The 57,671-nt window shown below is 70.1% G+C and carries 42 protein-coding genes (2 of these 42 running past the window's edge); 14 read left to right on the forward strand and 28 right to left on the reverse strand.

Annotated elements, in window-relative coordinates; genetic code table 11:
- Positions 1-1,408, forward strand: partial view of a ribosome-associated ATPase/putative transporter RbbA gene (gene rbbA, locus KPL78_RS12055; RefSeq protein ID WP_219763215.1) — the 3' portion only. The gene continues 1,310 nt to the left of window position 1, outside the view; only the last 1,408 of its 2,718 coding nucleotides appear in the window; the start codon falls outside the window, past its left edge; its stop codon occupies positions 1,406-1,408.
- Between the two features lies 1 nt (position 1,409).
- Positions 1,410-2,531 carry an ABC transporter permease gene (locus KPL78_RS12060; RefSeq protein WP_219763216.1) on the forward strand — a complete coding sequence of 374 codons (1,122 nt, stop codon included), beginning with the start codon at positions 1,410-1,412 and terminating at the stop codon, positions 2,529-2,531.
- 291 nt (positions 2,532-2,822) lie between these two features.
- Here KPL78_RS12060 and KPL78_RS12065 read toward each other — a convergent pair whose 3' ends face one another.
- From KPL78_RS12065 to KPL78_RS12085, 5 genes are read right to left on the reverse strand one after another with little or no spacing between them, the layout of a single operon-like run.
- Positions 2,823-3,377 (reverse strand): cob(I)yrinic acid a,c-diamide adenosyltransferase, encoded by a 555-nt coding sequence (locus KPL78_RS12065; RefSeq protein WP_219763217.1) that lies wholly within the window; start codon positions 3,375-3,377, stop codon positions 2,823-2,825.
- Positions 3,378-3,391: 14 nt separating this feature from the next.
- Complete coding sequence (locus tag KPL78_RS12070) at positions 3,392-4,477, reverse strand: energy transducer TonB (protein WP_219763218.1); 1,086 nt, start codon at positions 4,475-4,477, stop codon at positions 3,392-3,394.
- Positions 4,474-5,376: a cation diffusion facilitator family transporter gene (locus KPL78_RS12075; protein WP_219763219.1), complete on the reverse strand. Its 903-nt coding sequence runs from the start codon at positions 5,374-5,376 to the stop codon at positions 4,474-4,476. Before KPL78_RS12075 ends, KPL78_RS12070 begins: the two co-directional genes overlap by 4 nt.
- Positions 5,377-5,400: 24 nt before the next feature.
- Entirely contained in the window at positions 5,401-8,904 is a 3,504-nt protein-coding gene (gene metH, locus KPL78_RS12080) for a methionine synthase (RefSeq protein WP_219763220.1), read from the reverse strand.
- Positions 8,905-8,916: 12 nt separating this feature from the next.
- Positions 8,917-9,846, reverse strand: a complete 930-nt coding sequence (locus KPL78_RS12085; RefSeq protein WP_219763221.1) for an ArsR/SmtB family transcription factor — start codon at positions 9,844-9,846, stop codon at positions 8,917-8,919.
- A gap of 67 nt (positions 9,847-9,913) precedes the next feature.
- On the opposite strand from KPL78_RS12085, the gene KPL78_RS12090 reads away from it, so the two are divergent.
- On the forward strand, positions 9,914-10,243 hold the full coding sequence (locus tag KPL78_RS12090) for a hypothetical protein (RefSeq protein ID WP_219763222.1): 330 nt from the start codon (positions 9,914-9,916) through the stop codon (positions 10,241-10,243).
- A 46-nt stretch (positions 10,244-10,289) separates the two neighbouring features.
- Here KPL78_RS12090 and KPL78_RS12095 read toward each other — a convergent pair whose 3' ends face one another.
- The 11 genes from KPL78_RS12095 to KPL78_RS12145 all read right to left on the reverse strand — a co-directional run bounded on the left by KPL78_RS12095 (position 10,290) and on the right by KPL78_RS12145 (position 27,057).
- Complete coding sequence (locus KPL78_RS12095) at positions 10,290-11,567, reverse strand: DUF2254 domain-containing protein (protein WP_219763223.1); 1,278 nt, start codon at positions 11,565-11,567, stop codon at positions 10,290-10,292.
- A 23-nt stretch (positions 11,568-11,590) separates the two neighbouring features.
- Entirely contained in the window at positions 11,591-11,911 is a 321-nt protein-coding gene (locus KPL78_RS12100; RefSeq protein ID WP_219763224.1) for a hypothetical protein, read from the reverse strand.
- 90 nt (positions 11,912-12,001) lie between these two features.
- Positions 12,002-12,523, reverse strand: a complete 522-nt coding sequence (locus KPL78_RS12105; protein ID WP_219763225.1) for a GNAT family N-acetyltransferase — start codon at positions 12,521-12,523, stop codon at positions 12,002-12,004.
- Between the two features lie 2 nt (positions 12,524-12,525).
- Complete coding sequence (locus tag KPL78_RS12110; RefSeq protein WP_219763226.1) at positions 12,526-13,713, reverse strand: amidase; 1,188 nt, start codon at positions 13,711-13,713, stop codon at positions 12,526-12,528.
- 517 nt (positions 13,714-14,230) lie between these two features.
- Entirely contained in the window at positions 14,231-17,338 is a 3,108-nt protein-coding gene (locus tag KPL78_RS12115; protein ID WP_219763227.1) for a glycerophosphodiester phosphodiesterase family protein, read from the reverse strand.
- A gap of 519 nt (positions 17,339-17,857) precedes the next feature.
- Positions 17,858-19,237: an esterase-like activity of phytase family protein gene (locus KPL78_RS12120; RefSeq protein ID WP_219763228.1), complete on the reverse strand. Its 1,380-nt coding sequence runs from the start codon at positions 19,235-19,237 to the stop codon at positions 17,858-17,860.
- A 181-nt stretch (positions 19,238-19,418) separates the two neighbouring features.
- The gene (locus KPL78_RS12125; RefSeq protein WP_219763229.1) at positions 19,419-19,574 is read right to left on the reverse strand and encodes a hypothetical protein; all 156 of its coding nucleotides are present in this window, start codon (positions 19,572-19,574) and stop codon (positions 19,419-19,421) included.
- A 172-nt stretch (positions 19,575-19,746) separates the two neighbouring features.
- Entirely contained in the window at positions 19,747-21,639 is a 1,893-nt protein-coding gene (locus KPL78_RS12130) for a propionyl-CoA synthetase (protein WP_219763230.1), read from the reverse strand.
- A 488-nt stretch (positions 21,640-22,127) separates the two neighbouring features.
- On the reverse strand, positions 22,128-24,101 hold the full coding sequence (locus tag KPL78_RS12135) for a right-handed parallel beta-helix repeat-containing protein (protein WP_219763231.1): 1,974 nt from the start codon (positions 24,099-24,101) through the stop codon (positions 22,128-22,130).
- A 229-nt stretch (positions 24,102-24,330) separates the two neighbouring features.
- Positions 24,331-26,049, reverse strand: coding sequence for an MFS transporter (locus KPL78_RS12140; protein ID WP_255568943.1), 1,719 nt, complete (start codon positions 26,047-26,049; stop codon positions 24,331-24,333).
- A gap of 195 nt (positions 26,050-26,244) precedes the next feature.
- Complete coding sequence (locus tag KPL78_RS12145) at positions 26,245-27,057, reverse strand: ferredoxin--NADP reductase (RefSeq protein ID WP_219763232.1); 813 nt, start codon at positions 27,055-27,057, stop codon at positions 26,245-26,247.
- A gap of 93 nt (positions 27,058-27,150) precedes the next feature.
- Here KPL78_RS12145 and KPL78_RS12150 point away from each other — a divergent pair, with 93 nt between their 5' ends.
- Complete coding sequence (locus KPL78_RS12150; protein WP_219763233.1) at positions 27,151-27,870, forward strand: GNAT family N-acetyltransferase; 720 nt, start codon at positions 27,151-27,153, stop codon at positions 27,868-27,870.
- A 284-nt stretch (positions 27,871-28,154) separates the two neighbouring features.
- On the opposite strand, the gene KPL78_RS12155 is transcribed toward KPL78_RS12150, so the two are convergent.
- The 4 genes from KPL78_RS12155 to KPL78_RS12170 all read right to left on the reverse strand — a co-directional run bounded on the left by KPL78_RS12155 (position 28,155) and on the right by KPL78_RS12170 (position 35,317).
- Positions 28,155-28,886, reverse strand: coding sequence for a hypothetical protein (locus tag KPL78_RS12155; RefSeq protein WP_219763234.1), 732 nt, complete (start codon positions 28,884-28,886; stop codon positions 28,155-28,157).
- A 263-nt stretch (positions 28,887-29,149) separates the two neighbouring features.
- Positions 29,150-31,627, reverse strand: coding sequence for a hypothetical protein (locus KPL78_RS12160; protein WP_219763235.1), 2,478 nt, complete (start codon positions 31,625-31,627; stop codon positions 29,150-29,152).
- A gap of 5 nt (positions 31,628-31,632) precedes the next feature.
- Entirely contained in the window at positions 31,633-32,175 is a 543-nt protein-coding gene (locus KPL78_RS12165) for a hypothetical protein (protein WP_219763236.1), read from the reverse strand.
- A gap of 616 nt (positions 32,176-32,791) precedes the next feature.
- Positions 32,792-35,317 carry a glycosyltransferase gene (locus KPL78_RS12170; RefSeq protein ID WP_219763237.1) on the reverse strand — a complete coding sequence of 842 codons (2,526 nt, stop codon included), beginning with the start codon at positions 35,315-35,317 and terminating at the stop codon, positions 32,792-32,794.
- Between the two features lie 220 nt (positions 35,318-35,537).
- Between KPL78_RS12170 and KPL78_RS12175 the strand changes: the two genes are divergently transcribed.
- Both KPL78_RS12175 and KPL78_RS12180 read left to right on the forward strand, forming a co-directional pair.
- The gene (locus KPL78_RS12175) at positions 35,538-36,377 is read left to right on the forward strand and encodes a hypothetical protein (protein ID WP_219763238.1); all 840 of its coding nucleotides are present in this window, start codon (positions 35,538-35,540) and stop codon (positions 36,375-36,377) included.
- A gap of 8 nt (positions 36,378-36,385) precedes the next feature.
- The gene (locus tag KPL78_RS12180; RefSeq protein WP_219763239.1) at positions 36,386-37,720 is read left to right on the forward strand and encodes a class I SAM-dependent methyltransferase; all 1,335 of its coding nucleotides are present in this window, start codon (positions 36,386-36,388) and stop codon (positions 37,718-37,720) included.
- A 311-nt stretch (positions 37,721-38,031) separates the two neighbouring features.
- On the opposite strand, the gene KPL78_RS12185 is transcribed toward KPL78_RS12180, so the two are convergent.
- From KPL78_RS12185 to KPL78_RS12210, 6 genes are all read right to left on the reverse strand, one after another.
- Positions 38,032-38,778 (reverse strand): hypothetical protein, encoded by a 747-nt coding sequence (locus KPL78_RS12185; protein WP_219763240.1) that lies wholly within the window; start codon positions 38,776-38,778, stop codon positions 38,032-38,034.
- Positions 38,771-39,532, reverse strand: coding sequence for a hypothetical protein (locus tag KPL78_RS12190; protein ID WP_219763241.1), 762 nt, complete (start codon positions 39,530-39,532; stop codon positions 38,771-38,773). Before KPL78_RS12190 ends, KPL78_RS12185 begins: the two co-directional genes overlap by 8 nt.
- 62 nt (positions 39,533-39,594) lie before the next feature.
- A protein-coding gene (gene prfB, locus KPL78_RS12195) for a peptide chain release factor 2 (protein WP_219763242.1) occupies positions 39,595-40,726 on the reverse strand; the annotation gives its coding sequence in 2 pieces (ribosomal slippage) (positions 39,595-40,656 and positions 40,658-40,726; 1,131 coding nt in all).
- 9 nt (positions 40,727-40,735) lie between these two features.
- A complete protein-coding gene (locus tag KPL78_RS12200) occupies positions 40,736-43,390 on the reverse strand; it encodes a penicillin-binding protein 1A (RefSeq protein WP_219763243.1) in 2,655 nt (884 codons plus the stop codon).
- Positions 43,391-43,505: 115 nt separating this feature from the next.
- Positions 43,506-44,591: an N-acetylmuramoyl-L-alanine amidase family protein gene (locus KPL78_RS12205; RefSeq protein ID WP_219763244.1), complete on the reverse strand. Its 1,086-nt coding sequence runs from the start codon at positions 44,589-44,591 to the stop codon at positions 43,506-43,508.
- 451 nt (positions 44,592-45,042) lie between these two features.
- Positions 45,043-46,650: a GMC family oxidoreductase gene (locus KPL78_RS12210; RefSeq protein WP_369412741.1), complete on the reverse strand. Its 1,608-nt coding sequence runs from the start codon at positions 46,648-46,650 to the stop codon at positions 45,043-45,045.
- An 88-nt stretch (positions 46,651-46,738) separates the two neighbouring features.
- Between KPL78_RS12210 and KPL78_RS12215 the strand changes: the two genes are divergently transcribed.
- From KPL78_RS12215 to KPL78_RS12235, 5 genes are all read left to right on the forward strand, one after another.
- Positions 46,739-47,593 (forward strand): amidohydrolase family protein, encoded by an 855-nt coding sequence (locus KPL78_RS12215; RefSeq protein ID WP_219763245.1) that lies wholly within the window; start codon positions 46,739-46,741, stop codon positions 47,591-47,593.
- A 143-nt stretch (positions 47,594-47,736) separates the two neighbouring features.
- Positions 47,737-50,277: an arylsulfatase gene (locus KPL78_RS12220; protein ID WP_219763246.1), complete on the forward strand. Its 2,541-nt coding sequence runs from the start codon at positions 47,737-47,739 to the stop codon at positions 50,275-50,277.
- 60 nt (positions 50,278-50,337) lie between these two features.
- Complete coding sequence (locus KPL78_RS12225; protein ID WP_219763247.1) at positions 50,338-52,713, forward strand: tetratricopeptide repeat protein; 2,376 nt, start codon at positions 50,338-50,340, stop codon at positions 52,711-52,713.
- A gap of 140 nt (positions 52,714-52,853) precedes the next feature.
- Complete coding sequence (locus KPL78_RS12230; RefSeq protein ID WP_219763248.1) at positions 52,854-53,201, forward strand: hypothetical protein; 348 nt, start codon at positions 52,854-52,856, stop codon at positions 53,199-53,201.
- Between the two features lie 16 nt (positions 53,202-53,217).
- Positions 53,218-53,661 carry a hypothetical protein gene (locus KPL78_RS12235; RefSeq protein WP_219763249.1) on the forward strand — a complete coding sequence of 148 codons (444 nt, stop codon included), beginning with the start codon at positions 53,218-53,220 and terminating at the stop codon, positions 53,659-53,661.
- 196 nt (positions 53,662-53,857) lie between these two features.
- On the opposite strand, the gene KPL78_RS12240 is transcribed toward KPL78_RS12235, so the two are convergent.
- Together KPL78_RS12240 and KPL78_RS12245 are read right to left on the reverse strand one after the other, a co-directional pair.
- On the reverse strand, positions 53,858-54,325 hold the full coding sequence (locus KPL78_RS12240) for a hypothetical protein (RefSeq protein WP_219763250.1): 468 nt from the start codon (positions 54,323-54,325) through the stop codon (positions 53,858-53,860).
- 7 nt (positions 54,326-54,332) lie between these two features.
- A complete protein-coding gene (locus tag KPL78_RS12245) occupies positions 54,333-54,827 on the reverse strand; it encodes a hypothetical protein (RefSeq protein ID WP_219763251.1) in 495 nt (164 codons plus the stop codon).
- A gap of 413 nt (positions 54,828-55,240) precedes the next feature.
- Between KPL78_RS12245 and KPL78_RS12250 the strand changes: the two genes are divergently transcribed.
- From KPL78_RS12250 to KPL78_RS12260, 3 genes are all read left to right on the forward strand, one after another.
- The gene (locus KPL78_RS12250) at positions 55,241-56,224 is read left to right on the forward strand and encodes a helix-turn-helix domain-containing protein (protein WP_219763252.1); all 984 of its coding nucleotides are present in this window, start codon (positions 55,241-55,243) and stop codon (positions 56,222-56,224) included.
- 75 nt (positions 56,225-56,299) lie between these two features.
- The gene (locus KPL78_RS12255; RefSeq protein ID WP_255568998.1) at positions 56,300-56,851 is read left to right on the forward strand and encodes an ANTAR domain-containing response regulator; all 552 of its coding nucleotides are present in this window, start codon (positions 56,300-56,302) and stop codon (positions 56,849-56,851) included.
- 237 nt (positions 56,852-57,088) lie between these two features.
- Positions 57,089-57,671 carry the 5' portion of a CmpA/NrtA family ABC transporter substrate-binding protein gene (locus KPL78_RS12260; RefSeq protein WP_219763253.1) on the forward strand. Its footprint extends 521 nt past the window's final position, so only the first 583 of its 1,104 coding nucleotides appear in the window; it begins with the start codon at positions 57,089-57,091; its stop codon lies off the right edge, out of view.

Here is a 57,671-nt window from a genome sequence, read left to right on the forward strand (position 1 = left end):
CGACGAGTTCTGGCGCATCCTGATCGAGCTCTCGCGCCGCGACCGCGTGACGATCTTCATCTCGACCCACTTCATGAACGAGGCGGAGCGCTGCGACCGCATCTCGCTCATGCATGCGGGCCGCGTGCTGATCAGCGACACGCCGGCCGCGATCGTCGCGCAATCCGGGGCCGCGACACTGGAGGAAGCCTTCATCCACCATCTGGAGGAAGCCGCCGGCCCGGTGACGGCGCCCGCCCCTGCCCCGGTCGCCACCGTCGCGCCCGGCCATGCGTCGCGCCGCGGCTTCGACCTTCGGCGTTTGCTGTCCTATTCGCGGCGGGAGGCGCTGGAACTGCGGCGCGATCCGGTGCGCGCGACGCTCGCGCTGCTCGGCAGCATGATCCTGATGATCATCATGGGCTATGGCATCAGCCTCGATGTCGAGAACCTGACCTTCGCCGTGCTCGACCGCGACCAGACGACGACCAGCCAGGATTACGCGCTGAACATCGCCGGTTCGCGCTACTTCCTCGAACGTCCGCCGATCACCGACCATGCCGATCTCGACCGCCGCATGGAAGCCGGCGAGATATCGCTGGCCATCGAGATCCCGCCCGGCTTCGGGCGGGACGTCGCGCGCGGCCGCGCCGTCGAGGTCGGCGCCTGGATCGACGGCGCCATGCCGTCCCGCGCGCAGACCATCCGCGGCTATGTCCAGGCGATGCATCAGCAATGGGTGACGCAGCGCGCCGAGCGCAACGCCAATGCCAGCGCCGTCACGCCCTTCAGCATCGAGATCCGCTACCGCTACAATCCCGATGTCCGCAGCCTGGTCGCCATGGTGCCCGCGGTCATCCCGATCCTGCTGATGCTGATCCCGGCCATGCTCACCGCCCTGTCCGTGGTGCGGGAGAAGGAGCTGGGTTCGATCGTCAATTTCTACGTCACGCCGGTGACGCGGCTGGAATTCCTGATGGGCAAGCAATTGCCCTACCTGCTGCTCGGCATGCTCAACTACCTGCTGCTGGTGGGCTTGGCGCTGACGCTGTTCGGCGTGCCGCTCAAGGGCAGCTTCTGGGCGCTGACGGCGGCGACGGCGCTGTATCTCTGCGCCTCGACGGCGCTGGGGCTGCTGGCCTCGACCTTCCTGCGCAGCCAGGTCGCGGCGACCTTCGGCACGGCGGTGATGACCATCCTGCCGGCGGTGCAGTTCTCCGGCGTCATCAACCCGGTATCATCCCTGGAAGGCATCGGCGCGCTGATCGGCCACATCTATCCGACGGCACATTACGTGACGATCGCGCGGGGCACCTTCTCGAAATCCCTGGGCTTCGCCGATCTGCAACCCTCCTTCCTGCCGCTGCTGATCGCCGGCCCGCTGCTGATCGCGGTCAGCGCCATGCTGCTGCGCAAGCAGGAACGTTGAGATGCGCCTGTCCCACATCGCGACCCTCGGCGTGAAGGAGCTGCGCAGCCTGCTGCGCGACCCGATCCTGCTGGTGCTGATCATCTATTCCTTCACCTTCGCCATCTACGCGGCGGCGACGGCAATGCCGGAGACCCTGTCCCGCGCCTCCATCGCCATCGTGGACGAGGACCGCTCCCCGGTCGCCCAGCGCATCATCGACGCCTTCCAGCCGCCCTATTTCCTGCCGCCCGCCATGATCACCCAGTCCGAGATGGACGAGCGCATGGATGATGGCCGCGACACCTTCGCCGTCGACATCCCGCCGCATTTCCAGCGCGACCTGCTGGCCGGCCGCCAGCCCGCCATCCAGCTCAACGTCGACGCCACGCGCATGAGCCAGGCCTTCACCGGCAGCGGCTACATCCAATCCATCATCAGCGAGGAGATCGTCGCCTTCCTCCAGCGCTATCGCGCCGTGGACGTGCCCGCGATCGGCCTCGCGCTGCGCGCCCGCTTCAACCCTGTGCTTGAGGAAGCCTGGTTCGGTGCGGTGATGGAGGTGATCAACCAGATCACCATGCTGTCCATCGTCCTCGCTGGCGCCGCCCTGATCCGGGAACGCGAGCACGGCACGATCGAACACCTGCTCGTCATGCCCGTGACACCCTTCGAGATCATGACCGCCAAGGTCTGGGCCATGGCGCTGGTGGTGCTGGTCGCGACCGCGGTCGCCATGACGGTGGTCGTGCAGGGCGCGCTCGGCGTACCGATCCAGGGATCGGTGCCGCTGTTCCTCGCAGGGGCCGCGGTACATGTCTTCGCCACCACGGCGATGGGCATCTTCCTGGGCACCGTCGCACGGTCCATGCCGCAATTCGCTCTGCTGCTGATCCTGGTGCTGCTGCCGCTGGAGATGCTCTCGGGCGGCACCACACCACGGGAGAGCATGCCCACGCTGGTCCAGGTGGTGATGGAAGCCGCGCCGACCACGCATTTCGTCCTGCTGGCGCAGGGGATCCTGTACCGCGGCGCGGGGTTCGACGTGGTGTGGCCGCATTTTGCAGCACTGGCCGCGATCGGGGCGGCGCTGTTCGGGTTCGCGCTGGCGCGGTTCAGGGCGACGATCGGGCAGATGGCGTGAGGTTCGCTGAGGGCTCGACTGTCGAATTGGAGGGGCGCCGCCCCTTCAAACCATCGCGCCAAAGGCCGAAAGGCCTTTGGAAACCTCAACCTGGCGCCGGGCATCGCTGGCAGAATGGGTGCCGAGACCCGCATTTGGGCACGAAGCGCGCTGCGCGGGCCGGCACGCCATCACGGCCCAATACCAGGTGCCTGCGGTCCAGGATGCCCAGCATCCTGGCAAGGTGAGGTCTGGAGAGGGGCGGCGCCCCTTTCCAGTCTTACCTTCGCGCTTGAACAGCGCCGTCCGATCTCACCGCGTCGCCCCCGGCACCCACAGCACGTCACCTCCGGCCGCCGCGTTCAGGTGCCGCGACAACACGAACAGATGGTCCGACAGCCGGTTGAGGTAGCGGATCACCGCCGGGTTCACCTCCTCCGCCCCGGCCAGCGCCACCACCAGCCGCTCTGCCCGCCGCACCACCGTGCGCGCCAGATGCGCATGCGCCGCGCCGGGACACCCGGCCGGCAGCACGAAAGACCGCAGCGGCGGCAGCGCCGCATTCATCGCCGCGATCTCTGCCTCCAGCCGCGCGGATTGCGTGTCGGCGACGCGCAGCCTCGCCCCGGCCTCGCCCGGCACGCAGAGATCCGCACCGACGTCGAACAGCTCGTTCTGGATGCGGGCAAGCATGGCATCCGCCTCGCCTTCGGCATGCAGCCGCACCAGGCCGAGCGCGGCGTTCGCCTCATCCACCGTGCCGAAGGCCTCGATGCGCAGCGCGTCCTTGCGCAGGCGCGTGCCGTCGCCGAGCGAGGTCTCGCCCCCATCGCCCCCGCGCGTCGTGATGACGTCGAGCTTCACCATCGCCTGGTCGTCTCCTATCGGCCGCGCCCGTCCTGCAGGCGGAAATGTACGGCCGTCGTCAGCGTCCCCGCCACCGGAAGGCCGGCGCGCGTTGCTGGGCGGAAGCGCCAGCGTTGCGCCGCCTCCAGCGCCGCGCGATCGAGGGCCGGAAAACCGGAGGTGAGGGCAACCTCCACCCGCGTCACCTGCCCATCCGGGGCGACGCTCACCGCCAGACGCACGACGCCTTCCTCTCCGCGGCGCCGCGCCTCGGCCGGGTAGTCCGGCGGGGCATTGCGGTAGCCGGGATCGGGACCTGGCGGCACCGCCGCGCCCAGAGCGAAGGCGCCGAGCGAACCTTCCGGCGTTGGCCCCTCTGCGCCGGCATCGAGCCGGATGGGGGCCTGGGATTGGCGCGCAGCCTGCTGCTGCCGCGGCTGGCTGGGTCGCTGCGCCGGCTGGGCCTGGGAGGACGGCTGGTCGGCGGGCGGCGGCAGTGGCGGCAACGGCAGGGCGTCGGCCGGGGTCTCCGGTGCTGCGGCAGTCTCGCGCGGCGTCTCCTCGGTCACGTCGGCGGGTTCGGGCGGAGGTGGCGGCGGCGCCGGGGCGGCTTCGGCCGGCGGAGCAGGCGGCGGCAGGAAGCCGTCTGGCGCGGGCGGCAGGGCCGCGACGTCAGGTGCCGCGGCCGGCGGGGGTGGATCCGGGACCACGCTTGGTGACGCAGGCGACAGCGCAGCAACATCGCGCGGTGCCTCGGCCGGCGCGGGCGGGGGCATGGGCGGTGGTGACGGCGGCGCAGCGGCCCGCGGTTCGGCCGGCGGCGCGGGCGGCGCCGGTGGCGCCGGCGGAACCGGAGGCGCCGGGGGACTGGGTGTCTCCACAGCTTCAGCCGGTTCGGCGGATTCAGGCGTGGCGCCGCCGGCACGGGCCACGGTATCAGCGAAGACCAGGGTGACGCCGCCGGACTCGCCCGGCTCGTCCACAGGATCCGCCACCGGCCACAGGATCAGCGCCGCCATCAAGGCGCCATGCAGCAGCGCGGAACCCAGCAGCGCCATCCCCAGCCACCAGGTCGCGCCCCGCCCGGGGCGGGAGGTGGGGCTGCGCGGGGGCGCCTTCACAGCACCGGCACGCCCTTCTGCTTGGCCTTGCCCTCGGGCTCGACATGGATGGTGATGACGGCGGTGTCGAGTTCGGCCTTCAGCGCGGCCTCGATGCGGTCGCAGATGTCGTGGGATTCGCGCACGGTCATCGCGCCCGGCACCACCAGGTGGAACTCCAGGAAGGTGAAGCGGCCGGCATGGCGGGACCGCAGGTCATGGGCCTCGATCGCGCCGGCAGCCTGCTCGGCGACGATGGCGCGGATGCGGTCCATGGTGGCCGAGGGCACGGCCTCGTCCATCAGCCCGCCGACGCTTTCGCGCAGCAGGCGGAACCCGGAAAACAGGATGTTGCCCGCGGTCAGGGCGGCCAGCAGCGGATCGAGCCACAGGGTCCCGGTCAGCGCCACCAGCCCGACGCCCACGATGACCCCGGCGGAGGTGACGACATCCGACCAGAGATGGGCCGCATCGGCCAGCAGGGCCGGCGATCGCAGCCTTCGCCCGCGCCGCCCCAGATGCAGCGCCCATGCGGCATTCACCGCACTCGCCACGGCCGAGATGGCCAGGCCGATCCCCGCCTGTTCCGGCGCTCGGGGCATAAGGAAGGCGCCCCAGGCCTGATGCAGGATCAGCAGCGCCGCGACGATGATCAGCGCGCCTTCGAGGACGGCGGAGAAATACTCCGCCTTGGCATGGCCATAGGGGTGGTTGTTGTCGGCCGGCAGGGCGGAATAGGTCACGGCGATGAGCGCGGCCACGGCAGCGGCCACGTTCACGATGCTCTCCAGCGCATCCGCGAGCAGCGCCACGCTGCCGGTCAGCCACCAGGCCACCGCCTTCAGCGCGAGCACCGCGATCGAAACCACGACGCTGCCGATGGCGAGCGTCGTGGCCCTGCCGAGCCTGCTTTCCGTCATGGGGGCGGGTTTACCGTCCCGGGGCTAGACGGAGAAGTACTTCGCGCGCGGGTGATGCAGGACGATGGCGCTGGTCGATTGTTCCGGGTGCAGCTGCCATTCGTCGCTGATGGTCACGCCGACGCGCTCGGCCTTCAGCAATTGCAGCAGCGGCGCCTGGTCCTCCAGCCGCGGGCAGGCCGGGTAGCCGAAAGAATAGCGGCCGCCGCGGTAGCTTTGCTGCAACATGCGGTCCATGTCGCGGTCGTCCTGGGCGGCGAAACCCCATTCGGCGCGGATGCGCTTGTGGACGTATTCGGCCATGGCCTCCGCCATCTCGACCGACAGGCCGTGCAGGTAAAGGTAATCCTGGTAGCGGTTCTCCTCGAACCATTCGCGCGCCACGTCGGACGCCTTCTGGCCGACCGTGACGACCTGCAGGCCGATCACGTCGCGGCCGTCATCGATGTCGGTGACGAAATCGGCGATGCACTCGCCGTCCTCCTTGGGCTGGCGCGGCAGGGTGAAGCGGGCGGCCTCGGTGGTGCCGTCCTCCTCGAACAGGATCAGGTCGTTGCCCTGTCCCGCACACTTCCAATAGCCGTAGATCGCCTGGGGCTTGAGGATGTCCTGCTCGCCGGTGATGCGCAGCATGCGTTGCAGCACCGGGCGGAGCTCCTGCTTCGCCCAACCGAGGAAATCCTCCAGCGAGCGGCCCTGTTTCCGGAAGCCCCACTGGAACTGATACAGGCTGCGCTCGTTGATGAAGGGCACGACGGCCTTGGGCGCGGCCTCGATCACGCGGGCACCCCAGAAGGGCGGGGTCGGCGTCGTGGTCTCGGCATTCACACGCCGGCGGCGGGCCTGGACGGTGTTGACGTCGACCGGCGCGAAGCCACGGGGATCGGCCTGGCCCAGCACACGCTTCTCGTTGCGCGCCTTGCCCGCACGCTTGGCCTGCAGGGCGGCGAGGTAGTCGTCGAAGCCATTGCCGACCACCTTGTCCATCAGATGCAGGCCGTCGAAGGCATCGCGCGCATAGGCAACGCGGCCCGTCGTGCCGTCCTTGGCATAGGCGCGGGTGCAGTCATCCTCGACATAGTTGCGCGTCAGCGCCGCACCGCCGAGCAGGACGGGGATGTCGAGCTCCTGCCGCGCCATTTCCTCGAGGTTCTCACGCATCACCACGGTGGACTTCACCAGCAGGCCGGACATGCCGATGGCATGCGCGCGATGTTCCTTCGCGGCCGCGACCATGTCGGCGAGCGGCACCTTGATGCCGAGATTGACGACCTTGTAGCCGTTGTTGGTGAGGATGATGTCGACCAGGTTCTTGCCGATGTCGTGCACGTCGCCCTTCACGGTGGCGAGCACGATCGTCCCCTTCTCCTGCCCCGCCACGCGTTCCATGAGCGGTTCCAGATAGGCGACGGCGGCCTTCATGGTCTCGGCAGATTGCAGCACGAAGGGGAGCTGCATCTTGCCCGCGCCGAACAACTCGCCCACCACCTTCATGCCGTCCAGCAGGATGTCGTTGATGATGGACAGCGGCGCGATGCCCTTCGCCAGCGCATCGGCCAGTTCGTCGTCCAGGCCCTTGCGGTCGCCATCGACGATGCGGTCCTTGAGGCGGCCCTCGACCGTCTCCGCCTTCTGCTTCTTCGCCGCATCCGCGGCCTTCCGGCCGGCGAAGATCTCCAGCATCTTCTGCAGCGGATCGTAGCCTTCGGACCGCCGATCGAAGATGAGGTCTTCCGCGACCTTCACCTCCTCGGGCGGGATCTGATGCAGCGGCTTGATCTTGGACACATGCACGATCGCGCCGGTCATGCCGGCCTTCACGGCATGGTCGAGGAACACGCTGTTCAGCACATGCCGCGCGGCCGGGTTCAGGCCGAAGGAGATGTTGGACAGGCCGAGGATGATCTGAATGTCCGGGAACTTATCCCGGATCATGCGGATGCCCTCCAGCGTCCACAGGCCGAGCTTGCGGTCGTCCTCATTGCCCGTGGCGATGGTGAAGGTCAGCGGGTCGATCATCAGGTCCGACTGCGGCAACCCATGCTTGTCGCAGGCGAATTCCACCAGACGGGACGCGATGCGCAGCTTGTCCTCGGCGGTCTTGGCCATGCCGACCTCGTCGATGGTCAGCGCGATGACCGCCGTGCCGAACTTCTTCGCGAGGATCATGCGATCCGTCGCGGCCTTCTCGCCATCCTCGAAATTGATCGAGTTGATGATCGGCTTGCCGCCATGCAGCTTCAGCGCAGCCTCGATCACCGGCGTCTCGGTGGAATCGATGACCAGCGGCGCATTCACGGAGGAGGTGAAGCGGCGGATCACCTCGTTCATCTCCGCCATTTCGTCGCGGCCGACGAAGGCGGTGCAGATGTCGAGGCTGTTCGACCCCTCCCCCACCTGTTCGCGCCCCATGGCGACGCAGCCATCCCAGTCATGCGCCGCCTGGCGTTCGCGCCAGGCCTTGGAGCCGTTGGCGTTGCAGCGTTCGCCGATGGAGAAATACGAATTCTCCTGCCGCAGCGAGACCGAGGTGTAGAGCGAGGCGACGGACGGGACCCAGAACGACTTGCGCGCGACCGGCGCGGGGCGGTGCGACGTGCCGCCGACCTTGCGCAGCATCGCATCCAGCGCGGCGATATGCGGCGTCGAGGTGCCGCAGCAGCCCCCGATCAGATTCACCCCGTCCTCGGTGACGAAACGCTCCATCCAGGTGGCGAGTTCCGCCGCGCCCAAGGGGTAATGCGTCTTGCCGTCCACCAGCTCCGGCAGGCCGGCATTGGGCTGGCAGGAGACGAGGCGCGGCCAGTTCTGCGACAGCCAGCGGACATGCTCGGCCATTTCCTGCGGGCCGGTCGCGCAGTTCAGGCCCATCAGGTCCACGTCCAGCGCGTGCGCGACCGTCGCCGCCGCGCCGATATCGGGGCCAACCAGCAGCGTGCCGGTCGTCTCGACCGTCACCTGCACGAAGATGGGGATGGAGGACTTAGCCTCGGCGCGCGCGATCTTGGCGGCGTTGACCGCGGCCTTGATGAACAGCGTGTCCTGATTGGTCTCGGTCAGCAGTGCGTCCGCGCCGCCGGCGATCAGCCCGCGGCACTGCACCACCAGCGCGGCTTCCAGCGCGTCATAGGCGATGTTGCCGAGCGAGGGCAGCTTGGTCCCCGGCCCGATATCGCCGATCACCCAGCGATGGCGGCCATCCGCGAAGCTCTCCGCCGCCTCGCGCGCGATCTCGACAGCGTTCTTGTTGAGCTCGAACGCCCGGTCCTCCAACTCGAACTCGCCGAGGGTGACCGGCGATCCGCCGAAGGTGTTGGTCAGCACCATGTCGGCGCCGGCCTCGTAGTAGCCGCGATGGATCTCGCGCACGACATCGGGGCGGGAGAGCACCAGCACGTCGGTGCAGTTCTCCTTGCCCCAGAAGTCGCGCTCGACATCAAGGTCCATCACCTGCACGCGGCTGCCCATGCCGCCATCGCAGAGGAGAACGCGGTCACGAAGGGCGTCGAGGAGATGCGGGCGCGACATGGCAGTCGTCCTTCAGGCGGAAACGGAAAGAGCCAGGCGTTCGGCACGCCACAGGCGAACGGGAAGGTCCCCGGGGATGGTCTCGCCGCGCGGCGCGGCGCAGCCGGCCTCGCCGAGCCAGCCGGCCATCTCGGCATCGTCGAAGCCGGGCCAGCGATGCGCATGGGCGCCGAGCAGGTCGGCGCGCTGATGCGGGGCGAGATCGACGATGATGAGCGCACCGCCCGGCTTGAGCACGCGCGACGCCTCGGCGAGCGCGACGGCCGGATCCTCGGCGTAGTGCAGCACCATCTGCAAGGTCACCACGTCGAAGACGCCATCGGGGAGCGGCAGGCGGTACATGTCGGCCTGACGGACGGCGATATGCGACAGGCCGTGTTCGGCCAGGCGCGTGCGCGCGAGGGCGAGCATGTCGCGGGACGCGTCGACGCCGAGGCCTTCCTCGATGCGCGACGCCAGCATCTCCAGCAGCCCGCCCGTCCCGCAGCCGATATCCAGCAGCCGGCCGACGGGCTCCGGCAGGGCATCGAGCAGCGCGGCCTCGATCGCCCGTCCCGGCAGGTTCAGGGCGCGCACCTCATCCCAATCCGCGCCGTGGCGGCGGAAGGAATCCGAGGCAACCCGCGCGCGCTCGGCCGCCAGCCGCGCCGCGGCACGGCGATCGGCGGCCAGAAGCGGGTCTTCCTCCGGCAGGCGCGCGAGGAACTGCCGCGCGAGATCCGCATCCGGCGCAAGCTGGAACCAGGCATTCGCCCCTTCCGGCGTCCGCACCAGCAGGCCGGCCTCGACCAGCAGCTTCAGATGGCGCGACAATCGCGGCTGGGACTGGCCGAGGATCGCCACCAGATCCGACACGCACCAGGCCCCACGCGCACACAGGGCGAGCAGGCGAATCCGCGTGGGCTCGGCCGCAGCGCGGAGTTGGGTCAGCAGGGCGTCCATGGCCCTTCACATCACATAAAGATATCATTATGTCCAGCACGCGATGGCGAATGACCCCCGAATTCCCGTGACGTTCCTGGCCAGCGAGGACGCCTTGGCGTCCTGGTTCGGTGCAGGCGGCCCGACAGCCCTGCTGACCGATAGCGGGTCGCCCGTCACCGGCGCCGTGGCGACCGAACGCTTCGAGGCGCGGGCCCTGCACCGCTTCGGCTGCACCTGTTGCGCCGGCCGTTCGGCGGCGGCAGTGGCGCTCGACCGGCTGTTCCAGGGCCGCGCCCGCGGGCGCAGCCCATGGTTCGACCGTGTCGCGGTTCTCGGGACCGATGCCGCGCGGGACCAGGTGGCCGAGGCGCTGCATGGAGATGCGCTGACGCTCGCGCGGTTCCGGCCAGGCTAAGGCCAGGCCCTGCCGGGAGACCGCCGCGACACCGGTCCTTTCGGTGTCACGACGTCACCAGCACCGCCGTTGCCCGCCGATCAAGGTCCCGCCGTCCGGCCGCATCCCCGATTCCCGACTGTCCGGCCACGAGGGCAAGCCGGACATGTCGCAGCAGGTGCTCACGCCGGGACGGATCCGTTTCCACGTCCAGCGCCTCGTCGATCACCTCGATCATGCGGATCAGGACCGCGGCGTGCGCCGCGCCCGCCTGTCGGATCATGTGGAACATCGCGTCGCACAAACCTGCATAGCTGGTTCCGCGCCGATAGAGCACGACGACATCCTGGCGCAGCAGCACGGCAGGCGGCAGGTGGCGCCCCGCCAGCGCGCACAACGCGGCCCCAAGCCGATCGAGCACCGCGATCGCGGTGAAGGGGTCGTTGATGCCCGGCGAGAGCGCGCGCACCGCGACCTCCACAAGCTGGCGCACCGCGAATTCGAGATCCTGCGCGGCGGCAGGGCGCGGCCCGAGGATCATGGCCGATTGCATGGCCGCTGCGGCGTCGGCGGCCAGGTGGCTGGGCCGGACTTCGGCGATACGTGCGGCCGGATGAAGGAAATCGCCCGGCCGCGCCAGCACCGACAGGGTTGCGTCGCGCTCGGCAGCCCAGTCGGCCAGCAGATCATGGTCGATGGCACGCAGGTAGCCGGTGGCTGCACCGCGCACCGGGGCACCGGGAGGGGGCAGCCCGGCGAGCTGAAGCCCGCCGGGCGCCGGTTCATCCAGGGTCAGGCGTTCGCAGGCGGCCATGAGCTCTTGCTGGACGAAGCCGATGACCGTCTCGACATTGATGCCGCTCGCGACGTGCTGGACGAACCAGGCGAGCGTCGCCGTGCACAACAGCGCCAGCCCCACCGCCAGGGTGAGACCCAGATGCGGCACCGTCGCCGTGTCCGGCGCACCCATGCCACGCTGGAGTTCGAGGCAATAGGCGAAGGTCAGCAGGAACAGGCCGAGCGCCCATTTGTTCCCGGTGTCGCGCAGGAAGTTGCGCAGCAGCCGCGGGCCCATCTGCCCCGAGGTCAGAGACAGCGCGGCGATGGTGATCGAGAAGATCGTGCTCGCCACCGTGATGGCCGAGCCGGCGATGATGCCGAGCAGGTTGCGTGCCCCCGACACATCGTCGGCGAAGACCAGCGCCGGCGGCAGCGGCCCGATCCCTGGAGCTTCGGTGCGCAGGGCAAGTTCGGCGAGCAGGACCCCGGCCAGCGACAGCAGGGCGGGCACCGCCCAGAAGACGTCGCCCACCCATTCCATGATGGCGTAGAGCCGGGTCCTCATCACCCGCGCGATCGGAGGCGCGGTCAGTCCGCCGGCTTCACCGTGCCCTCGCCGAAGCCGTGCTGCTTGCTCGGCCCGGCCCGGTCGAGGTCGAGCGGCCCGGTGAGGTCCTGCAGCGCGAGGGTGATGCGCCGCAGCAGCGTCTCCTCGGCGCCGGGCATGCCTTCCTCGATGGCCACGGAGACATCGGCGGCGTCATAGGCCCAGCGTTGCAGGATCTCGACCTTCTGGGTCGGCGTCAGCGCGGCATGGTCAAGAACCGCCTCGGGTGTCGCAAAAACGGAGGCCGGGTCGAGCAAGGCACGCTCCACATCCGGCGGGCTCGTCGGGTTGCCTGCGGGCATCGCTCCCACTCCCCTCGGTTCCGGGCGGCCCGGCAGAGGCCGCCGCTCCAGAAAGAGATGGGGCTGGGCCGAGCGTGGCGCAACGCGCCGTCATCCCGGCAGGCTGCGCTCGCCTTCGCCCAGGGATTTCTGCATCTGCACCACGTCCACCCAGCGGCCGAATTTCATGCCCACGGCCTTCAGCACGCCGATCTTGCGGAAGCCGAGGGAGAGATGCAGGCCGATGGACCCGATGTTTTCGGAATCGCCGATCACCGCGATCATCTGCCGGAAGCCGCGCGCCTCCGCACGGTCGAGGAGCGCGGCGACCAGCGCCTTGCCCACCCCTTGGCCGCGGATGTCGTCGCGGACATAGATCGAATCCTCGGCGGTGAAGCGATAGGCCGAACGCTCCCGGAAGGGCGCGAAATAGCCATAGCCAAGGACAAGCCCGGCCTCGTCCACCGCGACCAGCCAGGCGCAGCCGGCGGCCTGCACCTTGGCGATGCGGGCGGCCATGGCGGTTTCGGTCGGCGGGGTTTCCTCGAAGGTGCCGGTGCCGTGCCGGACGTGATGGGAGTAGATGGCGGTGATGGCCGGAATGTCGCCCGCGGCAGCGTCACGCAGGTCCATGGTCAGACGGCGAGCCCCGCCGCGCCAGCCACCTGTTCGGCGAGCGCCAGTAATGCCCGGTCGCGGCCAGGCGCTGCGACCAGCGACAGGCCGACCGGCGCGCCGGCCACGCGGCCGGCTGGGATCGTCACCTCGGGCAGGCCGCACAATCCGGCGATGGCGGTCACACCCATGGATTTCTCGCGCACCGCATTCTGTTCGGCTTGGCTCGCCGTGAGAAGCGGCGCCGGCATGGGCGAGGTCGGGTAGACCAGCACCGCCCCACCGCCGAGCAGCGCGCGCACGCGCGCCTGCAGCACGCGACGGAAGGCGCGGCCCTCGGCCGCCTTGGCCGGGTCCAGCGCCTTGGCGGCGGCGAAGCGTTCCGTCACGCCGGGGCCGAACTTCGGATCGGTGGCCTCGATCCAGGGGCCGAGGCTGGCCCAGGCTTCCGCCGCCTGGGCGCAGCGGAAGGATTCGTAGAGCTTCTCGAGCCCCTCCGGCGCCAGGTTGATCGACAGCGCCGGACCGAGCAGGCGCTCCGCGGCATAGAGCCCGCTGGCCAGCGCGGCGGCCGTCGAGGGATCGGCATTCACCCAGGCATCCTGCACCTTGAGCAACGGGCCGAGTGGCCCTTCCCCGCCCGGCGGCAACAGCACCTCCCCGGCACGGCGCAGGATGGAGGCGCGGGCGGCGAACCAGCCGGCGGTGTCATAGGCCGGCCCGAGCGGGCAGGCGCCGGTCAGGCTCACCGAGCCCCAGGACGGCCGGATGCCGAAAATGCCGCAATAGGAGGCCGGGATGCGCACGGATCCGCCCGTATCGGACCCCATGGCGATATCGACCAGCCCCGCCGCCACCGCCGCGGCCGAGCCGCAGGACGACCCGCCCGGAAAACGGTCCGGCGCAGCCGGGTTGGTGGGGGTGCCGTACCAGACATTCTCGCCGGTCAGGCCATAGGCGAGTTCGACGGTCTTCGTCTTGCCGACCAGCGAGGCCCCGGCCTCGAGCAGGGTCATGATCGCGATCGCATCGGCGGTCGCCGGCGCGTGGGTGCGCGCCCAGTCCGGGTTGCCATATCCGGTGACGTCACCGGCGGTATCGAAAAGATCCTTGGCAGCAAAAGTCAGGCCGGCGAGTGGCCCCTCTGCCGCGCCCGCGCGCACGCTCCGCGGTCCCGGGACAAACGCCCCCACGGGATCATCAGCCATCCTGTCAACTCCGGCGAATCCGCAGCCAAAGTGGAACAGACCTTGATCCGTGACAACTGATACGGGCGGTTGTGCTCTCGTTTGCGTGAACAACGGTTACGCGCTCGGTTCCCCACCTGCCCCGCGCGCCGACCACACCCCCGTCACACGCGGGAGAGGTAGACTAGACGCCACTTCCGCGTCGTCCGGGAGAGGTTTCGGTCATCCCGGGAAGTATGGGTCGAGCTCAGATCATGAAGTTGCATTTGTCCATGCGGGTCAGATGTCGGCCCAAGATGAAGCGGAGATTGTTATCCTTGGCGACGATAATGTGATCGGCATCAATCAGCGGCATGCCGTCGGTGGAAAGGAATGGAAAGATTTGGCGCGCCCCCCGGTGTTGCGAGCGGGCGGCCGGCGCACCCCGGGGGAAACAGTGTCCCGATGGCGGATGGCATGGCGGCCCGCCTTGCGCGGGAGGCCTCCGCCGGCGACACGACCGGCGCCGCACCGATAACCGGCGCGGCGCCGCAGGGCATCAGGCGATGATGGCGATATTCGCCGCCGCCAGGGCATGGACGTGCTCGAAGGTCGCGATCATCACCGCTGCCTCAGCGCCCGTGCCATCGGCGTCCCACCACAGGGTCTTGGCGTCCTTCTCCCAGATGAACTGGGCCTCGGTGCCGCTCGCCAGCCCGAGATTCGACGTGGTGAACTGCCCCGCCTCCAACGCCTGGCCGGCGACAAGGCCGCCGCCGAAGCCGCCGGCGGAGACCTCGATCACGTCGATCCGCCATTCGAAGGCGTGGATGTGGTCGCCGCCCTCCGCCGCGCTGCCGTAGCGGAAGACATCGGCGCCGCCGCCGGCGATCAGCGTATCGGCGCCCACGCCGCCAGCCAGCGTGTCGTTGCCAGCCGCGCTGCGCAGCAGGTCGTTGCCATCGCCGCCGAGCAGCAGATCGTCACCGACGCCGCCGGCGAGCAGGTCGTCGCCGCCAAGGCCAGAGAGCGTGTCATGGCCGACGCCGCCATGCAGTTCATTCGCGCCGGCATTGCCGTCGAGGGCATTGTCGAGACCGTTGCCGTGGATGATGGCGTCGCCCGTGCCGCGCAGTTCCGCATCCTCAAGCCCGGCGGACAGGTTCAGCTTCGCGTCGCCGCCATAGATCACGGTGTCGCGGCCCTCGCTGGCGAGGCGCCGGTTGAGCGCCCCCGCGTCGAGCAGCAGGATGTCGTTGCCGCCCTGCAGGTTGCCCAGCGCGATCGCGCCGGCACCGGCCTTGAGCTGGTCCACCACCACGCGGGCCGAGCCCGGGAAGTCGCTGAAGATGCCGTCCACGCCGGCCTCGACCAGGCTGACATATTCCTCGACCGGGCGCCGCGCGGTGCCGTCGGGGTTCAGCGCGCTGAAATACTCCTCGTCGCGCATGGTGTAGACGACCAGTTCGAGCCCGTTGTCATGCGCCCACTGCACCATCGGCACGACCTCGCCGGTGAGCTGCATGAAGATGAGCGGGATGCCGTCCCCGTCGCCATCGACCGGTGTGGCGAGCGGCGTGACGAGGAAGATGTCCTCCTTCAGCGGGCTGATAGCCTCGGCATAGAGCGCCGCCATGGCGGCGAAGGCCTCGGCGGAATAGAGCCCGCCGCCGCCGGCCTCGGCCACCGTGCCGGCGGTGAGCGGGAAGGTGAAGCCGTCATAGAGGCTCGGATCGGCGCCGAGCGCGGCATTCGCCGGATCGAGATGGAAGAGCAGATCGGGCGAGTAGGTGTTGTACATGAGCTGCACCAGCGGCACGTCGATGCCGGCCGCGGGCATGATCTTCGTCTGCAGCTCGATGAGGTTGGCGATCTCGAAGGACTGGATCGAGACGCGCGACGGATCGGTGAAGCCGTTGGCGACCAGCGTGTCGATCAGCAACCGGCTGGTGTCGACATGGATCGGCGTGCGGTCCTGGTAGACGCCGTTGTATTCGAAATAGGTCGGGTGCTTGGTCTCGGGGATGATGCCGATCTGGCGGCCGGTTTCGGCCTCGACCTGCTTCACCAGGGCGATCACCTCATCGAGCGTCGGGATCTCGTAGAGCCCGTTGTAGTCGGCACTGTCGGGACGGAGCTGCGGGATGCGCTCGACGGCGCGCAGCGTCTTGATCTCGGCGAGGGTGAAGTCCTCGGCGAACCAGTCGGTGACGGTCTCGCCCTCGATCACCTTGGTGGTCTTGCGGTCGGCGAATTCCGGATGCTCGGCGATGTCGGTGGTGCCGCTGAGCATCGGCTCATGGCGGTCGATCAGGTGGCCGTCCTTGGTCACCACCAGGTCGGGTTCGATCACGTCGGCGCCGAGTTCGATGGCGAGACGATAGGCTTCGAGCGTGTGCTCGGGGCGCGAGCCGCTCGCGCCACGATGGCCGATCACCGTCGGCGCGTCACCGGACAGGGTCGGGAAGACGCGGTCGATGGTCAGGTCCATCGCCACGGCGCGGTGATCGGAGGACGGGAAGCCGCCCGGCAGGCTCGGCGTATAGGCGCCGACCAGCGGGAAGGTCGGATCGGTGCTCTCGGGCCAGAACACCTCGGCATTCACAGGCGTCAGACCACTCGCGGAGGGCAGCACGTAGTCGGCGCGCAGATTGCCCGGCGCGCCATCGGCGAAGTCCGCGGTGTCCTGGGACGGGTCGCCCTGGTGATCCGCGTTGGCGCCGCCCTGGAGCGTCGCCTGCTCCGGCCCACCGGCGCTCGTCGGCACAAGGCTGCCATCGATCAGCGGGTTGTCGAGAAGCTGATGAATCGCATTGTCAGCGCTGTCGCCATCATGCGGGTCGGCGTTCATGTCACCGAGGATGACGAAGCGCTCCCCGGCTTCGAGCCCGCCATGATTGCCCGCATCGTCATAGATGTAGTCGCCCTGCCCCGGCGTGACGTAGTCGGAGAGGAAGCGGATCTCATCGGCGTTGCGCAGGCCGTTGCGGTCCTCCGCGCCATCGAAGGTCGGCGGCGTCGGATGGGAGACGATGACGTGAATGACCTCGCCATCGACGAGGATCGGCACGTCCCAATGGCTCTTGGAGGAGAGGCGCATCACCTCCAGTTCCTCGGCCGAATACCAGTCGTTCGGCGCGGCGGTGTTCGGGTCGTCGGGCAGCCGCGCATCCGGCATGTCCTTCCACAGGAAGGTCTGGAAGGTGCGGACCTGGTCGGTGAGGATCTCGTACTTGGAGAAGATGGCCATGCCGTACTGGCCGGGGAAGGCGCCGAAGCCGAGCGCGTCGTCGCCATAGCCCGCGGCACCCGGCACGGTCACCGTCTCGCCGTTGTTGTTGAGGTCGAAGCCGGAGGCGATGCCGGTGTTCGACGGCGCGGTGAAGGCGTAGTCGTAGTGGATCGGCTTGCCGCCGTGATCCGCCAGGCCCAGCGTGTTCTGGCGTCGTTCGAGATAGTTGTCGCGGAAGAGATCGACCGCCGCGCCATCCGCGTCGTAGTCGAACTCATTGACCAGCACGATGTCTGCCGCGAGGCGCTGCAGGATCTCGGCGACGGTGCGCGCCTGCTGGTCGTTCCGCGCCGACAGATCGGCGACCAGTTCGCCTTCCGTCGCGCGATTGAGCGATGCGTTGAAGGTCGCGATCCGGATGGTGTCCGCGCTCATCGTGGTTTTTCCCGTTGCATGCCGATGCGGCGGCGATCGTCGCCGCTGCGTTGGCCGGGAGAGTGCCGATGGAGGAAGACACCCCGATGACGCGGGGATGAGTGCGGAATGACTCTGTCTTCACGATTTAGAAAGGCAGTGCGGGACCGAGGCGGATGTCGCGAGCGCGGGTGACGGAGGTTCGTTCCGGTGCGGACGGGCAGCGTTGCCTGTGCCCGACGCATGCGAAGCCATGGCGCTGACGGAAATGGAGAGGGGCTCTGCCCCTCTCCAAACCTCTCCCCGCCAAAGGCCACAGGGCCTTTGGAAACCTTGACCTTGGCGCCTTGCGCGAAGGTTCGGCCGCCATCAGGGCCGCGTGGGACCGGGCGTTACGCACCGCGTATCCCTCGATATTCGAAATTGAACGTCGCGCCTGGCGCCAGGTATCGGTTTCCAAAGGCCCTGTGGCCTTTGGTGGGGTGGGTCCGGGAGGGGCAAAGCCCCTCCCGGGTTCCACAGTTCAGGACAAGGACCGCCTCAGCGCGCGCGCAGGAATTCCGGCACGCGCAGGATGATGAACTCGTTATCGTCCGCGCGCGTCAGGTGGCGGCCCGCGGAGAAGGGCAGGTTGTTGTCGTTGGCGACGATGATGTGGTCGGCGTCAATCATCGCCACGTCCTCGATGGTGAAGAACGGGAAGGTGAAGCGGTCGTTCGGCGCGCCGGCCGGGCGGTCGCCGCGCTGGCGGGCGATGTTGTCCGGGTCGCGGATCGCCATCAGGTCGATATGGCCGATCTTGCGCACGAAGCCCTCGGCGTCGACGTCGCCGAGATCGACCAGGTAGATGCGCTTCAGGCGCGCCGGCACCGGGAAGCAAGGACGCTCGGCGGTGCTCTGCTGACCCTGGGCGCAGGCGAGGCCCGGATCGCCCTCGCCGTCATCGCGTTCGATGATCAGGGCGCGGCGGTCGTCGATCATGTTGAAGTCGCCGATCGAGGTCGCACCGTCCTCGAAGCGGAAGCGCAGCACCCGGCCGGTCCAGTCGTTGCGGGCCGTATCGAATTCGAGGATGCGGAGGAAGTTGCCTTCGGCCTGGTCCGTGCCGGGGCGGAACAGCGGCTTTTCGAGCAGGGCGTAGAGGCGCGCCCCGTCGGGCGAGGCCGCCATGCCCTCATAGCCGCCGGACCGGCGCGAGCGGAACGGAACGGCCTGGGTCGGCGAGGCCGGCACGCCGAGCGCGGGATTGTCCGGGGACCGGATGACCTCGCCGTCCAGCCGCGTCTCGACCACGCGCAGCACGCGCCCTTCGGCGTCCACGTGAATCAGGTAGGGGCCGAATTCCTCGCCGATCCAGAAGGTGCCGTCCGGCATCGGCTGGATGCTCTCGGGGTCGAAATCGGCGCCGGTCAGGTAGCGCGACGCCGTCGCATCCGTGGTGATGACGAAGGGGATCACGCGGTTCGGATCGGAGAGGAAGATAGTGCGCTCGACCGCCACCTGGCCGGTGCGGAAATCGGGCCGCACCTTGTGGAACATCAGCATGGCGTCGGCGCTGTTGCGGCGGTTGCCGAAACCGTTGTCGGTCAGCACCCAGTAGGCGCCGGGCTCGCCGGTGACCGGCTTGATGCCCGAGAAGCCCTGCACGGGCTGGCCATTGAAGGGCAGCGACAGGCCGGTGGTGCGGTTGCCATAGGCCGGGCCGACATTGCCGGGCACGCTGCCGACCTGATCGTTGCGGACATTACCAGGACCGGTGAAGCGGCCCGAGACGGCGAGGCCCGGCGGCGCGTCCTGAGGCGGCGTGGCGAAGGTCGCGGCCGGCAGGATGGCGTGGCCGGCGAGCGTCGCCTCGAAGCGCTGGTCGGCCAGCGCCGGCCCGGCGGCGAGCAGGACGGTGGCGAGAAGCAGTCTGCGCATGGAACCCCCGATGCAATGCGAATGCGCGGGGGTTAGCCTGTGCCGGTTGCGATGCCATGACGGGAAGGTTGCAGGGCCGGGACACCTGCCTGGGCGTCAGCGCCTGTGGGCTACGCCGCGGGCCGAGCCGCAGCGTCGCCTGCCGGGCGCGGTGGCGTGCGGCCCGCCCCGCCGGATGCGATCAGCCGAAGTTCAGCAGCGCCGCCTTGGTGCCGAGCGCAGCCAACATGGCCGCGACCACCGCCGGACCGACACCCAGGCGCTGGGCAAGGACGAAGGTGATGGTGCCGAAGATGAAGGCCCAACTCACGATCTCACCGAAGCTCGGGTCTGACATGGTGCCGTCTCCGCGCATGGACATTTCCTGATTGTCATATATCAGAAATACGGCCTAACTGCCAGGAAATCCGGCGCCTTGCCGCCCATCCGGAGATGCGGTCGCGCCTTCCCGACCTACGCCCCCAATCGGCACCATGCCGGCAGGGGAGCAGGTCCGGACGAACGGTCCGTCAACGCATGGCGCCCTTCAGCACCTCCCCCACCTCGTCCAGGATCATCGGGTCGTCGATGGTGGGTGGAACGACGTATTGCTCGCCATCGGCGATCTTGCGCAGCGTCGCGCGCAGGATCTTGCCGGACCGCGTCTTGGGCAGGCGCCCCACGACCCGCGCATCCTTGAAGGCCGCGACGGGCCCGATGCGGTCGCGCACCATGGCGACGAGCTCCTTCGCAATATCGGCCTCGCCCCGCGACACGCCCGATTTCAGCACCACCAGGCCAAGCGGCACCTGCCCCTTCAGCGTGTCCCGCACGCCGACCACGGCGCATTCGGCGATGTCGGGATGGGCGGCGAGCACCTCCTCCATCGCGCCCGTGGACAGGCGATGGCCGGCGACATTGATGATGTCGTCGGTGCGGCTCATCACCGAGACATAGCCCTCCTCGTCGACCATCCCGGCATCGGCGGTGCTGTAGAAGCCGGGATGCGCCGACAGGTAGGCATCGCGGAAGCGCTGATCGGCGTTGAACAGCGTCGGCAGGCAGGAGGGCGGCAGCGGCAGGCGGATGGCGAGGCTGCCGATCTGCCCGCGCGGGACTTCCTGGTTCGCCTCGTCCAGCACCACCACGTCGTAGCCCGGCGCCGGCTTGCCGCCGGCCCCCGGCTTCGTCGGAAACAGACCGGGGCCCCGGAAATTGCCCGTGATGGTCCAGCCGGTCTCGGTCTGCCACCAATGGTCCACCACGGGCTTCTGCAACAGCCGCTCGGACCAGGTGATGGTGTCGGGGTCGCAGCGCTCGCCGGCGAGATACAGCGCCTCCAGCTTGGACAGGTCGTGGCGCTTCAGGAAAGCGCCCTCCGGGTCCTCCTTCTTGATGGCGCGGATGGCGGTGGGGGCGGTGAACAGCACCTTCACGCCATGCTGTTCGCAGACCCGCCAGAAGGTGCCGGCATCGGGGGTGCCGACGGGCTTGCCCTCGAACACCACCGTGGTGCAGCCGGCGAGCAGCGGCGCATAGACGATGTAGGAATGGCCGACGACCCAGCCGACATCCGACGCCGCCCAGAACACGTCGCCCGGCCCGATGCCGTAGACGAGGTCCATGGAATTGTGCAGTGCGACGGCATGCCCGCCATTGTCGCGCAGGATGCCCTTGGGCGCGCCCGTCGTGCCCGAGGTGTAGAGGATGTAGAGCGGGTCGGTTGCCTCGACGCTGACACAGGCGTGCGGCGTCGCCCCGGCCATGGCGGCGAGCAGGTCGGCATCGCGGCCGGGCGTCAGCTCGCAGGGGCTTTCGGGGCGTTGCAGGATCAGCACCGCATCGGGCTTGTGCGGCGACAGGCCGATCGCGGCATCGAGCAACGGCTTGTATTTCACCACCCGCCCGGGCTCGAGACCGCAGGAGGCGCTGACGATCGCCTTGGGCTTCGCATCCGCGATGCGCGTCGCGAGCTCCGCCGCCGCGAAACCGCCGAAGACCACCGAATGCACCGCACCCAGCCGCGCGCAGGCCAGCATGGCGATCGCCGCCTCCGGCACCATCGGCATGTAGACGATGACGCGATCACCCTTGCCCACGCCGCGCGCGGCGAGCGCGCCCGCGACCCGCGACACGCGGTCGAGCAGGTCGGCATAGGTGATGGTCTCGACCCGCCCGGTCATAGGGCTGTCCCAGATGATCGCGGGCTGGGCGCCGCGCCCCGCGGCGACGTGGCGGTCCACCGCATTGAAGCAGGTGTTCAGCCGTCCGCCCGGAAACCAGCGGCCATAGACCCCCTGCGATGGGTCGAAGACCTGCGCCGCCGGCGCGTCCCAGGTGATGCCGCGCGCGGCCCCGGCCCAGTATCCGTCCGGGTCGCGGCGCCAGGCCGCGTAGGTGGCGTCATAGCCCGTGGCGCTCATGGTGTTTGCCTCCCGCTTCTTGGGTCTGAAGCCTGGACCCCGCGCTGCGCAACGGCAACTGCCCAGGACGGGCGGCACCATGCGTTGCGCCACATCAATCGGCCGGCGGGCGACGGCGGAAGAGGCATCGATGGCCGGCGGGGGCGTGCTGCCCCAGACGCGCGAAGTTGGGGCACCGACAGGATCGCCGCCCCTCTCCTGACCTCACCCGCCCCCGCTGCGTTGCTGCATGACAGTTCCGTCATCCGCCGGCACTGCCTTCATGCCCGCCGGCAGGCAGCGCGACACGGCGCATCGCAGCACACCTGCCTCGAAGTCCCGGAGAGACCCTCCCGCCCGGCGCCAGGTCTCGGTTTCCAATGGCCCTGTCGCCTTTGGTGCGCTTGGTGGCACTGCCGCCGAGGATCGGGAGGGGCAAAACCCCTCGCCGCCGCCTCGCGCGCCTCATCATCGCTCCTACGGGGCAAGCCCCCTTCGCGCCGCACCTGTCAGGCGAAGATGAAATCCGCCGCCCCGAGCATCCCGGGCACGACATCAAGCAGCACCATCAGATCCTCGCCACCGAAGCTGACCAGTGTGGCTTCGGGACCGCCGACGATCACCATCTGGCTAACCGAGGTCAGGCCGAGCGCCCGCACATCGATGCGGTCCACCCCGTCGGTGAAGTCGAAGACCAGGTCGCCTCCCATGCCGGGTGCTGCGACGAAGACGTCGGCGCCGTCGCCGCCGGTCAGCGCATCGAAACCGCCGCCGCCGACCAACCGGTCATTGCCGGCACCGCCGCTCAGCCAATCCTCGCCGGCCTGGCCGAGCAGCGTGTCGGCGCCGAGCCCGCCGGCGATGAGGTCCCCGTCGTCGCCGCCCAGCAGCGAATCGTTGCCGGCGCCCCCGCCCAGCATGTCGGAACCGGGACCGCCGAGGATGGTGTCATTGCCACCACCGCCGGCGAGATAGTCGGTGCTGCCCAGCCCCTCGATCCGGTTGGCGGCCCCGTCGCCGGCGAGGCGATCGATGTCGCTGCCGCCCCGAAGGGTCGGACTGGCCGCGGAGGCGACCAGGCGGTTGGGCGCGTCCGGCAGGGTGGTGGAGAAGAACAGCGTCGAATTGGCCGTATAGCCGGGGGCGAGCATCGCGGCGTCGAAGGCCGGCGCGGCGCCGGCCGTCGCCCCCCCGGTCTCGTCCAGCCCGTCGGCGGCGGACAGGCCATTCCAGGTCGCGAGGTCGGTCGCCGCCGTGTCGCCCCAGACGAAGCCGGCCGATCCGGCGCCCAGCGTGACCTGGTTCCCGCCGACCGAATTGCCCCCGGCCTCGGCGCCTTCGGTGACGACGATCGCGTGGGTGCCCTGGGTCGTGGTGACGATGGCATTGCCGGTGATCAGGTTGCCGGCGCTCAGGCCCGGCGCCCAACCGGCATTGGCGACGTAGATCTCGGCCTGGGCCTCGATGCCGTCACGGGTGTCCGAGGGGTCGGCGCCGTTGCCTTCGAGGGTGTTGTTCGCGACCACATTGCCGTCGGAGCTGTAGAGCGTGATGCCGGGCCCGTCATTGCCGATGATCCGGTTGCCCGTGACCGTGTTCTGCCCGGAGAAATGGTCGAGCTGGATGCCGTGGCCGTCGAAGGAATCCGGCTCGTTCTGATAGGCGACGAGGTTGTTCGAGATGACGTTCAGCCGGCCCATCCCGTCGCCCTCAGCCATGCCGAAGACATGGATCGCCGAGGTGCCGGGCAGGCCGGCCACGCCGTTGTTCACCACCGTGTTGCCGTCGACGACGACGTGGCTGCCATGCAGCGTGATGCCGCTCTCGCCGTTGCGGTAGATGGCGTTGCCGGTGATGAGGGCGGGGTTCGCCGTACTCGCCTCGGTGCCGTTCACCCAGATGCCGGCGGTGTCGTTGTCGTGGATGCGGTTGTCGGCGAGCACCACCGTCTCGATCGAGACGCCGTCGAGGTAGATCCCGGCCAGCCCGTTATGCACCGTGTTGTCCTGCACCGTGACGTTGGCCGCGCCGCCGGTGACATAGACCCCGAAGCCCTGGCCGCCGGCGATGTCGAGGCCGGCGACCACGACATGGCTGGCGCCGTCGATCACCACCGTCCCGGCGACATGGGCGGTGCCCTCGCCATAGGCCCCGATGACGATGGGCGCATCGGCCGTGCCATGACCGCTGATGACAAATCCTGGCGCGGTGGTGCCGGCTCGCTGGAGGTAGAGCGTCCCGGCCTCGAAGGTCACGTCCGACCAGGAATCAAAGGGGGAGGCTTCGCTGCCGTCGCCGCCATCGGCCGCGGTGGGGTCGATGTGGATGACGCGCGGGGTGGCCGCTGCCGCTGTGGCTGTGGCTGCGTCCAACAGCACCAGCACGTCCTCGGGCGCGGCGAAGCGGGGCTCCTCCGTAGCCGGCAGAAGGTCGATCTGGGTTGTGGCGGAAGGATCGGTGACCATGGGGAAGCGGCGCGGCATCTCGGATCAGGATGCCTCTGCGTTATGCAATCTACAGTGGCAATGGAAGAGAATTTAAACGCCCTTAACGTGCATTTCCTGCATGATGCACACCCGTCCTTCGGCCGCACCGGCTGCGGAGCTGGTCACGCAGGCGCCGGCCCTTCGCCTCGGGATACAAAAAGGGCGGCGCCGGGATGCGGCGCCGCCCTGGAACGGGCGCCGTCCTGGCGCCCGAACCGGTCCGGGATCACGGATGGGCGCTGTCGCCCGCATAGATGTCGCGATCCTTCGTCTCCGGCACGAAGAACAGGCCGATCACCACCGTCATCAGTGCGATCGTCACCGGGTACCAGAGACCGAAATACACGTCGCCCGTCTGCGCGATCATGGCGAAGGAGGTCGCCGGCAGCAGGCCGCCGAACCAGCCATTGCCGATGTGATAGGGCAGCGACATGGAAGTGTAGCGGATGCGCGTCGGGAACAGTTCCACCAGCGCCGCCGCGATCGGCCCGTAGACCATGGTCACGTAGATGACGAGCAGGGTGAGGATGCCGATCAACACCAGCTGCTGCTCGCCGAAGATGTCGAAGGGGTTCGACATCTTCACCACCGACGGATTGGACGCCGCCGGGTAGCCCGCCGCGGTCAGCGCCGCCGAGATCTGTTGATTGAAGGCCGCAGCCGCCGGACCGCGCTGCGCCGGCTCCATGTCGCGCAGATGTGGCGCCTCGATCAGGGCGGAGCCGATCCGCACGGCCGCACCGGTGCGACCGGCTTCGCTCTCCACCGAGTAGTTCACAGATGCGCGGGCGAGCGCGGCCTTGGCGACGTCGCAGGCCGAGGTGAACTGCGCCGTGCCGGTCGGGTTGAACTGGAAGGAGCAGTTGTTGCGGTCCACCACCACCTGCACCGAGATGGTCGCATGCGCCCGCGCCAGGTCCGGGTTGGCTTCCGCGCTGAGCAGCTTGAACAGCGGGAAATAGGTCAGCGCGGCGATCAGGCAGCCGCCCAGGATGATCGGCTTGCGGCCGATCTTGTCCGACAGCCAGCCGAAGAAGACGAAGCCGCCGGAACCCAGGATCAGGGACCAGGCGATCAGCATGTTGGTGGTGAAGCTGTCCACCTTCAGCACGGTGCCGAGGAAGAACAGCGCGTAGAACTGGCCCGTGTACCAGACCACCGCCTGCCCGGCGACGAGGCCGAGCAGCGCGAACAGCGCGATCTTGGCGTTCTTCCACTGGAAGAAGGCCTCGGAGATCGGTGCCTTCGAGTGGGTCCCTTCCGCCTTCATCTTCTGGAACGCCGGGCTTTCTTCCATCTGCAGCCGGATCCAGACCGAGATGCCGAGCAGCGCGATGGAGAGCAGGAAGGGCACGCGCCAACCCCAGGCCCGGAAATTGTCCGGCCCCAAGGCAAGCTGCGTGAACAGGATGATCAGCAGCGACAGGAACAGGCCCGCCGTCGCCGTGACCTGGATGAAGGAGGTGTAGAAGCCACGCCGTCCCTGCGGGGCGTGTTCCGCCACGTAGGTCGCCGCGCCACCGTATTCGCCGCCCAGGGCGAGGCCCTGCAGCAGGCGCAGGATGATCAGGATGATGGGCGCCGCGAGGCCGATCGAATCCGAGGTGGGCAGGATGCCGACGATGAAGGTCGAGGAGCCCATGATCAGGATGGTGACAAGGAAGGTGTACTTCCGCCCCACCATGTCGCCGAGCCGGCCAAAGACCAGCGCGCCGAAGGGCCGCACCAGGAAGCCCGCGGCGAAGGCCAGCAGGGCGAAGATGTTCCGCGTGGTTTCCGGGAACTGCGAGAAGAAGTTGGCCCCGATGACGGCGGCGAGCGAACCGTACAGGTAAAAGTCATACCATTCGAAGACGGTACCGAGGGAGGAGGCCAGGATGACCTTCCGCTCCTCCCTGGTCATCGGGCGGACCTTTGCCTCGGCCCCGAGCGTGACGGAACTCATTGAACCTCCCCCTGCCGGCCTTGCCGGCCTTGTCTGGTTTCACCGCGCCTTAGGAAGGTGCGTGCGCAGCCAGAATGCTGATTGCGTTCCGAATTTACAATCGGAACGCAACCGGGGAGGCGTTGATCTAGTGCAAGTCTTAGTGCGGCGCGGTATGGGCAGGCGTCCCGGCAACGGCGACGGGGCGGCGGCGCACTACTTCGTCACGAAGGCCTTCTCGACCACATAGGTCGCCGGGGCGTTGTTCGACCCCTCCTCGAAGCCGCGGGCCTCGAGCATCGCCTTCACGTCCCGGTTCATAGCCTCGGACCCGCAGAGCATCACGCGGTCATGCGCCGGGTCGAGCGGCGGCAGGCCGAGATCGCCGAAGATCCTACCCGATTCGATCAACGTCGTGATGCGCCCCTGATTTCGGAAGGGCTCCCGCGTCACCGACGGGTAGTAGAGCAGCTTGCCCGCGACCATCTCGCCCAGGAATTCGTGGGCCGGGAGGTCGGTCTCGAAGAGACGGCGATGGGCGAGCTCGTCCACCTGGCGGACCGTGTGCGCGACGACGACGGTATCGTAGCGTTCATAGACATCGGGTTCGCGCGCGAGGGACAGGAAGGGCGCGAGGCCGGTGCCGGTCGCCAGCAGCCACAGGGTCCGACCGGGCAGCAGGTTGTCGGTCACTAGCGTGCCGGTCGGCTTCTTCCCGATCAGCACCGTATCGCCCACCGCGACATGCTGCAGTCGCGAGGTGAGCGGTCCGTCCTGCACCTTGATGGAGAGGAATTCGAGCTCCTCCTCCCAGGTCGGGCTCGCCACCGAATAGGCGCGCACCAGCGGCTTGCCGTTCACCATCAGCCCGATCATGGCGAATTCGCCGGCGCGGAAACGGAAGGCCGGGTCGCGCGTGCAGCGGAAGGAGAAGAGCCGGTCGGTCCAATGATGGACCCAGGTGACCTTCTCCCCGAAATAGGCGGGCGGGATGACGGGCGTGGCGGCGGGGGCGGCAGCGTCGTTCATGGCGGATGTCTTGTGCTGCGGCACCGCATCGGGCGCAACAGGAATGCGCCGCGCGCGCTTGCGCCGCCCGTGACCCCGCGCTGTGCTGCGGGCATGACCGACCTTCCCGCTGGCCTGCCCTTCGACCCCGAAACCGACCCTCCGGTCGGCCCGCGTGTGGACACCACGCCGCGCCCCCTGCCCGCCCGGATCCCGCATCGCGGCGCCTCGGTCGATCTGGAGCCCCTGCATGTCCGCCACGCCACCGAGCTGTGGCAGGCCGCCCAGGCACCCGGGGCGGAGGCGTCCTGGACCTATCTCGGCTACGGCCCCTTTGCCTCCGAGGCGGCAATGCGGACGCATGTCGGGAGTTTCGCGGCGACCCACGACCCGATGGCCTGGGCGATCCGGCCGCACCGCACCGGCACGGCCGATGGCTGGCTGACCCTGATGGAGATCTTCCCCGCCCACGCGCATATCGAGATCGGCCATATCTGGTTCTCGCCCCGGATGCAGCGGACCCGCGCGGCGACCGAGGCAATGTTCATCCTGATGCGCCATGCCATGGATGATCTCGGCTACCGGCGGCTCACCTGGAAATGCAATGCGCTGAACATGCCCTCCCGCCGCGCGGCGGAACGGCTGGGCTTCACTTACGAAGGCACTTTGCGGGCAGTACTGACGGTGAAGGGGCGGCGGCGCGACACGGCCTGGTTCTCGATCCTCGCGGAGGAATGGCCGGCCCGGCGCGACGCCCTGCTGGGCTGGCTGGATGCGGCCAACTGGGACGCGCAGGGGCGGCCGAAGCAGAGCCTGTCGGCGTTCCGGCAGTAGGGCTTCCTGCGCTCACGCCGGTCCGGCGCCGGCCCACGTGCCGGCGCGGGCGTTCATCCGCCCGTCGCCGCCTTGCCGGATACGGGTATTGGCGCCCGCGGTGGGGCCGGGCGAGCAGACCCGGCCCAGCGCCCTTCCGTTCACGATGTCCTGAGTGACCCGCAAGCCCGTCATGGTCTGACCACGGGGCTCCTGTCCGGCAACGGCCGGAAGCGGAAGGGCCAGGAGGCCGGCCATGACCAGCGGCAGGCGCCCTGGCGACGCGGCGGTCACGGTTATCGGCTTCAGCCCCTGCTCAGGATGAAGGGCACCGCGCGGCTTCCTGCGCTGGCGCATGGCACGGCCTGGACGGCGAACGGAAAGCGCGCATCCGCCACCTCCAGCTGCGGGATGGTGAGGCACATCCCGGTGGAGGATTGCACCGGCGTCGCCTCCGTGGCCGTGGCGCGGGTCGTCCAGCGCGGCGATGCGGCCTGGCAGGCTTCGAGGACGAGCTGCGCCAGCCCCGGCATGCCCGGCCCCTCCAGGCCCAGGCACAAATCGGTCCGTCGCGACACGCCGAGGCTGCCATCCTGCCGCCGGACGAAGATCAGGTCCGAGGGCACGCGGCAATTGTGCAGGACGAGCTTCGCCCCGACCTCGAGCGCCCCCTCGACGCCGAGGCAGGCTTGCAACGCCGTCTCGGGGAACAGAGCCTGCCCGTTGGGTTGTGCCGCGACGGCCGCTCGCTCCGCCGCCTGCGACAGGGCACGCGCGCAGATCCTCGTCCCGGTTCCGACCCAGCAGGCGCCGCTGCGTGTCACTGGTCCGAGGCGCGTATGGGCATGCGTGGAAGCCGGGTTCTCGTTCCAGCTCGCCTCGGCGACACCGGGCGAGGTGACATTGACGTAGGCGAAATAGTCGCCTCCGCTGATCTGGAAACTCCCATCGGACTCCGGTGTGAACTGGCAGACGCCCTTGATGTAGGTCCGCCCGCCGACTGTCAGCTCGCAATCGGCCGGGCGGCTGTCAGCCATCGCTGGCGTTGCGGCGCAGGCCGCCACGATGGCCACGAGGATGGCACGGCAGTCCAGCTCACCCTCCCGTAATTACGCTCCCGGCTTATATCGCCCCGCGAGAATCTTGCAAGAACAGCAGCACTTCTTGGTTTTCTGGCGCCAGGGAGGCCTGTCCTCGGCGCCAGCCCGCACCCCCCCGGCCACCCCAATCCAGGATACTGCTGTCGGGTGGCCAAGCGGGGGTGTGGGCTGGTGCCGATCCAGCGTGCACGAGACATGCTCTAGCGACGGAATTCCGCCTGCTCCACCAGCAGCACCAGTTCCCGCCCCGTCCCCGGCTCCTTCACCCCGCCCGCGAAACTCAGCGACAGCGCATTCGCCCCGGCCCGCAGCATCAGGTCGAGCACGATCTCCCCCGCCTGCCGTAGACCGGCCCCTTCGATCGCCACATCGGTCGGCCGGCCGCCATCGACCGTCACGCGCATGGTCTGCTTCGGCACCAGGCAGCGATATCGCAATGTCAGCTGCACCGGCCCGGCCGCATTGGTCTCCACCACCAGGCTGGCCTGGCGAGCCACCAGCCAGCGCACCCCGGCCGGCACGCCGATGTCGGGGAAGGGTCCCTCGGTCGGGCCGATGCCCTTGGAGAGGTCCCAGCGCAGCCGGGGCCCGGCCGCCGGCGGTGGCGGTGACGGAGGCGCGGGCGACGGATCGGCCGGCAGCGCCGATCCCCGATCGGCCGCCGTCGCCGGGCGGGTGGTGCCGGCCAGGGCATGGGCCTCGGCCGCGATCAGCGTGACCGCCGGGCCTGGCTCGGCCACGAGTTCGAAAGTGGCCTGCTCGCCCCCACCCCGCAGCACCGCCGGAGGCAACAGCGCAGTGCCGAGCCAGGCGGCCTCTTCTTCGGGCGTCACGCGCAGCCGCGCCACCGCACCGCCCAGATGCAGCGCGACCACGGGCGGCGCCTCCCCACCCATGCAACGCAGGCGGAAGGCGAGCACGACAGGCCGGTTCGGTATCGCCGCCAATTCCCCGACGACGCCCGGCGCCAGCGGCCAGCCACCCTCGGGCGCCGGCGACGTGGTGATGCGCAGCGCGGGCAGCAGCATCGGGTCCTTGGTCCCGATCCCGCCATCGGCCACCGGCCCCAGCGTCATCCCGGCCACCAGCACACCCAGGTCGCGGGCATCGTTCTGCGGGCGATAGGTGTAAGGCAGGCGCAGCTTCAGCTCGATGCGCGGCCGCGCCCGTCCGGGCCCGGGCCCGCGCAGGGTCAGCCGCGCGCCGCGGCCATCCCGCCGCCAGCTCTGCGTCACCTCCATGTCCCCTGCCTGCGCCGCGATGCGGTCGAGCTGATCCGCGCCGAAAAAGGATGCGATGGCGATGTCGAGCTCCCACCCCTCCTCGAAGGGCCAGTCGAAGGCGATGACCGGTTCCTGCACGGCCCAGCGCATGGCCCGGCCCTCCACCGTCTCCGGCCGGTGCCAACCGCCTTCGAGCTTCGCGAGGTCAATGGCGAGGCTGCGCGGCCGCGCGACCAGGCTCGCCGCCGCCTTGTGCCGCACCCAGAGGGCGGCGACCTGGTCGATCAGCGCCGCCGCGCCATTGGCCGCGCGGTAGCGCACCGAGGCCCCCGCCGATCGCGCGGCCAGTTCCCCGATCCGCGGCAGCGCCGCCGCAAAGCCATCCGCGATGGCGGCCGCGCTGTGGTCGGCATAGGCGACATGGCCCGCGCCCCAATGCCGCGCCTCGTTCTCCAGCCATGTGCCGGCCGGCACCACCACCGGCGTGCCGAGGCTGATCGCCTCCCACAGCACGCCCGAGGATTTCCGCCGGTAGAGCACCGGGTCATAGGGAAACAGCGCGATGCCCACGCCGCGCGCGAGCGCGAGATAGGTCTCCGGCGCCAGCCTGCCGCCCGCGAGTTCCAGCGACGGCACCGAGGGTGCCAGCGAGGCCAGTGCCTCCGCCGCCGCCTTGGCCTGGCCCCAGGCGGACCCCGCATTCACATGCGCCACCCAGCGCCACTGCGGATGCGCGGCCGCAAGGCGCGGCACCAGATCCGGCAGCAGCGCAATGCCCTTGTCCGCGCGCGCATCGCCGGCGAACAGCAGTGCGCGGTGCGGGGCGGTGGCCGGCGAACCCGGCTCCGGCCGGATCGGCAGCGGATGCGGCGGGATCGGCCGGCCGAACAGGGCACTGAACTCGGTCGCGTGCTGGCCGCCGCTGGCAAACAGGTGGACCGGCGGCCCCTCCTCCTGCGCTGCGCGTTCCGCCAGGCGGTAGAACAGCGCTCGCAGCGGGTCCTCGACCACCTCCCGTCCCAGCGCATCCACCGCGACGCCCGAGGGAAACATCAGGTGCAGCAGGAACAGCGGCGCCTCGACCGGGTCGAAGCCCTTCATCCAGCCGATATAGCCGGCAAGGTGGTTCTCGGTGGCGGTCGGCACCAGCACCGCATTGCCCGGCCCGAATTCCGACCGCGGCAGCAGCGCGAGTTCCGCCTGCAGCAGGTCGTTGAAGTGGCGCCAATCGTCCATGGCGCCGGTGACCGGGTCGTCATGCAGCTTCGCGTAGGTGCTGGCGGTGAAGTGCGGCAGGATGCGCACCCCCTCGAAGGCCGGCGCGGCGAAGCGGCGATGGGCGATGATGGTCACGGCCTCGCCACGCGCCCGCGCCTCCCGCGCGATCGCCATGTCATAGGCCAGGTGGTGCCCGGCTTCGCCTTCGAGGTTCGGATCGAGGATGACGAGGGCCATGGGACCTATTCGGTGAGGGCGGCGACGAAGGCGCCAAGGGCAGGGCTGCGCGCCAGTGGATGACGCGCGCAATGGACCAGCAGCGCGGCGACGGCCTGGTGGGTCTCCGGCGCATCCCGGGCCGCGAGCAGCATCTCCGCCGCCACGCCCAACGCCGTGTCGAGCGCCTGCGCGGCCAGCGCGGCATCGATGCGCGCCTGCCCGGCAGCTAGGGCATAGGCCGGCCGACGCAGCGGCGCCCGGATGGCGCGCGGCGCGAGCAGCGCGAGCGCAGGCGATGCCGCGAAGCGCGGCTGGAACACGGCACGCGCACGATGCGGCGCCGCGGGTGCGGCGATGGTGATCGACACGCCGGGCACGGTCTCGACAGCCAGGAAGGCAGCGCCCGGCAGGGCGACGAAAGCCCGCCGGTCCGGCAGCAGATGCGCGGCGGTGGCGTCGGCCCAGCCCTCGGCGGTGATGGCGACGGCACCCGCGCCGGGGGCAAGGATCGTCGCGACGACACCCTGCGGAGCCGCACGCCAGGGGAGGTCGAGAATACGGGTCACGCGTGATGCCGAAGGGGCATTGCCCCATGGACGCGGAGAGGCGGTGGGGACCCATCGGAGGCCCGCAGGCCTTGCGGACCGGTCCTGTTCTTTCGCTGGGGAACCGAGAGGGGCTTTGCCCCTCTCGGACTCACCCCACCAAAGGCCGAAAGGCCTTTGCAAACCTCAACTTGGCGCGGCGCACCACCGGCAGAACAACGCCGGAACCCGCCCTTGCGCCCGCAAGGCGCTCGGTGAGGGCAGCAAGGCCGTCGCGCCCGGCACCCGAAGACTGCAGTCCGGGATGCCCGGCTTTCAGGGGCCCGATTGATCTGGCCCTGCGGGGTGAATGCGAACCCGGCCAGGATGGTTTGGACGGACAAAGCTGCTCCAACCGCGACGGCGCCAATGGCCGGTTTACCAGGAAGACCCTGGAAAGCCTCGCCCCCGCGCCAGGCGCGGTCACGGCGCTCAAGGCTTTGACCGAGGGAATCGGGCCGCCGGCGCACATCGCTCCGCACGCCCCGCGACGCGCTGACGCAACGGTCCCGCCCACCGCCAGGTATCGGTTTCCAAAGGCCCTGCGGCCTTTGGTGGGGAGGGGCAAAGCCCCTCCCCGGCCTGTCATGCCCGACCCTCACGACCCCAACCCCGCATACACCGCCGCGTGCAGCGCCCCGACCCGCCGCCAGTCCAGTGCTTCCGCCCGCGCCCGCGCCGCCCGCCCCAATGCCGCCGCCACGGTGGGATCGGCCGCGAGGCCCAGCACCGCATCCGCCAAGCCCCGCGCATCCCCGCGCGGCACCAGCCGTGCTGTGTCCCCCGTCATTTCCGCAACGCCGCCGACATCAGTGCTGACCACGGGCCGACCGCAGGCCAGGGCTTCCAGGATCGCGTTGTTGGCCGTGGCGTCGTGAAGCGGCAGCAGCAGGGCATCCGTGTCGCGGAAGGCCTGGCGCAGGGCTTCGTCGGTCAACCCGGCCTCGACGATTACGCCGGGCGGCGTGTCGGGCGGCGGGTTGGGCGTGATCAGGCGCAGCCGTGCATCGAGGCCCGCCTGGCGCAGCAGGGTCAGGGCGGCAAATGCGCTGGCGTGGTCGCGCAGCCAATGACCGACCGAGAGAAGCCGGAAACCGTCACCCGGCGCGCGCGGCCCGGGCGTGAAGAAATCGGTGTCGATGCCGTGCGGGACGACGTGGATGCGTGCGGGATCGACATGGTCGGCGAAGGCGGGCCGCTGGGCTTCGCAGAGCAGGATCACGGCATCCAGCGCGCCGAGCAGCGATGCGTTCAGCATGCGGCCCAGCACGGCGGCGGGCTGGTGGAAAGTCGCCGCCATGGCCGGGCGCTTCCCGCCGGCGAAGAGCCAGCCCGGCAGCCGCGGCAGCAGCCATAGGGAAAGCTCGCCATCCACGGCGTGGATGATGTCCGCGGGTGTCGCGGCACAGGCCGCGAGCAGTTCGGCCTCGGCGAGCCAGGCGTTGCCCTGCTGGCCGAAGGCCTGGGCACCGAGCAGCCGGCCCCAGGCGCGGTAATCCTCGGCGCGCTCGCCGGCCAGTGCGGCGCCGAGCGGCGTCGCGCGGATCTCGGCGTCGATGCCGGCGGGCAGATGGCGCAGGAACTGATAGGGGCCGGAACGCGCCCCGTGATGGATGTGGCGCGTATGCAGGGCGAGCAGCCGCCGTGTCCCGGGCGCCGCCGGTTCGGGCGGCGGCACGGTGAGGCCGGCCACCGCCTCGCCCCCTTCCCGGCGCAGCAGCAGGTTCGCCGGGAAGCGCAGGAAGGCCGCGCCGGGCCGGGCCGAGACCGGCACCGGCGCCCGCCCGAAGGCGTGCAGTGCGCGGGCATGCGTCGCGACATCGGGCGCGGTCAGGTGCTGCGGCGGGGCGATGTCCTCATACAGCGCGGCGAGCTGCGCGCCGATCACCGGCAGCGCGTTCTCGGCCTCGACCTGCGCGCGGGCGCTCGCGCGCAGCCCGACATCGCCGTGATGCTGCGCGACGAAGCGCAACAGCGTCGCGGCCAGCGCCTCGGCCTCGGCGGCGGGGGCGACGAGGCCGCTCGTCCCCTCGCGCACCATTTCCGGCAGGCCGCCGACCGGCGTGACGAGACAGGGCGTGCCGCAGGCCAGCGCCTCCAGCGTGATGTTGGGGTAATTGTCCTCGAGCGAGGGAATGCAGGCGAGGTCGGCCGCGCCCAGGATGTCGGCGAGCACCGCATCGTCGCTCACCTCCCCGAAGGCGAGGGTCGTCAGCCCCTCCCAGCCCGGCAGCGGAGAACGGCCGAAACCCGCCAGGGCCAGGCGCGCGCCGGGCGCCAGCGCGGCGGCGAGGCGGCCATCCTCATGCAGCCGGCGCAGCGCCTCGATGAGGATGGCGCCACCCTTGCGCCGCTCGCGATTGTCGAAGGCGCCAAGGACCAGCAGCAGGTCGTCCGGGCCGATGCCGAAGGCGGCGCGCAGCGCCGCGCGGTCGGCGCGCGGGGCGAAGGCCTCGGTCTCGATCGGATTGGGAATGACGGCGATGCGGCAGCCGCCGAGGATCGCGCTCTCCGCCGCCCGCGCGGCCATCCAGCGCGAGGGCGCGACCACCACCGGCCCCGGCGCGGACCAGGCCGCGCGCTTCTCGGTGAAGGCGTTTGGCACCAGCGACCAGGCATCATGAAGCTGCGGGCAGGTCAGGCAGGCGCTGCGATACTGCTCGCAGCCCGCCGGATAATGGCACCCGCCCGTCATCGGCCAGAGGTCGTGCAGCGTCCAGACCACCGCGCGGCCGCTGGCGAGCCAGCGCCGCAGCAGCGCCGGCGGCATCGACCACGATGTCCAGTGCAAATGCAGGATGTCCGCAGCGGCAATCAGCGCCTGACGATCGAGCGCGAGGCCCGGATGCGCCATGGACAGCAGCGTGTTCGTCGCATCGCTGCGCGCGGTCTGAAGCACGCCCCACTGCACGCGGTCCCGCAGCACGGCGGCGAGGGCCGCCTCGGCCGGATCCTCCGCGGCGGTCGGCTGCAGCACCACGTCGTCGGGGGCCGAGGCTTCGCCCTCGGCGAAGGTGAAGGCCGACAACAGCCCGGCCGAACGCGCCGCAAGATGCGCCCGGCGTCCTGCGCGCCCCGCGCCGCCGGCAGCACCCGTGCTGAGATGGACGACGGTCCTTGCCAAGCCAGAGGCCCCGCTTTCCCCGAATCCGCGGCCCCGGTCGCACCGCACCGCATCCGCGCATATCGCGGGTGCAGCACCACGGGCCCTAACCTCCCGGGCCGACCGGCGTCAAGCGGCGGCCGGTGCTTCCGCTGCCGCCGGTGCCATGCGATCCTGTGACGCTTTGTTCACCAGCGGGGCCGTGCCGGACGTCGCGCGGGCCGTCACCTCGGGAGACACCGTGTTGAAACTGCCGGAGACCCTCGCCGCGCGCACCATCGTCACCATCGCGACCCAACGCAGCGGGACCAAGGCCTTCGCGCAGTCGCTGAACAGCGGGGAACTGGTGCGTTCCGCCTACGAGATCTTCCTGCCCAACAATCCGGCCGGCAGCATCACCCGCGCCTTCGTCGCGCATCTCGGCAAGAATCCCGACTTCGCCTTCTCGCCCGAGGAGCTGAACGCCTTCCTCGATGAATTCTTCACGACGCTGCACGGGTCGACCGACCGCGACTGGCTGCACTTCGACGTGATGTACGACAATCTCGGCGTGCTCTCGACGCTATGGACCTACCCGATCGGGCTGCCGTGGCGGAACTTCCTGATGGGGTATTTCCGCTCCCGCGGCTTCCTCGTGCTGCATTTGGTGCGCGAGGACATCCTGGAATGCTTCGCAAGCAACATCATCGCGCAGACGCGCAACCTCTATCACACCGACAAGGACATCGGCGGACAGGAGGAAGCGCCGATCACGCTCGATCCCGAACGCGCGCTGCACTACGTGATGCCGGTGATGCGCACGCGCGAGCTGGTGCGCGAGGCCTTCCGCCCCAGCAAGCGCTGCATCGAGCTGACCTATCCGCACTTCATCGACGGCGACCGCATCGCCGAGGCCGCGGTGCAGAAGATCGCCGCCGCGATGGGCCTCAGCGCCGAAGATGCGGCGCGCCTTTTCGGCCCCATCCGCATGCGGCCCACCGCACCCGACAAGCGCAGGCTGATCAGCAATTACGACGAGGTCGCCGCCCATCTTGCGCCGTCGCTGGCGAAGCTCGCGGAACCACGCGGGCCGCGCTGGTAGGCGCCGCCATGGACAGCCTGCTCGCGGCGACGCTGGCGGCCGTCAATCCGGCCGGCTGGCCGGTGCGCCGGATCGACCGGCCGGGCCCGCCGCCGGCGGCCGACGGCCCAGCGATCCTGATCATCCCCGACTCGAACGACCCGGCCTTCGATCGCACCCGGCGCGGCCTCGTCGAGATCGGCGTGATCGGCGGCCCGCATCCGGTCTGGATCGGCGCGACCGAGCCCCCGCCCCTGCCGGCCGGCGACAACGGCGCGCTCGTCATCTCCTTCTACACGCGCGCCACCCGCTACGAGGCCTTCGCGGAAAGGCTGCGCGAGAGCCTCGACCGCCAGGGCGTGGGCTACGAACTCATCGGCCTCGACGTGCCTGGCACCTGGGAGATGGTCTGCGCCTTCAAGGCCGAATTCATCCGCGAGCAATGGGGCCGAACCGACCGGCCCGTCATCTGGCTCGACGCCGATGCGACGCTGGTGGCGCCCCTCGGGCTGCTTGCGGCGCCGGGGGTCGATTTCGCCATCGCCAAGCATGGCGGCTGGAAATTCTCGGCCGGCTCCATCTTGTTCGGCCGCAGCGCCGCGGCCGAGGCATTGCTGGACCGCTGGGTGCTGCGCTGCCGGGCCGACCCCCTGATGTGGGACCAGAACCACCTGGACGCGGCCTGGGCGGATGTCTCGGCCGCCATGCCGCTGGTCACGCGCTGGCTGCCGCCGAGCTACTTCGCCATCTGGGACAGTTACGACGCCGCCCGGTTCGGGCCGCCCGTGGTGATGCAGCACCAGGCCTCCCGCGGCGAGGCCGGCGCGGGACGCAAGAAGGAAGCGCCGCCCCCACAGCCGGAAGAGTTGCGCAATGACCGGCGCAACAGCCGCTGGCGGCGCGGCGACGAAAGCCGGTTCAACGGCGTGCCGGAACGCGCGCCGGTTTCACCATCCCTGGGCCGGCAGATTCTCCGGCTGGCCGAGGGCGGGCTGCCGCTGGTCGACATCGGGTGTGGCGCCGGTGACTTGGCCCGCAGCTTTCCCCCTGGCAGCTATATCGGCGCCGACACGCGGCCCGAGGCGCTCCTCGCCGCCCGCAGCGCCATGCCCGATCGGACCTGGCGTGTGCTGATGGAGGAATACCCCTTCCCGGCCGGAGGCTCCGTGCTGCTGCTGGATCTGCTCGGCCAGGTCGGCGCCGCGGCACAGGCGGAAATCCTGGCGCGCGCCGCAGCCGCCGCACCACGGCTGATCCTGTGCGACCGGCCAGGGCTCGCCGAGGTCTGCACCGCCGCCGGATGGCGGGTGGTGTCACAGGAGGCGGCGGAAGACGGACGCGACGCGGTGGTGCTGAACCGGTGAGGTCCGGAGAGGGGCGCCGCCCCTCTCCGGACCTCACCCCGCCAAAGGCCGAAAGGCCTTTGGAAACCTCGATTTGCCGCTCGGCGCCACTGTCGGAATCAGGGCGAAGCACGCTCCTGCGCACCAGGCCGGCCGAAAGGGGAACGGAATCCCCGCGCCTCACCATGCCAAGCGACGGTTTCCGAAGGTCGTGGGCGATGGGTTCCCGAGGACTTGCGTGGCGACATCCTCAGCATGCCATGACGGGGTGGATTGGAGAGGCAACGCCTTTCCCGTCCCGCCCGCCACCACGATCAGCGGGGCGACGCCGCTTACGGCGCTGCCTCGCCCTCGTCTGCCTCCGTGTCCTCGGTCGGCCCGGCCTGCAACCGCCGCACCACCGTATCGTGGCGGCGCAACCGCAGCGCCACCTCGTCCAGGATCGGCCCGGCGACGCCGTCCAGTTCGGCGATGCGCGCGACGCGGCGGAACAGGTTGTCGATCATGTCGCCGCCCGGCTTGAACACGGTCATGCCATCGAACAGTTCGACGCCCCGCGGTCCGCGTGGCCGCTCGCCGACCGACGCCCGGCGGCGCTCGGTCTCCGCCAGTTTGGCGAGGTTCGCCAGCACCGTGCCGTTCAGCGCGACGGCTCGCTGCGTCGGCGTCTCCCCGAAATCGACCAGCGTGTCACAGGCCGACACCAGCCAGCGCAGCGACAGCTCCCGACGGAGGAAATCGCACTCCTCCCGCCACAGGCGCAGATAGAGCGGCAGGAAATGCGCGACCGCCACCTTGCGCCGCAACGCCACGACGAAGCCTGCGTGCAGCGGCAGCAGCTCGCTGCGGCCGACGAACTCGCTGCGCAACTCGTTCATATGGTCGAAGAAGTCGGCGCGGCGCCCGCCGAAGACGGCGCGGCGGCGCTCCCCACGCGTGAAGGCGTTCTCGACCGCCGCGACGGGCATGTCCCGTAGGGCGGCGAAATCGATGTCGCTCGCGGCGAAGGCGCGAGGGTCGCGCCGGGACGATGTGCTGACCCCGTCGCGCGGCCTGGCGGGGTCCGGCGCCTCAGCCAAGGGATCCGACGTCGCGCAGCGCCTCGGCAAGGCCCGAACCGCCTTCCACGGCCCAGTTCGGCCGGCGGATCGCTGCCAGCGTCTCCCGCACCAGAGCGCCGTTCTGGAAGGCAGAGACGACATCCCAGCCACCCTGCTTGACCAGACGGCTCGACATCTCGAACGCGCCGGTCACCCCGGCATGCCGCGCGACGTTGCGCAGCATCAGTGGATCGAGCAGGTCGATATAGTTCAGCGGCAGGAAGGGCTTGCCCGCGGCATCGAGGCTGGTCGTCACCTCGTCGTAGAAGGTGCGGAAGGCGTCGCGCGCACCATGGAAGCGCTTCGGCTCGAACCACAGTGGCTCGGCCTCGACCGCTGCCCGGCCTTCGGTCTGCGCCCAGACCCCGGTCTGCGTGGCGCGGAGCTGGGAGGCGTGCACGGCGAGGAAATTCGGCCGGAACAGCACGATGCAGCGCCAGGCCGGATCGGCGATGATGCGCTCGCGCACCGCCGGTGCATGGTTCGGCAGCAGCTTCACGCCAAGGATCGGCGTCGTACACTCCCGCGTCAGGCGATCGAGGAAGCCCTGCGGATCGGCGTCTCGCTCGGCTTTCAGCGCGTCGCGCCGGCCGCTCGCCAGATGCACGGCGGCGGGGTTGAAGGGTTCCGGATGGAAGGTGACGCCAGGGATCGAATCCAGGCTGCTCACCAGGAAATTCGTACCCGTCCTCTGGTAGCCGAAGATGGCGATGCGGTGCTGGGGAAGCGGCACGGACGCGGACCCTTCAGCCGATGGCGGCGCGTTCGCGGCACGGCACCGCGACACGCCCGGGATCAACGCGCCGCCGCACTCGCTTCGGACCGCGTCGCGCCGACACGCTGGGCAAGCGCGGCGGCCATGAACTCATCCAGGTCCCCATCCAGCACCGCGTCGGGGTTGCCCTTCTCCACGCTGGTGCGCAGGTCCTTCACCATCTGGTACGGCTGCAGGACGTAGGACCGGATCTGGTGGCCCCAGCCGATGTCGGTCTTGCCGGCCTCGACCGCGTCGCTCACCGCCTCGCGCTTGCGCAGCTCCAGCTCATAGAGCCGGGCCTTCAGCATCTCCATCGCGATGGCGCGGTTGCGGTGCTGGCTGCGGTCCTGGGTGGACGCCGCGATGATGCCGGTCGGGATATGCGTGAAGCGCACGCCCGATTCCGTCTTGTTGACGTGCTGCCCGCCGGCGCCCGAGGCGCGGAAGGTGTCGGTCTTCAGGTCGGCCGGGTTGATCTCGATCTCGATCTTGTCGTCGATCACCGGATAGACATAGACGCTGGCGAAGGAGGTCTGCCGCCGCGCCGCCGCGTCGAAGGGGCTGATGCGCACCAGCCGGTGCACGCCGCTCTCGGTCTTGAGCCAGCCATAGGCGTTGGGCCCACTCACCTGCACGGTCGCCGACTTGATGCCGGCCTGCTCGCCTTCGGACTGCTCCGTCAGCGTCACCTTGTAGCCGCGCCGCTCGGCCCAGCGCATGTACATGCGCAGCAGCATCTGGGCCCAGTCCTGGGCCTCGGTACCGCCAGCACCCGCATTGACTTCCAGATAGGCGTCGTTGGCATCGGCCTCGCCGGACAGCAGGCTCTCGATCTCGAGCCGCTTGGCCTCGGCGGCGAAGCCTTCGAGGTCGGCGACAGCAGCATCGATGGTGGCCTCGTCTCCCTCGGCTTCCGCGAGTTCGATCAGGCCGAGCGCGTCGGCGACGTCACGTTCGAGCTTCTGGACACCTTCCACCTGGCCGGCCAGCCGCCCGCGTTCGCGCATCACGCGACCGGCTTCGGCGGCATCGTTCCACAGCGTCGGGTCTTCGGCGCGGGCGTTCAGTTCTTCGAGGCGGCGAACGGCGACATCCCAGTCAAAGATGCCTCCTCAGCAGGGACACCGAAGCGGTGATCTGCTCGTTCAGGGATTCTGCTTCAGCTCGCATGGGACGCGCTCAATAGAGGCCGCCCAGGCTGCTGTCGAGGCCGGTTGCGGTGCCGCCGCCGCCGCCATCCCCGCCGCTGCTGCCCGCACCCCAGCGCCGGGCGGCATTCTCGGTGCCGGGGCGGAAGGCTTCGAGAATCGAGCCATTGCCGACATTGATGCGCACCAGCGCCACGCCCGGCGGCGCGCGGAACGGTACGGCCGGACTGTCGCGCAGCGCGGCGGCGAGCACGTCGTGGAAGATCGGCGCGGCATTGCCGCCGCCCGTCTCGCCGCTCCCCAGGGTGCGCGGCTCGTCGTAGCCCATCCACACCGCGATCACGATGTCGGGGGTGAAGCCGACGAACCAATTGTCCTTGTAGTCGTCGGTCGTGCCGGTCTTGCCCGCGATCGGGCGGTTCAGCCCCGCCCCGGCGCGCGTGCCGGTGCCGCGCTGGACCACGCCCTGCAGCAGCGAGACCATCTGGTACGCCGAGATCGGGTCGGTCGCCTGGTGCCGCTGCGGCCGCCCGGCCGCATCCGACGCATCCGCCGGCGCCTCGGGCGGGAAGACGAGGTCCGGCGGCCCGCCCTCCACTGCCGGCGCGGCGCAGGTCGCGCAGACGCGGCGGTCCGCGCGCCAGATCACCCGGCCGCGCCGGTCCTGCACGGAATCGATCAGGGTCGGCGGATTGTAGACACCTCCATTGACGAAGGCCGCGTAGCCCGCCGCCATGCGCAGCACCGTCGTCTCACCCGCGCCGAGCGACAGGGCGAGGTAGCGCGGCATGTTGTCGATCACGCCGAAGCGATGCGCGGAATCCGCGACCGCATCCATCCCGACCTGCTGCGCCACGCGCACGGTGACGAGGTTGAGGCTGCGTTCCAGCGCCTGGCGCATGGTCACCCAGCCATTGGCCTGGCCGGCGGTGTAGTTCTGCGGCCGCCACAGCCGCCCGCCCGACATCACCTCGATCGGTTCGTCGAGCAGTTCCGTGTTCGGCGGCACGCCCTGCTCCAGGGCGTTGATGTAGACGAAGGGCTTGAACGAGGAACCGGGCTGCCGCTGCGCCTGGGTCGCGCGGTTGAACCAGGACCGCTCGAAGGACCAGCCGCCCACCATGGCGAGCACGCGGCCCGTCTGCGGGTCGAGCGCGACCACCGCACCCTCGACCTGCGGCATCTGGCGCAGCTCCAGCCGCTCCGGCCGCGCCGAGCGGCCCTGGGCGGCCAGTTGCGTCGGCATCTGCTCGACGAACACCACGTCGCCGACGCTGACGACCTGGTTCATGCGGGAGGGCTGGCCACCCACGATCCGGCCGTCGCGCGCCGCGCGCGCCCAGGACAGGTCCTGCACATACATCCGCCCGGTCTGCGCCTGTGGCGCGCCCCGGCCGCCATCGCCGCGCTCAACCCAGCCGAGCGTCGCGTCAGTCCCGCGTACCTCGAGCACGACGGCGAGCTTCCACTCGGGCAGGCCGCCGGCCGGACGCTGGAAGCCCTCGAGCGCGGGCATCCATTCCGTCGTCCCGGCGGGAATGGTGCCGAGCGCCCCCCGCCAGCCGCCACGCCGGCGGTCATAGGCGACCAGCCCGTCGCGCAGCGCCTTCTCGGCCGCGGTCTGCAAGGCGGGTTCGAGGCTGGTGCGCACCACCAGCCCGCCCATCGTCGTCTGCTCCGCGCCGAAGCGCTGGATCAGTTCGCGGCGGACTTCCTCAGTGAAGTGCTGGCCGACGGCCACGACCTCGGGCCGGCGGGACGGCCGCGGGACAATCGGCTCCGCCTTGGCGTAGCGCGCTTCCTCATGGGTGATGTAGCCGTCCTCGGCCATGCGATCGAGCACCCAGTCGCGCCGGGCGCGCGCCGCATCGGGGAAGCGCAGCGGGTTGTAGTTGTTGGGTGCCTTGGGCAGGGCGGCGAGGAAGGCCATTTCGGCCACCGTCAGCTCGTCGAGCCCCTTGTTGAAATAGGCCTGGGCGGCCGCGGCCACGCCATAGGCGGATTGGCCGAGGAAAATCTCGTTCAGGTAGAGTTCGAGAATACGGTCCTTGGACAGCGCCTGCTCCAGGCGCACGGCGAGGATCGCCTCACGCACCTTGCGCATGAGGGAGCGTTCGTTGCCCACCAGCATGTTCTTGGCGACCTGCTGGGTGATGGTCGAGGCACCGCCCATGCGCCGGCCCGACCCGTAATTCTCCGCCGCCGTCAGCAGGGCGCGCCCGATGCCGAGCGGATCGACGCCGGCATGTTCCCAGAAGCGCTGATCCTCGGCCGAGACGAAAGCCTGCTGCAGACGCTGCGGGATGGCCTCGATCGGCACGAAGATGCGGCGCTCGGTGGCCAGTTCCGCGGTCAGGCGGCTGTCGGCCGCGTAGATGCGGCTCATCTGCGGCGGGTCGTAATCGGCCAGCCAGCGATAATCGGGCAGTTCCTGCGCGATCTGGTGATAGACCCCGTAGCCCGCGACGGCCGCGATCAGCCCGCCGCCCACCACCAGGACCGTGAGGGCCCCGAGCGCGCCGCGCCGCCGGCGCCGCCGCCTCGCCTTCGCGGCATTGTCGCGGCCCTTGGGGGGCGTGCCCTCCGGCTCGGAGGAGGGATTGGGAGCCGCACCGGGCGCCCCGCCACGCCGCGTGGTGCGGCGAGGATCGAGCGGGACGTCGGCACGGAGATCAGGAGAGCTCATCGCGGAAGCAATACACCGGAGCGCGCCGAGGGGCGACACTTGCTGGAACCGGTAGGTGGGCGGGCGCTGCGCCGCACGCAATGGGTCGGAAGCGGCCTGGGCCGACCCGGCAGGGTCACCCGGCCTGGGCCTGCAACGGTGTCGAATCGAGCCATTGCTTCACCGCCCGCGACAAAGCGAGGGTCAGCCGCGCCCTGTGACTGGCCTGCTGCAAGGCCGCCTCGTCGCGCGGGTCGGACAGGAAGCCGAGTTCGACCAGCGCCGAGGGGATCTCCGGCGATTTCAGCACGACGAAGGCGGCCTCGCGATGCGTGTTGGGCAGGAGCTGCACCTGCTCGCCCAGTTCCCGCACCGCATGGCGCGCGAGGCGCGATGAGCCGGCCCGCGTCTCCTGCCGCATCAGGCTCAGCAGGATGCGCTGCACATCGGGGCTGACCGAAGGCAGGCGCAACCCGCCCGCGAGGTCGGCGCGGTTCTCGCGCCGGGCCAGCGCCTCGGACATCGCATCGGAAGCCGTCTCCGAAAGTGTATAGACCGAGGCGCCGCGGGCGCCCGGTGCGCTGTCCGCATGGATGGACAGAAACAGCGCGGCCTCCCGCCGGCGGGCGAACTCGACCCGGTCTGCGAGGGGGACGAAGACGTCGCGCGTGCGCGTCAGCACCACCCGGCAGCTTCGCATCGCCTCGAGCCGGCGCTTCAGTTCCAGCGCGGTGGCCAGAACGATCCGTTTCTCATGCACCCCAGTGGCGCCGATCGCCCCCGGGTCGCGGCCGCCATGACCGGGATCGAGCACCACCAGCGGCAGCGGACCGGTGCCGCGCGCGGTGCCGGCAAGTATCTCGCGCCCCGCCCGAACCGCCGCGGCATAGCGGGAGGCCTGGACCGGGCTGATATCGATCACGATATGGCCCGCCTGCGCCGGCCCAGGCCGCGCGAGCGCTGGCCGCGCGAGGTCCACCAGCAAGGCGTCGTCCGCGGCGACATATCGCATTCCGCTGACCGGCCCCGTGCCGCGCAAGTTTGCCCCGCCGCGCCAGGTACTGCCGGGCAAGGCCAGGACGAGGCGGGTCGGGCTGGCCTCGGCACGGAGGGTCCAACGCTGCTCGCCCTGGACGGCGATGACCAGACGCGCACGATCGCCCACGCCGGCCAGGCTGGCGTCGGTCAGGCTGGCCGCGCGCAACGGCGACGCGGCAGCCATCAGGCCGAACCCCAAAAGGGAGCGTCGGCCGATGGACGGCAAAACGATCATTCCCCTTCTCCGGCCCGAACCCCCGAGCCTTGCCGGGTATTATGTCATGATTTTCAGTTAGTTGCCACCGCTTATTTCAAGTGGTGTGTGATCGGGCGGGCCGCTCCCGGGCGCGTCCTTCGCAGATGTCGAGCCGGGATCTGACCTCGCCCCCTGCTGGCGCGAAGCCGTGCTTCGTCCCCGACCAAAGGCCGAAAGGCCCTTCGGAACCCCAGGCTGGTGCCGGGCGCGGCATGGCCGCTCCTGAGCCAACGCGATTGCAGTCCAGGGCTTCCGGGTACCAGCGGCACCCATTCACCTGGTGCGGCAAGGCCGACGGGCAGCCCTGGCGGGATGGCGCGCACGGGCGGAGCATCGCCAATCTTCTGGCCTTCCCGGCGATCAGGGGAAGCCGCGGACGTCAGGCTGCCCTGCGCACCATCTCCGCTGCCCGTTCCGCAAGCATCAGCACGGCGGGATGGATGTTGGAGGACGGAACCAGCGGGAACACCGATGCATCCACGACGCGTAGCCCCGTCACGCCGCGCACGCGCAGTTCCGGGTCCACCACGGCACGGTCGTCGGCGCCCATGCGGTTGGTGCCGCAGGGATGATAGACGGTCGCGCCGTTGGCGCGGATGTAGTCCAGCACCTGGCTGTCGGTCTGGGTGTCGGCGCCGGGGCATTCCTCGCCCTCGATCAGTCGGGCGAAGGGCTCGGTCTTCGCGATCAGCCGGCCGAGCCGGTGGCTTTCCAGCATGATGCGGATGTCGGAGGCGGCGGAGAGGTAGTTCGCGCGGATCACCGGCTTGATGTCGGCGTTGGGCGCGCGAAGCGTCAGCTCACCACGACTGTCGGGACGGCAGACGCAGTAGTTGAAGGTAAAACCCGGGTATTTCGCGAGCTGGCTGGCGCCGCGCGACTGGTCGCCGAGGGAGAAGTTCACGAACTGGAACTGCACCTCGGGTTCCTCGGAGCCGGGCAGGACGCGGGCGAAGAGACTGGCTTCGGACGCACCGACGGCCATCTGGTTCTTGCCGCGCGTCAGCCAGCCGAGGCCGAGGCCAGCGGCGCGGATCGGGTTCGCCATGATCTCGTTGAGCGTGCCGCAGGGCTTGGTGCGGAAGGCATAGCGGATCATGAAGTGGTCCTGGAGGTTCTTGCCGACCTCCGGCGCATGGGCGGTGACGGGGATGCCCATGGATTGCAGCGCGGCGCCGTCGCCGATGCCGGACAGCATGAGCAGCTTGGGGCTTTCGATGGCGCCGGCGCACAGGATGACCTCCCGCCGCGCGAGCCAAGTCTCCTCGCCATCCTTGCCGCGCAGCACGGCGCCGATGGCGCGGCCGTCGCGGAACAGGATGCGCTGGGCGACGCGTTCGACCTCCACCGTCAGGTTCGGCCGGCCGAGGGCGGGCTTGAGGTAGGCGGTCGCCGGCGACCAGCGCCAGCCGCGATGGACGTTGAGCTGGTTGGGGGCGACGCCTTCGAACCACGCGCCGTTGTTGTCGGCGTTGCGGGCGAAGCCGAGTGATTCGCAGGCCTCGACAAAGGCGCGACAGCCGGCGGAGGGTTCGGGGACTTCGCCGATCTGCACGGGGCCGTCCTTCCCGCGATAGTCGCTGTCGGGTCCGTGGAAGGTCTCGAGCTTGCGGAAGGCGGGCAGGCAATCGTCATAGGACCAGCCTCGTGCCCCGGATTGCGCCCAGCGGTCGTAGTCGCGCGGGGAACCGCGCAGGAAGACCAGGCCGTTCACGCTGCCCGACCCGCCGATGACGCGCCCGCGCGGCCAGTAGAGGCTGCGGCCGCCGAGCTCGGGCTCGGCCTCGGTCTGGTAGTTCCAGTCGAATTTGCGGGTCACGTAGAGCCGCGCGAAGCCCATCGGGATGTGGATCCAGGGATTGCGGTCCCAGGGGCCGGCCTCGAGCAGCGCGACCTGCGCTGTCGGGTCCTCCGACAAGCGCGCGGCCATGACGCAGCCGGCGGATCCGCCGCCCAGGATGACGTAGTCGGCTTCACGGGTGATCACGCGGTTTCCCCCAATCCCTGTTCTTGCCGGTATCGAACACGATCTTGCGGCGTTGGGTAAGGGTGCGTCGGTGGACTAGGCTGAGGGGATGAGACCCTGCCTCCCGCCGCTCGACGTGACCCCCGCGCCGTCCTGGACCGCGCCGGACCTCGCCTGCGACTGCCATTTCCACATCTTCGGACCCTATGACCGGTTTCCGCTGGATGCGGGGCGGCATTACGACCCGGCAGCGGCGCTGATCCCGGCCTATGAGCGGGTGGCGACGGCGCTGGGGCTGACGCGGCGCGTGATCGTGCAGCCCTCGGTCTATGGGACGGATAATCGCTGCTCGCTGGATGCGGCGGCGCGGTTCGGGCTGGATCACGCGCGGGTCGTCGCGGTGGTCGATCCGGCGATCAGCGATGCGGAACTGCGCGCGCTGCATGACGGCGGCACGCGCGGGCTGCGCTTCAATCTGGTCAGCGGCAATGGCGCGCCGGTCGAGGCGCTGGACGCCATGGCCCGGCGCATCGCGCCGATGGGATGGCATCTGCAACTCTACGTCTCGGGCGCGGTGCTGGCGGAGATCGCGCCGAAGCTCGCGACACTGCCGGTCGAGGTCGTGATCGACCACATGGGCGGCGTTCGCGCGGCCGAGGGCGTCGGCGCGCCGGGTTTCCAGGCGCTGCTGCGGCTGCTCGGGTCCGGGCGCGCCTGGGTGAAGCTGTGCGGGTATCGCATCTCGGCCGGACCGCCCTTCGGCGATGTCGCGCCCTTCGCGACAGCGCTGCTCGATGCCGCGCCGGAGCGCTGCGTCTGGGGCACCGACTGGCCGCATCCGTCGCTGTCGGCGTGGATGCCGGAGGATGGAGCCCTGTTCGACCTGCTCGGCGCCTGGGCATCGGATGCTGTGCTGCGAAAGCGCGTGCTGGTGGACAATCCGGCGCGGCTCTACGGCTTCTGAGACGACGCCGCCGGCACGATTGCCGGGAATGGACATCGGTTGCGCCGTGAGACCCTGGGCCCCGGGTGGTAGGCTGGGCGTGACCCGCCGCGGGATCGCAGGATCCGGCGTGGCGCCATGGCGTGGCAGGAAAGGGCAGCGGAATGCGGCAGACACTGCTGGGGATGACAGCATCCCTGGTGATCGCGGCGGTCACGGCCACGGTGCCGGTCGGCGCCGCGGCACAACAGGTGCGCGGCACGCCCGGCGCGCCGGATGCGGTGATGACGCCGCAGGGGCTGCAATTGCCCCCGCCCACCCCGCCCTTCACTGGCCAGATCCTGCCGAATGCGGCGCAGAGCACCGAGGCCTGGCCGCCGCAGACCATGCCGCCGGCGCACGCGCCGAACGTGCTGCTGATCCTGACCGACGATGTCGGCTTCTCCGCGCCCTCGACCTTCGGCGGCGTGATCCCGACGCCGACGCTGCAATCCATCGCCGATACGGGGCTGCGCTACACGACCTTCCACACGACGGCGCTGTGCTCGCCGACGCGGGCGGCGCTGCTGACCGGGCGCAACCACCATCAGGTAGGCTTCGGCAACATCGCCGAACTTTCCAGCGGCTATCCGGGCTACAATTCCATCATCCCTCCGGAGACGGCGACGATCGGCCGCATCCTGCAGGACAATGGCTACGCCACCGGCTGGTTCGGCAAGAACCACAACGTCCCGCCCTGGGAAGCGAGCACCGCCGGCCCCTTCACGCATTGGCCGATCGGCCAGGGCTTCTCCTATTTCTACGGCTTCGTGGGCGGCGACACCTCCCAGTGGCAGCCGGGCAACCTGTTCCGCAACACGACGCCGATCCATCCCTATGAGGGCCGGCCGAACGGAAGCTGGAACCTGATCACGGCGATGGCGGACGATGCCATCGGCTACATCCGCACCCAGACCGAGATCGCCCCGGACCGCCCCTGGTTCATCCACTACGCGCCGGGCGGCACCCATGCGCCACACCACCCGACACGGGAATGGGTGGACCGCATCCATGCGATGCACCTCTTCGACGACGGGTGGGAGAAGCTGCGCGAGCGCATCTTCGAGAACCAGAAGCGGCTCGGCGTCATCCCTGCCAATGCGGAATTGCCGCCCTGGCCGGACGATCTCCGCCGCTGGGACAGCCTGTCCGACGTCGAGAAGCGTCTCTTCATCCGCCAGGTCGAGGTCTATGCCGCCTACCTCGCCTATACCGACCATGAGATCGGCCGCGTCATCGCCGAGGTCGAGCGGCTCGGCCAGCGCGACAACACGCTGATCATCTACATCAGCGGCGACAATGGCAGTTCCGCCGAGGGCTCGGTCAACGGCACGCCGAACGAGGTGATGTACTTCAACGGCGTCGCGCTGACCGCCGAGCAGCAGATGCCCTGGTACGACGCCTGGGGCACCGACCAGACCTACAACCACATGGCGGTGGGCTGGACCTGGGCCTTCGGCACCCCGTATCGCTGGACCAAGCAGGTCGCCAGCCACTTCGGCGGCACCCGCAACGGCATGGCGATCTCCTGGCCCGGGCGCATCGCCGATCGGGGCGGCATCCGCACCCAGTTCCATCATGTGATCGACGTGGTGCCGACCATCCTCGACCTGGTGGGCATCCCGCAGCCCAACATGGTGGACGGCATCGCGCAGCGGCCGATGGATGGCGTGTCCATGGCCTATACGATCCCGCGGGAGAACGTCGCCGCGCCATCCACGCGGCACACCCAGTATTTCGAGATCCTCGGCTATCGCGCGATCTATCACGATGGCTGGATCGCCAGCACCACGCCGCCGGTGCCGCCCTGGGCCTCGATCGCGTCGCCACGCCCGTCCGACGTGATGAACGGCTACCAGTGGGAACTCTACAATCTCGCGGACAATCCGACACAGCTGCTGAGCCGCAACCTGGCGGCAGCGGAGCCCGAACGGCTGCGCGCGATGCAGGAGCTGTTCATCATGGAAGCGACGCGCAACCAGGTCTTCCCGCTGAACAACTCGATCGCCGCGATGATCTCGACCCGCCCGGGCCCGGCGGCGGGACGGTCGCGCTTCGTCTATACGGGCAGCTCCTGCTGCACCCAGGCCAATGCGGCGCCGAACATCCTCAACCGGTCCTACCGCATCACCGCCGAGATCGAGGTCCCGGAGGGCGGGGCGAACGGGATGCTGGTGACGCAGGGCGGCCGCTTCGCCGGCTGGGGCCTGTATCTGCATGAAGGGCGGCCGACCTTCACCATGAACCTGCTGAACCTCGAACGCCCGAAGTGGCAGGCCCCCGAGGCGCTGCGCCCGGGCAAGCACACCATCGTCTTCGACTTCACACGTGATCCGGCGGGCGAGGCGCCCTTCGGCCATGGCGGGACGGGCGTGCTGACGGTGGACGGCCGGGAAGTGGCGCGCCTCACCCTGCCCCACACCGTGCCCTTCACCTTCGCCTGGGACGAGACCTTCGATGTGGGTCTCGACACCGGGACGCCGGTCGATGACCGCGACTACCAGGTGCCCTTCGCCTTCACCGGCACCCTGGCACGGCTCGTGGTCGAGCCGAGCGAGACCCCGGTGACCTTCGAGGCCGTGGTGAATTTCCTCGACGCGCTGCAACACCGCGATGCGGAACGGCCGGCGCCGGGCCTCGCGCCGGCGCAGCAGCGCCGTCCGTGACATGATCGCCCCCGGGCGCCTTGATGGGGCGCCCGGGCTTCCCGTGGCGGCATGAGGTCCATGACACCGCCCTGTTCCCCTGCCTTCGGCACCCGACGCACCCTGCGCTGGCTGGCCACCCTGATGGCCCTGGTCGCTACCCCCTTCCTTCTCGCCGCGCTGATCCTGGCGCCGGAGCGCCCGGTCGCGCAGCCGGCCATGCGGGCAAGCTTCGCGGGCTCGGCAAGCTGCGCCGGCTGCCACGCGCCGCAGGCCCAGACATGGCACGGCAGCGACCATGCCCGCGCGATGATGGCGGCGACGCCGCAGACGGTGCTCGGCGATTTCTCCGGCCAGACGGTTACCGACGGGCGCCACACCGCGACCTTCCGGCGCGAGGGCGATCGCTACCTGGTCCGCACCGACGGCCCGGGCGGCACCGTCGCCGATTTCGCGGTCAGCGAGGCCTTCGGCGTCGACCCGTTGCAGCAATACCTGGTGCTGTTCCCCGATGGCCGCCGCCAGCCCCTGCCCTGGGCCTGGGACAGCCGGCCGCGCGCGGAAGGCGGCCAGCGCTGGTACCACCTGATGCCGCAGGAGGAGCTGACGGCGGGCGACCCGCTGCACTGGATCGGGCGCGACCAGACCTGGAACTTCATGTGCGCGTCCTGCCACGTCACCGGGGCCGAGCGCGGCTATGACCAGGCCAGCGACCGCTACGACACGCGCTGGGTGGAACTCGGCGTCGGCTGCGAATCCTGCCATGGGCCGGGGGCGGCGCATGTCGCCTGGGCGCAGGCCGGGGCCTCGGCGAATGACCCGCGCGCGCGGCTGCCGGTGGCGCTGCGCGATGCCTCGGGCGGCGCCTGGCGCTTTGCCGAGGGCGACCCGCGCGGCATCGCCCATTGGGAGGGCCCGCCCCGGATCTCCGCGACCACCGAGGTCGAGACCTGCGCCCCCTGCCATGCGCGCGCCCGGCCGATCGTGGCCGATCCCGTGCCGGGGTCGCGCTTTCTCGACACCCATGCGCCGTTGCTGCTGGCGCGCGGCGAATACCAGGCGGACGGCCATATCCAGGGGGAGGTCTTCGAATGGGGATCCTTCACCCAGTCCCGCATGCAGCGCGCCGGCGTCACCTGTTCCGACTGCCACAACCCGCATGACGGCAAGCTGCACGCCGAGGGCAATGCCGTCTGCGCGCAATGCCACCTGCCTGCCCGCTTCGACACGGCGGAGCACCATCATCACCCGGCAGGCAGCGACGGGGCGCGCTGCACGTCCTGCCACATGCCGCAGGTCACCTATATGGGCATCGACCGGCGGCACGATCACAGCTTCAGCGTGCCGCGGCCCGATGTCGCCGCGCAGATCGGCGCGCCCGATGCCTGCACCACCTGCCACACCGACCGGGCGCAGAGCTGGGCGGCGCAGCGGATCGCCGACTGGTTCGGCCCGCGCCGGCGCGACGATCCGCACTGGGCGCTCGCCATCGAGGCCGGCCGCCAGGGCCGCCCCGGCGCCGATGCGGGGCTCGCCGCCATCGTCACGGATCGCAGCCAGCCGGCGATACGGCGCGCGACCGCCGTGTCGCTGCTGCCGGTGCCGCCCACCCAGGCCAGCGCCGGGGCGGTCGGCGCGGCGCTGCTGGATGCCGAGCCGCTGCTGCGCGCGACCGCGCTGCGGGCCCTGGAGGGCCTCGATCCCCGCAACCGGATGCATGCGGTGCGCTTCCTGACCGACCCGGTCCGGCTGGTCCGCATCGAGGCGGCGCGCGTGCTCGCGCCGGTGCCGCGGGACGCCCTGCCGGAAGCGTCGCGCCCCGCCTTCGACCATGCCTGGGCGGAGCTGATCGCCTCGGAACGCGTTGCGGCCGAGCGGCCGGAAGCGCAGGTCAACCTCGCCGGCCTACTCGCCGCGCGCGGCGACGCCGCGGGGGCCGAGGCAGCCTATCGCGCCGCCCTCGCCCGCGATCCGACCTACCTCGCCGCGCTGGTGAACCTCGCCGATTTCGAGGCGCGGCGCGGACGGCCCGACGCCGCCCTTGCCGCCCTGCGCCAAGCCGTCGCCGCGCATCCTCGCGCAGCCGAGGCGCACTACGCCCTGGCCCTGGCCCTGATCCGCCAGGGCCGCGCGGCGGAAGCCCTCGCCCCACTCGCCGAGGCTGCCGCACTCGCGCCGGGAGAGCCGGGCTATGCCTATGTCCAGGCCATCGCGCTGCACGAACAGGGCCGCCGCGCCGAGGCCGTGGCGGCGCTGGAGGCGAATCTCCGCCGCAACCCGCGCCATCGCGACAGCATGATCGCGCTTGCCACGATGGCGCGCGACCAGGGCGACGTCGCCGAAGCGGAGCGACAGGCGCGCGCCGCCCTCGCGCTGAACCCCAATGACCGGGATGCGGCGGCGCTGCTGCAACAGCTCCGCGCCATGCGCCCGCGTCCGCCGGCTGCCGGTCGATGACACGACGCTCGGCCATGAACGATATGGCGATGGTTCTCCCTCACTCTGCCGTGCCACCGGCAGATGGTGGGTCGATCACGCCATGCCGCCGGGCTAGGCTCCCGCCGCGCCCAACACCCCAGTCACAGGGACATTCCTCCATGCGTTTCCTGGCACCTGCCCTTCTCGCCGCCTGCATCGCGACCGGGGCCTCGGCCCAGCAGCCGCCGGCGGGCCTCACTGTCGAGGGCCTCGATCGCGGCCTGACCAATCTCGGCCTGATGGCGGGCCATGCCGTCCAGTGCCTGCCCGAGGCCGAGAAGCCCGCCGCCCAGCGCGCGCTGCTCGCCTTCAATTCCATCCTGATCGCCGAGATGGGCGCGAATGCGGCCTTCCGCTTCTCCTCGGCCTATGGCGCCGGCTCGTCGCATGAGATCGACCGCCAGTTCTGCGAGCGCAGCCTCGCCGACTGGCGCAAGCTGATGCAGGACCACAACCTCAACCGCTGACGGAAAGGACGCGACGATGCGCAAGCTTCTGACGATCGCGGCGCTGGCGGGGCTGGCCGCCCTGCCGGTGGGTGCGGCGCCGCTCGATGCCTCGGGTGCCGTGCGGCAGGCCGTCCGCACGGCGATGCCGGGCGCGACGCCGGTCTGGTGGCATGCCGGCGGCACCACCGCCTGGGGCAACCACTGGCATGCCGGCGGGACGGGCTACTATGGCGCGCACCCGACCTATGGCTATCACGGCTATGCGGGTGGCGGCTGGTATCATGGACCGGTGGTCGCGCCGGTGCCCTACTACCATCCGGGCGGTGCCTTCGCGGCCGGGGCCGTGGTGGGCGGGGTGACGGGCGCCGTGGTCGGTGCCGCGGCGGCCAATGCCTATCGCCCGCCGCCGCCGGCGGCGACCACCGTCTACAACTACAGCCAGCCGCCGACGGTGGTGAACAACTACTACGAGAACTGATACCAGCCAGCCTTTCGGCTGACTCGGTATCAGAGTCTTGTGGATTTGCGCGCGGCCGCCTCACCAACCCCGCGCGCCATACCGTTCGCCGTGCCGATGACAAGGTCATCAGCAAGGCTCGGCGGTATGATACTCTGTCTGGAAACGCGTCTCGCGGCGCGTTTCCATATCCGGCGCCGGCCCGGTCCCTGCCGTGTCAGCGGGGATGGTTCTGCCAGGATTGCTGGATCATCGCGAAGAGGAAGGCGGTGCTGAGTCCGATCAGGATCACGCCGTTCAGCGCCTCGATCGCGCCCAGCATCTGCCAACGGGCGTCGAGGAAGACCTCGGCATGGCCGTAGCTGGTGATCGCGCTCAGCGAGTAGAGCATGGCCTGGTGGCCGGTCGTGGCGGCGCCGACCAGGATATAGGTCGTGGCCCAGATCGCCGCCTGCAGGATGTGCAGCAGCGTCACCATGAAGGTGATGAGGCTCATGATCACGGCGAAGTTCAGCACCTGGTTCCGGATCAGGTGCGCGCGGCGGCCCATGGCGAAGCGGTGCGCCGCCCGCGTCGCGCCGAGGCCGAGGACGTGCAGCACCACGGTCAGCATGATGAGAGGCCCGCCGATCAGCCAGGCGGGCCCCCAGGACGTGATCTCGGCCGCCGCCCGGGCGGCGGCCATCTGCGCCTCAGGGTGCAACGGTGACCGTCGCGCCCTGCGCCGGCACGGCCAGCGAGACACCAGGCGGCGCCGAGCGCAGTTCCATCAGGACGAGATTGTCGTTGCCGAGCCGCAGCGCGGCGCCGAGATCCGAGGCGATGCCCCCGACATCGCGATAGGTGCCAGCGAAGGCGCCGCTGCGCTCGAGGCCGAAGACCCGGCCGGTGATCGCGGTCTGCGCCGGCGCGCCGTCCTGCGCCGATAGCCCGGCGATGGTGAAGCGGAAGGTCTGGCCGTTGGCCTGGAGCACGCCCTGGGCGGTCGGCGCCCCACGCCGCAGGGTCAGGCGGACCGTCCCGTCCACCGGCGTGCCCGGGGATATCGTGTAGAGACCCGGCGAAGGCAGGGCATCCGCCGGCGGCGGCGTCTGCGGCAGGTCGGCGCCCCCCCCGCCGCAGGCGGCCAAGCCGAGGGAGAGGGTCAGCAATGCGGCGAGGCGGGGCGTGGGGCGGGCGGTGATCATGGCGGCATCCTCGTTGGGGTCGTCTTGCGCTGGCAGCCGGCGCGCGCGAATCGCACCTGGCCTTCGGGTGGCGAAGGTTACAGGCGACGCCCGTTGCGGTCAGGACCGGCCACGCCCTGCCCCAGCCTACCGGGTCCGGCGCCGTACCACAGAGGGCAATCCCTGTCCGGATTCGGCAGGCCCACCCATTGCAGAGGCGGGCCCACCCATTGCAGAGGCGGCCCCACCTCCCCTAGACCCCTCAGAGACCGTTTGGAAATGCGCCGTTCGGCGCATGTCCATGCCCGGCACCGGCCCGCACCCGGCCACGCAACGACAATATCCTGGATGGGCGGCCGGGTGGGGGTGCGGGCCGGTGCCGGGCATCGCAAGCAGTCTCTCAGAAAGCCCGGCATGGCGCAGGGGAGTGGCAGGTGGACGCAGGGGAGATCCTCGAAGGACCGGGACTGGCCACCACCGTCCGGCGCGCCACCTTCGCCGATCCCGACGCGTTGACGGCGGCGCTGCGGGACGTCGCGGTCGATTACCTGCGCCTCGCCCCCGGACGCTACACCGCGACGCTGACCGCACTCGACCTCGGGCCGGTGCGGCTGCAACTCGCCTCGGACGAGGCACATATCACGCGTGGGCATGTCGCGGCGGACACATCCCTGCTGCTGTTCGGGCTGCAATTGCCCGACGAGCCGACGTTGGTGAACGGGCTGACCATCGGCGCGCGCGACGTGATGCATCTCGGCCCCGGCTCGCCGATCTTCGCCCGGGTGCAAGGGCCGGTCCGCTGGTCGGGCATCAGCTTCCGCACGGAGGCGCTGCTCGGCGCCGTGGCCCATGAGCGCCTGCCGGGCAGCGAGGCCTTCCAGGTCCGGCGCGATGCGCGCGGGCATGCCGGGCTGGCGGTCTTCGCGCACAATGCCGCGCGCCTTGCCGCCGTCGAGGCGGCGCGCTTCGGCTTCGACGCGGTGCGCCGCGCGCTGGTCGAGGATGCGCTGCGCCTCGCGGCCGCGGCGGCGCAGGACCCCTTGCAGGGCGATGGCGCCTTCCGCGCGGTGCATCGCCGTGTGGTGCTGGTGTCGGAGGCCGAGGATTTCCTCGCCGCGCATATCGGCCAGCCGCTCTACTCCGAGGACCTCCAGGCGGCACTCGGCGTGCCGATGCGCACCCTGCACAACGCCTTCGTCGCGGTGCATGGCATGTCAGTGCACCGTTACCTGCGTCTGCGGCGGCTGCATCTCGCACGGGCTGCCCTGCGCGCGAGCAACGGCAGCCCGGCGCAGGTGAAGATCGCGGCCCTGACCCACGGCTTCTGGCACCTCGGCCGCTTCGCGCAGGATTACCGGACGTTGTTCGGGGAACTGCCCTCCGAGACGTCGGGCGCGCCCTTACCCGGGTACGGCTGACCGGGCGGCACGGGCCGTGCAAGGAGTGCAGGGCCCGGACCAGCCACCCGAGGGGAGCCATCCGACCTGCGCGTCCTGCTTGTCGATACCGATGCCGCGCGCGCCAGCCAGGTCCAGGCGGGGCTTGAGACCGCAGGCTTCATCGTGGTCGCGGTGTCCTCGAACACCGCGGATCTGATTGGTCTGGTGCGCGAATCCCAGGCCGATGTGATCGTCTGCGACCTGGACGATCCGTCCCGCGACGCATTGGAGAGCATGCGGGCGCTGAACCGCGACGAACCCCGCCCCGTCGTCGTCTTCGCCAGCCGCGGCGATGCCGACCAGATCGAGGCCGCGCTGGATGCCGGGGTCGCTGCCTATGTGGTCGAAGGGCTCGCCCCGGCGCGCGTCCGACCGGTGCTGGAGGTTGCTATCCGGCGCTTCCGTGCCTTCCAGGCCCTGCGCCAGGAGCGCGACGAAGCCCGGGCGACGCTCGCCGAACGCACGGTGATCGAGCGTGCCAAGGGCATCCTGATGCAGCGCCGCCGGCTGTCGGAGCCAGACGCCTATCGGCTGATGCGCCGCTGGTCGATGGATCGCGGGCTTAAAATGGTGGCAGTCGCCGAGGATATTCTGTCCAATAAGTGACCATTATGGTCCAATAATGGGCATTATCGTTCCGGGTTGGCCGATTTGCCCGTTGTGCGGGCTATTTTTTCCTTCCCAATCGCTGTGTCGCTACGGCAAAAAGCGCGTGCGTTGCAGCAAGCGGCGCGTCCTCGGCCACAACGGCGTGCCCGAAGTGACTTCTGTCCGGTCGACCCGACGGGCCAATGGCGGTCCGTCTGAGCGGGATCCAGGTGATCCCGCCCGGAGCAGCGTCACATGGATCGCGCGCCTGAACGCCCCCTGCGCATCGGTTTCGTTCCCCTCACGGATGCCGCGCCGCTCGTCATCGCGGATGCGCTCGGCCTTTTTGCGCGCCATGGCGTGCCCGTGGTGCTCTCGGCCGAGGCCGGCTGGGCGGCCCTGCGCGACAAGCTCGCCTTCGGTGCACTGGATGGCGCCCATCTGCTCGGTCCACTCGCGATTGCCCTCGCCGCGGGCATCGGGGGCCTGCGCCGGCGACTGACCGTCACCGCCGGGCTGGCGCGCAACGGCAACACCATCGTGCTCTCGCCGGCCCTGGCCTCGGCGATCGGGGGCTTCGCCGCGCCGCTCGACCCGCGCCGCTTCGCCGAGGCTCTGCATGCCCGCGCCGAGGAAGGCCTGCCGCCGCCGACCATCGCGGTCGTCTTCCCCTTCTCCTCCCACAACTACCTGTTGCGGCACTGGCTGGCGGCAGGCGGCCTCGATCCCGACCATGATGTGCGGCTGGTGGTGGTGCCGCCGCCGCGCGTCGCCCGCGCGCTCGCCGATGGCGCCATCGAGGGCTTCTGCGTCGGCGAGCCCTGGGGCAGTCATGCGG

Source organism: Roseomonas alba, assembly GCF_019430885.1.
Taxonomy (GTDB): Bacteria; Pseudomonadota; Alphaproteobacteria; order Acetobacterales; family Acetobacteraceae; genus Neoroseomonas; species Neoroseomonas alba.

Excerpts from the sequence above, each read along its gene's own strand:
- KPL78_RS12095 (WP_219763223.1), bottom strand. The coding sequence starts at position 11,567 with ATGAGGACCCGGCTCTACGCCATCATGGAATGGGTGGGCGACGTCTTC.
- KPL78_RS12200 (WP_219763243.1), bottom strand. The coding sequence starts at position 43,390 with ATGAGCTCTCCTGATCTCCGTGCCGACGTCCCGCTCGATCCTCGCCGC.
- KPL78_RS12125 (WP_219763229.1), bottom strand. The coding sequence starts at position 19,574 with ATGTCAGACCCGAGCTTCGGTGAGATCGTGAGTTGGGCCTTCATCTTC.
- KPL78_RS12110 (WP_219763226.1), bottom strand. The coding sequence starts at position 13,713 with ATGGCTGATGATCCCGTGGGGGCGTTTGTCCCGGGACCGCGGAGCGTG.
- KPL78_RS12230 (WP_219763248.1), top strand. The coding sequence starts at position 52,854 with ATGCGTTTCCTGGCACCTGCCCTTCTCGCCGCCTGCATCGCGACCGGG.
- KPL78_RS12220 (WP_219763246.1), top strand. The coding sequence starts at position 47,737 with ATGCGGCAGACACTGCTGGGGATGACAGCATCCCTGGTGATCGCGGCG.
- KPL78_RS12245 (WP_219763251.1), bottom strand. The coding sequence starts at position 54,827 with ATGATCACCGCCCGCCCCACGCCCCGCCTCGCCGCATTGCTGACCCTC.
- KPL78_RS12085 (WP_219763221.1), bottom strand. The coding sequence starts at position 9,846 with ATGGACGCCCTGCTGACCCAACTCCGCGCTGCGGCCGAGCCCACGCGG.
- KPL78_RS12180 (WP_219763239.1), top strand. The coding sequence starts at position 36,386 with ATGGACAGCCTGCTCGCGGCGACGCTGGCGGCCGTCAATCCGGCCGGC.
- KPL78_RS12155 (WP_219763234.1), bottom strand. The coding sequence starts at position 28,886 with ATGGCTGACAGCCGCCCGGCCGATTGCGAGCTGACAGTCGGCGGGCGG.
- KPL78_RS12240 (WP_219763250.1), bottom strand. The coding sequence starts at position 54,325 with ATGGCCGCCGCCCGGGCGGCGGCCGAGATCACGTCCTGGGGGCCCGCC.
- KPL78_RS12150 (WP_219763233.1), top strand. The coding sequence starts at position 27,151 with ATGACCGACCTTCCCGCTGGCCTGCCCTTCGACCCCGAAACCGACCCT.
- KPL78_RS12105 (WP_219763225.1), bottom strand. The coding sequence starts at position 12,523 with ATGGACCTGCGTGACGCTGCCGCGGGCGACATTCCGGCCATCACCGCC.
- KPL78_RS12160 (WP_219763235.1), bottom strand. The coding sequence starts at position 31,627 with ATGGCCCTCGTCATCCTCGATCCGAACCTCGAAGGCGAAGCCGGGCAC.
- KPL78_RS12075 (WP_219763219.1), bottom strand. The coding sequence starts at position 5,376 with ATGACGGAAAGCAGGCTCGGCAGGGCCACGACGCTCGCCATCGGCAGC.
- KPL78_RS12130 (WP_219763230.1), bottom strand. The coding sequence starts at position 21,639 with ATGAGCGCCACGGGCTATGACGCCACCTACGCGGCCTGGCGCCGCGAC.
- metH (WP_219763220.1), bottom strand. The coding sequence starts at position 8,904 with ATGTCGCGCCCGCATCTCCTCGACGCCCTTCGTGACCGCGTTCTCCTC.
- KPL78_RS12100 (WP_219763224.1), bottom strand. The coding sequence starts at position 11,911 with ATGCCCGCAGGCAACCCGACGAGCCCGCCGGATGTGGAGCGTGCCTTG.
- KPL78_RS12060 (WP_219763216.1), top strand. The coding sequence starts at position 1,410 with ATGCGCCTGTCCCACATCGCGACCCTCGGCGTGAAGGAGCTGCGCAGC.
- KPL78_RS12140 (WP_255568943.1), bottom strand. The coding sequence starts at position 26,049 with ATGAGTTCCGTCACGCTCGGGGCCGAGGCAAAGGTCCGCCCGATGACC.
- KPL78_RS12225 (WP_219763247.1), top strand. The coding sequence starts at position 50,338 with ATGACACCGCCCTGTTCCCCTGCCTTCGGCACCCGACGCACCCTGCGC.
- KPL78_RS12135 (WP_219763231.1), bottom strand. The coding sequence starts at position 24,101 with ATGCCGCGCCGCTTCCCCATGGTCACCGATCCTTCCGCCACAACCCAG.
- KPL78_RS12115 (WP_219763227.1), bottom strand. The coding sequence starts at position 17,338 with ATGAGCGCGGACACCATCCGGATCGCGACCTTCAACGCATCGCTCAAT.
- KPL78_RS12065 (WP_219763217.1), bottom strand. The coding sequence starts at position 3,377 with ATGGTGAAGCTCGACGTCATCACGACGCGCGGGGGCGATGGGGGCGAG.
- KPL78_RS12205 (WP_219763244.1), bottom strand. The coding sequence starts at position 44,591 with ATGGCTGCCGCGTCGCCGTTGCGCGCGGCCAGCCTGACCGACGCCAGC.
- KPL78_RS12215 (WP_219763245.1), top strand. The coding sequence starts at position 46,739 with ATGAGACCCTGCCTCCCGCCGCTCGACGTGACCCCCGCGCCGTCCTGG.
- KPL78_RS12235 (WP_219763249.1), top strand. The coding sequence starts at position 53,218 with ATGCGCAAGCTTCTGACGATCGCGGCGCTGGCGGGGCTGGCCGCCCTG.
- KPL78_RS12120 (WP_219763228.1), bottom strand. The coding sequence starts at position 19,237 with ATGCGCAGACTGCTTCTCGCCACCGTCCTGCTCGCCGCCGGGCCGGCG.
- KPL78_RS12145 (WP_219763232.1), bottom strand. The coding sequence starts at position 27,057 with ATGAACGACGCTGCCGCCCCCGCCGCCACGCCCGTCATCCCGCCCGCC.